We start from the raw sequence: 41,598 nt of genomic DNA, 5'->3' as shown, positions 1-41,598 counted from the left end.
TTGATGACGAGTGTTCATCGAGAGTCCTTGTTTCATCACTCCAGCACACCGCTATGCTCGCTGGAACACCAGAGTTTTCGCGAGCAAAAGTAAATGAGGCATGGGCTTCATTTCGCGAGCATTCATGATGAGTCAACGCGCAGGGTTTCGCGCACGTCCGGGCAGGCGTAAGGTGAGTTGCACTTAGCGGATTACCCCGGGAGTTCTCATGCCTGCGACATATACCTTTGACGTGTTTTCGAGTCTTGATGGATTTGGAGGTGCCTCGGGAAATTGGGGTGGCTACTGGGGCAAGCAAGGACCCGAACTTCTAGCTCGTCGTTTGGAGCGCTATGCCTCCCCTTGTCACATGGTTTTCGGCGCCAACACCTTCAACCTGTTCGCACAGTTTTGGGCGCAGGCCGATAAATATTCGGATGTTGATGATCCGTGGGGAGAGGCGATGCATAAGCAGCCTGCCACCGTTATTTCCAATACGCTGACAGATGTCTTGGACTGGCCCGATGCCACGCTAGAGCGTGGTGACGCACTAGCGGTGGTGCCACGGTTAAAGGCTGAATCCACGGTTCCATTGCGTTCGCACGGTTCCTTGTCCATGAATAGGGCACTTATGGCAGCAGGACTCGTTGATTTTATTCAGCTGACCATTTTCCCTGCACTGACCGGGCTCACGGGTCAGGATCCAATCTTCGCCGGTGTCGAGGACTTCGACCTTGAACTGGTGGATTCAAGGTTGCTTGATGGGCGTATCCAAGAATTAACTTATCGTCCTAGCCTGCATCATTAAGAGCGTCAGGCAGCGGATCATGAGATATCCAACGGCAGTCCTCAAAAATCTTTGCACATTCGACGCTGTCGGCAGTTCGTCTCGGGCGCAATAAGATCCGCCACGTTTAGACTCTTGAATCCGAGGTTTGTAACGGTTACTTGGTCCGTTTAAACCAACGACGGGAGACCAACTCGTTTAGAGTTCGCCTCCCGCCGCCAATGCTCTCGTTTACTTAGCCAAGCGCATATCGCCAGTCTCGAAGAAGCGCTGATGCATGGCAAGCGCCTCACCCAATAGATGTGGGGTGTGCTTGCCGTAGCTCTCCTTGCGTGCGCGGTCAAAGTAGTCCTGCAACATCGGACGGTATTCGGGGTGTGCACACTTGTCGATGATCAACTGGGCGCGCTGCTTAGGTGAAAGTCCACGCAGATCGGCTAGACCCTGCTCGGTAATCAGAATCATCGTGTCATGTTCGGTGTGGTCCACGTGGCTGGCCATCGGCACGATACCGGAAATCTTGCCGCCCTTAGCCACCGATGGGGACATAAACACCGACAGGTAACCGTTGCGGGCAAAGTCGCCCGAGCCACCAATACCGTTCATCACATGGGATCCGAGCACGTTGGTGGAGTTGACGTTGCCGTAGATATCAGCCTCAATCATGCCGTTAAGCGCAATACAGCCCAACCGGCGAATGATTTCCGGGTGATTAGAAATCTCCTGGGCACGAAGCAAGATCCGCTCACGGTAATGATCCACGTGCTTGTTGAACTCGTCGATACCATCGGCAGACAGCGAGAAGCTGGTGGCGGAGGCAAACTCGATGGTGCCGTCCTTGATCAGCTCCAGCATTCCGTCCTGGATGACCTCGGTGTAGGCGGTTAGACCCTTGTACCCGCCACGAGCCAGTCCGGCTAGTACGGCGTTGGCAATATTTCCCACGCCGGACTGCAATGGCAGTAGTTTCTCGGTCAGTCGTCCCTGGCGGATTTCATAGTCCAAGAAATCCAGTAGGTGATCTGCAATCTGTGTGCTGGTCTCGTCTACCGGAGCGAAGGGGCTCAAACGGTCTGGTGCATCGGTCTCAACGACCGCCACCACCTTGGTGACATCAATATCCATGTACTTCTGGCCGATGCGGTCACGCACCGTAGTCAGGTTAATTGGTTTGCGGTGCGGAGGCAGCGCGGTGCCGTAGTAAATGTCATGCATGCCATCCATCGCGGCCGACTGCTGGGTGTTGACCTCGATGATGATCTGGTCTGCCATTTCCAGCCAAGTCTTATTGTTGCCCACCGAGCTGGACGGGATCAGATCCCCCTCTGCGGTCACGCCGACTACCTCGACGATAGCTACATCGATCTTGCCGTAGAAGCCGAACCAGGCGTGCTGAGCGACGTGGGACAGGTGAATGTCCATGTACTCCATGTTGCCGTCGTTGATTCGACGGCGTAGCTCAGGGTCAGACATATAAGGCAGGCGCAGGTTCATGCCCTCGGCTTTAGCGAGTACACCATCAAGCTCTGGTGCGGTCGAAGCGCCGGTCAGCACGTTGATCTTGAAATCTTGCCCCTGAGCGTGCTGACTTTCCATCTGCGCGGCCAAGGCGCCAGGAACCGCTTTCGGGTATCCCGCACCGGTGAAGCCACTCATGGCCACCGTCATTCCGGGTTTGATAAAAGTTGCTGCCTGTTCGGCAGTCATCAAACGATCGATAAAGGCCCGGTGGTGAATACGCTCGTGCAAAATAACCCCTTCTAAACTTCCTTGTGATGCAGATCAGTAACCCGCATCTCACCGGAACACTTTATCCGGTATTCACCGTTGATTTCGCCGCGGCTAGGGCTTTTGCACGAGAGTTCAGAGTTTTAGCGATAAGCTGTCTTCAATTTGCGCTGACCGGTCTGGCCTTGACACCTAATATGCAGTAATTTGACCCGCCTCGTTTACTTATCCAAGGTCCACGTGAATTGCTTCACCGACAGCCTTCACTTTGAGCTTGCTACCCATTGCTTCAACATATCGCCGAAGTGTTGTCACCTGCACACGGTCCAGATCTCCGGCTTCCATACGTGCAACCCGGTCTACGCTGACCTTCAGGGCGGCTGCAAGTTCTACCTGGCTCAGCTGTGCATCCTCGCGCATTTCGCGCAGCGAAAGTTTGCGAGACTCAATCTTCACCGAACGTCGATGTTCGGCAACAGCCTCACGCTGGGCATCAGTTAATACATCCGGATCCGCAAAAGCAAAGCCCACGTGTTCCACCGTTCTCTCATTGTTCAAAACTAGTTACTCTCCCCTCTGAGATTAGGTGTGATCGGGGCGTTTCCCAATGATTGTGACGGTCTTGGTGGGGGTCATTTGAATGAACAATGGCCCAATGCCCAGTTACGTCTCTCTGCAGAAATTTGAGAAGCAACGGTGACTTGAGCAAAGCCTCAAATGTCATCCGAAAGCAGTATTGGAACCTGCATATGTATGAATCATACTTAAGGCATGAACGCGAATAAGACAGCTCATCAGGTGAAGCGCTCAACGCTACCGGTGATCATCTTGAATCAGCTCACGCATGAGCCAGCACACGGCTATTCACTGCTCTCCAAACTTGAAGATCACGGTCTCACTGGGATCAAAAGCGGCACCCTCTACCCATTGCTGCGAGTGATGGAAGAGTCTGGAGATATCGTCTCGGAGTGGGAAATCACCGACCGTGGCCCAGCACGCAAGACCTTCAGGATCACCACCCAAGGCCAAGCAACTCTGCAAGAAGTTCGTACCTGGCTGCGCCAGATATCTTAGGAGAAAACGATGAAAAGCATTACCGACTATCTCGATGAGCTTCGCTTCAATCTTTCACTTCGGAATCTGGATGTCACCGTCATACGTGACATCGTGCGCGAGGTTGAAACAGAGAGCAGCAACTACGACGAAGCTACAGCTAGCTTCGGAACCCCCAATGAATATGCGGACTCTTTTCCCAAAGAGGCTGCTCCAAAGGGTCAGCAAGCATTCATGATCATCGGAGTGGTCCTGGGAATCTTGTGGCCAATGGTGCAACTTGTCCTTCGCGAACGAACTGCCGGGAGCATGAGTAATTGGGCAGTCACGTGGCTACCTGCGCTCGGATTCGTAGCACTGGGAATTATCATCGATTTCTCACGTGCTATCGCGCGTTCCCGCAAGAGCCGTTAAACGTCAAAGGGTGATGCACTCCCCTTGCGGAGAATGCATCACCCTTTGAACAGAGGTGAGTCTAAAAAGACTTACTTCTTGGCTGCAGCAACAACCTGAAGCTTCAGGTTTGCAACAACGTCCTCGTGTACGCGAACGGTTGCGGTGTAGTTGCCAGTCGACTTGATGTGGTCGTTGACCTCAACGTTGCGCTTGTCGATCTTGCCTAGGCCAGCAGCTTCAACCGCAGCAGCAATGTCTGCGGTCTTCACGGTGCCGAACAGGCGGCCGTTGGTGCCAGCCTTCATGGTGATTTTCACCGGCTGGGACTTCAGCTTCGAAGCAAGTGCCTGAGCATCCTCAAGGTTTGCTACGGCGCGAGCAGCGCGAGCAGCCTTGATGGACTCAACCTGCTTCTCGCCACCCTTGGTCCAAACGAGTGCGAACCCGCGTGGAAGGAGGTAGTTACGGGCGTAGCCGTTCTTTACCTCAACAATGTCGCCTGCAGCACCCAGACCGGATACTTCGTGAGTCAGAATGATCTTTGCCATTTTATATCCCCTCTTCCTTAGCCGCGGCCAGCGCCGGAGTAAGGCAGCAGGGCTACTTCACGTGCGTTCTTGATAGCCTGTGCGATCTTGCGCTGTTCCTGAACCGATACACCGGTCACGCGACGAGCGCGGATCTTTCCGCGATCAGAAATGAACTTGCGCAGCAACGCTACGTCCTTGTAGTCGATGACAGTGATGTCAGCGGCCTTCAAGGGATTGGACTTTGGTTTGGGCTTACGGATTTCAGCCTTAGCCATCGTGGAGCTCCTTAGGTTTGGAGCCCGCAGAGAGATCTGCGGGATGGTGAATAAATAGTTTTTTAGAAAGGTGGTTCGTCGCTGCCTGGGTTGCCCCAGCCACCGCCGCCACCGCCGCCGTTGTTACCGCCGGTGCTCCACGGGTCGTTGGATGGAGCATTCCATCCGCCGCCCTGCTGTGGCTGCTGCTGTTGCTGCGGCTGAGCTTGTGGGGCATTTTGCTGCGGAGCGTTGGAGAATCCTCCACCGCCACCGTTGTTGCCAAAGCCTCCCTGGCCACCGCCGGAGCGCTGGGTGCGGGTTACCTTGGCGGACGCAAAGCGGAGCGACGGGCCGATTTCATCGACCTCGAGCTCCATGACGGTGCGACGTTCGCCTTCCTTGGTGTCATACGAACGTGAGCGCAGACGACCCTGGGCGATGACTCGCATGCCCTTGGTGAAAGTCTCCGCAACGTTCTCTGCAGCCTCACGCCATACCGATGCGCGCAAGAACAGGGCTTCCCCGTCCTTCCACTCATTGGACTGGCGATCAAAGGTGCGAGGAGTCGAAGCGATCGTGAAGTTCGCTACGGCTGAACCGGACGGCGTGAAACGCAGCTCCGGATCGGCGGTCAGGTTTCCGATAACGGTAATAACAGTCTCGCCTGCCATTGACCCTCCTTAGTCAGAATGAACGTTTGTCGTACAACGAAAGTGCAAGCGTAATTAAACGCGAGCCTCTTCCGGACGGGTGACCTTGTGACGCAGGATCAGCTCGTTGATCTTGAGCAGACGCTCAAGCTCGGACGAAGTAGCTGGATCCGCGGTGTAGTTCACCACGATGTAGATGGCTTCTGCCTTCTTCTGGATCTCGTAAGACATCTTGCGACGTCCCCAGATATCGACCTTGTCGATCGTTCCACCGTTTGAGCGAACAACTTCGAGGTACTTCTCGAGAGTTGGCTCTACGGTGCGGTCATCGACCTCTGGATCGATGAGGACCATAAGTTCATAAGCACGCATGTGAACCCACCTCCTTTGGGCTAAACGGTCGCGGCATTTCCGCAACAGGAGGTTCTTGCGTTATCCATGCTCCGCGGCACCCAAGTTTCGGGCGTGCAGTAGCACAGACCTTCCAATCCTACCCGAGATAGGTGCAATGACAGAACCCTAGGTGTCCTAGATCATGCACCGAATTTCATTGACCATTCATTGCCGATTCGAGACGTTCCCCAAACACTGTGGCCAGAGTACGCATGTAGGTATCGGAGATGTGGTGCTTGTCCCTGTAGACCAGCACATTGCCTATCACCGACGGGCACCGTCCGTCGATACAAAATTGATCACTGAAGTCCAAGACCTTCACCCGCGGCTCGAGTTTGGCCACCTGCCTGGTGACGTCCCCCGATTCGAATGCTACCGATTTATCGAAGCTGCAGGCCTCGGGGTCCGCCGAATGCTCTTCTACGCAATCACGGGCATATTCATCCTTGGGCGGCCGCGGGGTATCAACGACCGCATACACCGGCAAACCGGCATCTTCCAGCTTGCTCCACTGCTGCGCATAACCTTGCGCAGCATCTGCCACAAAGCTGGCTCCAGCCCAGTTCGCAGCAACCACCGCGTTAATATCGCCCCTGCTTTTCAGCTTCTCCAAAGTCTGCTTGTTGGCTTCGGAGCAGTTGATGCCCCCATCGCGTTCTGCGGTGCGTTCCGTTGCGCTAAACGGGCACGAGTTCTTCAAATACGTGACAACCTTCCAGCCTCGCTCTTTGGCATGTACGGCTAACGCTTCGAACCAGTGAGCCGCGTGGGAGTCACCGACCAGCGCCACCGTAAAGCTCGCATTTGTACTCCCGAATTCGCATTCTTTGATCTGCGTCGATTGGGGATCCTGGACACACTCCCCCAAATCTGGTTGATCATCCTCGGCAGTGGCAGGCACCGGGATGATTTGTGTGGTCTCCGGAAGGTATGCCGGAGCTCCGGAGCCCACCGAAGCGGCGCCAAAGCCCGCCGGTGGATCTTGGATCAGCTGGGCGACTGCCTGCTGATCCTTTTCGATGCTTTCTCGTTGCGCGATACCAGGGATGAGTGCTGTTCCTGCCACCACTGCCACCGCCGCCGCACCGGCAACCAGCGAAAGTTTCGCCGAGTCGGCTAACGGCTTAAATTGCCGTGCCGGCGACTCAACAAATTTCAAGCTGGCCCAGGCCAAGACCAACGACCCAGCTAACAGGGTGAGCGATTGAATCGGATTTGGATCATTACCCAGAAGATGAGTGACAAAGACGATCAGTGGCCAATGCCAGAGATAGAGCGAGTAGGAAGCTAAGCCGATCCATTGCACCGGCTTCCACTGAACCAGTAGGTGTAAAGAGCCAAGCCCCCGAGTGTTGCCCGCGATAATAATTGCTGCACAGCTAAGCACCGGTAGGGCTGCGGCGATTCCGGGGAACACGGTCTGCGCGTCATAGGTCAGCGCAGCACCCAGAATCGAGAGCAAGGAAATGAGTACTAGCCCATTTCGGACTGCCCAGGACTCGGTCCACCGAGGAAGGGTGAAGGATCCGTTTGCGTGCGCATCCATCAATACAGCGAGCAGTCCGCCAACGGCTAACTCCCAGATGCGGGTGGTGGTGATGAAATATCCGGCAGCATCACCGGAGTATCCCGTGTAGATCGAGTAGCCCAAGGAGAACAGCGCGATAAGCATAAAGCTGAGAAATATGACCCGCCGTCTAGATGCAAACCGGTCAGTTCGTGGGCCCGGAAGGTTTTGCTTAACCAACAGACTGACGGCAAGTACTACCAATGGCCAGAAAAGATAAAACTGTTCCTCTACTCCGAGAGACCAGAAATGCTGCAGTGGGCCGGCGGCTTCTTCCGCGGCCAGATAATCCACCGAATCTGCTGCGAGCACCCAGTTCTGCACGGAAAAGGTGGAGGCGAGCGCCTGAATCCCCAAAGTTCCCCACAGCGTCTTAGGGAGGATCAATAAACCCGCAACGACCACCACAACAATAACCAGCATGGCGGCGGGCAAGATTCTGCGTGCTCGTCCGGCGAAGAACGAGGCAAGATTCACCTTTCCGGTGCGTTGTGCTTCGCGCAGTAAATGTGAGGTGATCAGAAAACCGGAAATGACGAAGAAGATATCCACGCCGATATACCCACCAGGGAGCACGCCTGGCTCTAAATGGTAAGCAACCACCAACAGGACCGCTAAGGCGCGTAGCGCCTGAATTTCAGGCCTGAAATTTTTGATTTTTACCGGTGCTGAACTCATATTCTTTGATCAGACCAGTTCCTGGTGAACAGCAGGTAAGCACCGGGCATCCGCAAACAAAACTACAAGTGGGAAAGTCGTGGGTATCTGACATGCGACACGAGGAATACCAAAATGAAACTATCCCAAAAGTTTTCTATTTGCCGAGGAGAGCGGGTATTTGGCATCAAATTTGGGATCAATACGCAATCGGAAGACCGCTTCGAGCAGCAACCTGCCCACTCCCCAATAGGCGGGTATGAGTAACCAGATGTACCAACCGAACTGTCCAACCGTGGCGAGAATCAGGGTCGCGAAAGTGACCAGTATTCCCAGCCCTCGAAAAATTAGGACTATTCCCTGAGTGGCAGAGTCTCGACGCTCTTGGTCAACCCGCGTACGAGTTTCTAATCCGTCTACGGCTTCTGAAAAGTGTGGGGTCTGGACGCTGATAAAAAGTTCGCCAACCTGCACGTCCAACGCCTTGGCAATCAGCGAGATCGTTTCCAAGCTGGCATCGCTGCCCGCTTCGAGCCGCTGGACAGTTCTAACAGTGATGCCGCTTTCCGTAGCCAAACGTTCTTGCGTCCAACCTTTAGCGCGGCGAAGTTCTGCAATCCGTGATTCATTCATGTAAGTGACACTACTGGTGGCAGACACGTAAGCACCACGACATGACCCCGACACTCACCCGACAACAGGCCGACACCGTTGACTTTACCGGGCTTTTCAGTCTATTTTCCTGACGAGAGAAATATATGCCTCCAAAGGCATGTTTCTTCGTTTTCCGGGAGTGACTCTACGAGCTGCGGTTTTGTTTCTCTCGGATGAGGTCCAACGCGAGTACCGATCCGATGACTGCCTGACGCTGCCCAACATTCAGATGCGAAGCGATCTGCGCCGCGTAAGTGGACTTACCTAATAAGGCGTTGCCCACCCCCGACCACTCACGGGTAACGCGGGCCATCTCCCCGGTGGAACCGGTGATCTGGAAATTAAAGTCCCATATGCTGCCGAGCAAATCCAGCTCTTCACCCTGCATGGAAATGGTGACTCGTGTCTTGAAGAAGGTAACCCGTTTGACCAAACTCGCCAATGGAACGCTCTGCCCGTCTAGAATTTCAAAACGGTCGCGACCCATAGTCATGGTGTCCTTGACCTGAATCACCGGATTACCCGGTCCGTCAAATACCGTCAGTTGCCGCGCGCCAGCAAACATACGTCCGAGCGCACTTCCTCCGGTTTCAACATGGGCAATCTGTCCCCCGGAGCCATCTAAGATGGAAAAATCGTTTTTCGAAATATTCTTAGTCTGCTGAAAGACGAGAACGTCCTGATTGAAGATCGACATGCAAGCGATTATGCCATCTAGGGAGCCGCCGGACCGAGTAATTCTCTCGTAGCTGCAGTACCCCTAGAGCTGTTCATAAATTTCGAAAATCAAGGAGCCCAGACGCACAGTACGGCGCTGGGCTCCTCGTGCTTTTCGAGACGCCTATTCTCCGAAGAACTCGCGGGATACCTTGGAGAGGTACCAAGGATCATCCACGCCGCACATTTCGCGAGCCGAGTGCATCGATAGCAACGCGACGCCCACATCCAATGTGCGTATACCCAAACGGGTAGCGGTCAGCGGGCCGATGGTTGAACCACAAGGAACCTGGTTGTTCGATACAAACTCTTGGTAAGGAACTCCGGCATTCTGGCACCAATTAGCAAATAAGGCCGCACCGACTGCATCGGTTGCGTATCGTTGGTTCGCATTGATCTTCAGCAGCGGTCCAGCGTTGAGCTGTGGTCGGTTAGCTGGATCATGACGTTCCGGGTAATTCGGGTGTACCGCGTGCCCGGCATCAGCCGAGAGGCATACGGAAGCGGCCATCGCGCGGGCATTGTCCTCCGTACCAGCACCGAAGGATTCCTGGATCCGACCTAGAATCTCTTCCAAGAATGGTCCACTAGCGCCAGAGCGCGAAGCCGAACCGATTTCTTCGTGGTCAAAGGCCGCGAGCATCGCGATGCGCTGACCCGATGGGGTGCGCGAATGATTAGTCAAAGCAATCAGCCCCGCGTGCACGCTGGTGAGGTTATCCAATCGCGAGCTGGCAAAGAAGTCCTTGCCATGGCCGAAGACCTCACCACGTTGGGCCGGGGCAGTCAGTACGTCGTAGCCTGCGACCTTTGCCGGATCAACACCAGCGGAGGCCGCCAAAATGCCCAAAATGTCGGCATCAGCCAGATCGCCGGCTCCGAAGATTGGATTGGTGTGAGTCTGCTTGTCTAAGGTCAGGCCGTCGTTAACCTGACGATCAAGGTGAATGGCCAGTTGCGGAATGCGCAGCAGCGGTTCAGTCTGAGCCAGGTGAACCGATCCGTCACGCAACACCAGACGGCCTGCGAGCACGAGTTCTCGGTCTAACCAGGAGTTGAGTAGCGGGCCGCCGTACACCTCCACGCCTGCCTGCCACCAGCCGTTAGATCCGGTTGTCGGTTTTGGCTTAAGTTTGAAGCCAGGTGAGTCGGTATGGGCTCCAAGAATATGGAACCCACTGATCGCTGTCGCGGCTTCGGGCTGCACCCACGCGATGATCGCACCATCTCGCACAACATAGTAAGAGCCCGAGCTCAAATTCCATGCTGCCCTCTCATCCAAGGCGGTGAACCCCTCGCCGTCCAAACGCTTGGCGGCGCTAGCCACCGCGTGGAAGCTGGAAGGGGAGGTCGCTACGTACTCGGCCAGGTCTGCAATGTGTGCCATTGCTGCGGCTTGTGCCATAACTGGGTGCTCACTTCTTTCATCAGGTTACTGTGTCGGCCTGAACTGCCGAGCTTGTCCCAGCTTAGTATTTTTCAGCCTTTTAAGGGCGCAATCGTCTCCGCCTTGAACTAAAAATGTCTCATCAACGAAGCTTCTGAGTGTCGAGCTTGACGTAGTAGGACATTTACAAGCATGCTGACAGAAAGTAGCCAACTAGGAAACGAGTGAAATCATGACATCGACTCCTCACGCACCAGATGATCTCCCGGTTGGACACGAAGCGACGCCAGATTCGGACGGTGTCGCCAGCGTCAAGCCAGTTACCGCACCGCTTGAGAAGCCAGCTAAGTCTCAGATCCCACCGCCGGAACCAGAATCGAAGTTACCGGCGACCAAACTAGGTCGGATCTGGACCGCGTCCGTTTTGGGTCTTATCGTTCTGGTGCTGCTCATCATTTTTATTGCTCAGAATCAGGACCAGGTGACGCTGCGCTACTTCACCTATGAAGGTCAGGTAAATCTTGGTCTGGCCCTGTTTATCGCAGCGGTTGCCGGCGGCCTGTTGATCGCGGCAGTAGGTGCCGCCCGCGTGATTCAGTTACGCGCCACAGCACGAAAAGACCGCAAGGCACAAAAGCGCCGTTAAAGTATTAACGCTGCTGACCGGACCCCTTGAGGGTCGGTCAGCAGCGTTTCTTGTTTAAAACCTAGAAGTCCAGACCCTGCGATGGGATGACCAGACCGGTTTCGTAGGCGTAAACCACTGCCTGCACTCGATCACGTAAGTGCAGCTTTGTCAGGATCCGGCGAACATGCGTTTTAACAGTTGCCTCGGAGAGGAAAAATCGATGCGCAATTTCGGCGTTTGAAAGCCCCTCCGACAAAGCCCGCAAGACTTCCTGTTCACGCGGAGTCAGGTCATCAAGCAGTGGATCCCGTTCCGGTGGTTCGGCGGTCTTCGCGGGATGTCCCTTAGCACCGTGACGTACATAGGTTTCCAGCAGTCGGGCTGTCACCCGCGGTGCTACCACCGCGTCACCCGAGGCTACTAGGCGCACCGCGGAGACAAGTTCTTCGGGTGCAACGTCTTTGAGCAGGAAGGCGCTGGCACCTGCCTGCAAACCAGAAAAGGCGTACTCATCCAGGTCAAAGGTGGTCAGGATGATGATCTTTGTATCCGGGTACTGTTTAGCGATCCGCTCCGTCGCCTCCAGCCCATCCATTTTTGGCATGCGCACATCCATCAACACCACATCTGGAACTAAGGCCGCGGTCTGCGTGAGTGCTTCTAACCCATCAGCGGCCTCACCCACGATATGCATATCGTTTTCGCCCTCAAGAATCAGCCGGAAGCCCATGCGCAGCAATGGCTGGTCATCAACCAGCAACACCTTGATAATTTCTTCCATGAGCTACTCCTTGGTGGCTAAATGTTCGTTGGAATGTTCTGGCATTTTCAGGGTAGCTTTCACAATCCAGCCTCCTTGCGCCACGGGGCCGGCGTTCACCGTTCCGCCAAAGAGGGCAACCCGTTCACGCATGCCGCGTAATCCTTGGCCGGTGCCCACTCTCGGTACCCGGGTAGCGTCACCGTCATCGATAATTTCGATTCGCACCTGGCTGGAACAACGTTCCATACGCACCTGCACATCGCTGACGTTGTGAGCGTAGCGCAATGAATTAGTCAAAGATTCTTGGATGATACGGAAGACCGTCAACTGAAAAGTTGTATCTCCTGGAAGCGGCTCACCGGTATACGTATAGGTCAGCGGCAAACCGGCTACCCGGAAACCCTCGAGCATCTGATCCAAGCTGCCGCCGGTAGGTTTTAGTTCGAGTTCTTCGGTTTCGCTTTGCCGTAGTACCCCGAGCATGCGCCGCATATCAGACAGGGCCGCACGTCCGGTGCCAGATAGCTCCTTGAGCACCTGCTCGGAACGCTCTTGGTCGCGTCTCCCCACCACCCGGGCACCCTCAGACAGGGCGATCATCACCGACAGTGAGTGAGCCACCACGTCATGCATTTCGCGGGCAATACGGTTTCGTTCTTGAACCTGGGCCAAGCGTGAAACTTGGGAGGCCCAATGGTTCAATTCGGCCTCATGGATGCGAGCATTTCGGATATTTGTACCGATGGCCGCAGCAGCAGCATAAATACCGATCAGGAATCCACCGGTAATACCGATGAGGATCCCGGAGGCCGCCGCGTCATCAATATTGTCTGCGTCCGATTCCACCCTCAGATCCGTCAGGTCCGGGTAGCCCATCAGCACCATCATCAACAGCTGGAAACAACCGGCAAGCAGGGCGATGGGAACCGCACGTCGTCCAGAGTAACTGGTGCCTACCGAATACAACGCGATGGCCATGCCCACGCCACCCATCCCACCGCTTTGGCCGGCAAGCAAAATGCCAACAAACTCAAGGACGAAGATGACGCATAACACCGTCAGTGGAGCCTTGCGCCGCCACAGCAATGCCAGACCAATGCTGACGGTCAATAACAAGTACAAGGCCGGTGGCACGTTGGGCAGGTATGCCATCATGACGGTGTTGGGCAACGCCAGGAAAAAGTAAATGACTACGGTTCCCACAACGACCACACGCGGATGGGTACGCAGGTATCTGCGTACCCGACCCATCCGCTTGGCCGCCAGCTCGTCGAAGGAGACTACCGGCTCCTGCAGCGATGTTTGGCTCATATCATCCAGTCTAGTTTGCTCCGGTGCTTCAATTTTTAGATGTCGCGGGCCTTAAGCAGCCAGGCACCTAAGATCAATGGGATCAGCGTCCAACCGGCTACACCGGCTAGCTGTTGCCACAGTTCAAGATCGCTTGCATAGGACTGCGGCAAGGCCAGTGACATGCCCAGTTGGTCCGGGAGGAACTGGACAACATTCTGTACCCAATCCGCCAGCGTAGTCAGCAGTCCGGTGACGATTGGAAGTACGAAGAACAAGGCTACCAAGGAGGTGATGCCGCCTGCGGAGTTACGCAGGATTGCTCCGAGAGCCAACCCAATCAGGGCGGCCATGACTACCGCAAGCGCACCGTACCAGAGCACATTTTGGAAATGGCTTCCAAAGAAGTCCAACTTCATGTTGTAGTTATTCGCCAGCGGCAAGCAGACTAAATAGGTCAGAACACTACTTATCAGCTGGACGATCGCACTGAGGATGGCGATGAGTACTGCTTTGGCTCCCAGTACACGCAGTCGTTGCGGGCTTGCGAGGAAGGTGCTGACGGCGGAGCCGGTGGTGAATTCGCCGCTCATCAGCAGCACGCCTAGAACACCGAGGATTAGCTGCGAGAAGGCCAGGCCCGATCCCAGGAGTTCCGCGGTGAATTCGGGACTGGTCATATCCGGCATCCCGGGCATCGGCGGGGCTTCACTGGCGAAAGAACCAACGCCCCAGACACCGAGCACGGCAATACCCATATTGAGTACCACCGCCACCAGGATCAGGACGCGGGTGGAATTCAGCGAGAAGAATCGGATCGATTCCGAACGAAGCACGCCACCAAAGGTGACCTTGCCAGTGGTTGGGGTTGCGAGGTGAGTACTCATTAGTGGGTGCCTCCGGCAACTGCGTCGTGCTGAACTTGGGACTTGTATTCGACCTCGTCGCGGGTCAATTCCATATAAGCGTCTTCGAGCGTGCGCTGCAGCGGCCGCAGCTCACTGAGCACGATTCCACTTTCCAAAGCCCGGCGTCCAATCGATTCCGAGTCCGGTCCGGCCACACGCAAGGTGGTGGAATCCAGACGGGTTAATTGCACACCCTCGGCGGCGAGAACCGTCATCAACGGATCCAGATTTGAGGAGCGCACAATAGTCTGACGCAATCCATCATCAATAAATTCACTGATCGGCGCATCAGCAAGGATCCGTCCACGACCAATAACAATCAGGTGATCGGCGGTCTGCGCCATCTCGCTCATCAGGTGGGAGGAGATGAAAACCGTCTTCCCCTCGGCTGCCTGCTGGCGAGCTAGGTTACGCACCCAGGCGACTCCCTCGGGATCCAGTCCGTTGACCGGTTCGTCAAGGATTAACACCTGTGGGTCCCCGAGCAACGCCGAAGCAATGCCCAGACGTTGGCCCATACCCAGTGAGAAGCCGCCGACCTTTTTGCGGTTCAGCTGGCTCAAACCGGTCAGTTCCAAGGCTTCGTCCACACGGGATCGCGAGATACCTCCGGTGGCCGCCATAGCCCGCAGGTGGGTGCGGGCGGTAAGCGACTTATGCACCGATTTGGCCTCAAGTAAGGCCCCCACCTCGGTCAGTGGATGCCGGGATGAGCGAAAATTATTGCCGTTGACTGCGACCTGCCCGGCGGTTGGCTTGGCCAATCCAACGATCATGCGCATGGTGGTCGATTTGCCGGCGCCGTTTGGGCCGAGGAATCCGGTCACCATTCCGGGCTGGACCGTGAACGACACGTTGTCGACTACGGTTTTTGCACCGTATCTCTTGGTTAGCTGCTGTGCCTGAATCATATGTCCAGCATAAAAAACTTGGTCCGTAAAAACACCGACCCCAGTGCTGATCTTGACCCTCACTCCAAAGGCGGAGCCAGCCCTGCCGATGCGTCAGCAAGTACACCTATAGGCGCACAAGTGGTGGACTTCAGGCCCAAAGCGCAGTGTTGGTCAGAACCATTAAACCGGCGGCGATCACGGCAGCAAAGGGTAAAGCGAGTAGTGCAACCAGCATTCGATGGTCGCGCATAATGGCAACAAATTCACGTAAAAACGCACTGGGCCGATAGTACGCGGCGGTCTTGCCGCCGAATGCTCGCGCGTCCAACCCCAGGCTGCGTGCTGCAAGTCCTGCACGTAGCGCATGGTAATCGCTGGTCACCACCCATAATTGCCCGTCCGGACGGTGGGTTCGCACCAGCGCGTCAGAGAACTTCAAGTTCTCCATGGTGTCTTTCGCCCGGTCTTCAACCAACAGCTGATCCTGGGCTATCCCCTGTTCGCTCAGGTAGCGGCCCATGCTGACGCCTTCGGGCTCCAGCTCGTCGGCGCCCTGCCCGCCGGTGGGGACCATCAGCGGTTTAGGTTCTGCCGCCGCGCGGTATAACTGCAGGCCACGATCGAGTCGACCGCGCAATAGCGGGGTGACTTTGCCATTAATGGTGCGTGCACCGAGGACCACCACCGCGGCAGGGTGACCCATCGAAGGAAACTTTCCGTGCACCCAGGCGTAGAGCAGCAACATTGCGAAAAGGCTAGCGGTAAAAGCGGAGGACATAAACAGCACAAAGGCTAAGGTGTAGGACCACCAGGTGTTCAGTGCCACCAGCAGTATGGCTATCACCGGCAGTCCAAGAACCGCGACCCCGGAAGCAAAAGAAAGCAGGTTCGAAACGCGGGAGCCTTCCCGGCGCCACATGACTACCCCGTTATAAATCAGCGCACCTGCAAAGAGCAGGTAAATCAGTGGGGCCAGAGCGAAGACCAACACAAATACCAGTCCGAGACCTGGCACTAGGTCGGTCACCAGATCAGCTAGGAAGGCGATGCTCAGCAATACCAGAGGGAAAAGTAGCACCGCATTACCTAAACGACGCGGATCCTTGCGGTAAGAATGCACGAAGAACAACCAGAAACCCGCAAGTACTAAGCCAGGAAGCCAACCGGAGTAAAGAGAATTCATCTGCCAGCCCTTAAAACCTAGGAAGAAATCGAATATTCGCGTCGCAGCATCGCCTTGGCCCCGAGATATCCAGCCATCCCATGCACCGATGGTCCCGGAGGGGTCGCCGACGAAATTAGATACAGCCCTTTGGATTGCAAATACCAAGGCTCCGCAGACAGTCTCGGACGCATCACGCTTCCGATCAGGTCCATAGTCCCTCCCGAAAGATCTCCCCCGACCAGTGCGGCATTTTGCTGTTCCAGTCCGCTGGCAGGAACCACGTGTCTTTCTTTAATAATGTCGCTGAAACCTGGAGCTGCGGATTCGATTTGGTCGCTGATCTGCCGGCTCATATCTGCTGTTGATCCCAGCGGGACGTGACAGTACGCCCAAATGACTTGCTCGCCGGCAGGTGCGCGCGAATCATCAAAAAGGGAAGGCTGGGCGACAATCAGAAACGGATGCTCGCTGGTCCGGCGGTTCGCTGCGCGTTCGGCCCGGCCCACTTGTGCTGCGGTACCGCCCAGATGCACGGTGCTTGTCTGGCTTAACACCGGATCTTTCCAGGGGATCGGTTCGCTGAGCACAAAATGTACCAAACAGCTGCCCGGCGAGCGCCGGGTTTTTACCAACTTTTCGGCCAGTTTGTCAGGAATTTTTCCGCTGGTTAGTTTAGCGGCATCCTCGGCGGAGGTATCAAGCAGGATTGTTTTTGACTGGAGTTCGGCAACATGCGACACCTTATGTCCGGTATGAATGGTGCCCCCGTGACTGATCACCTCGGCGGCAAGTGCATCGGCAATAGCCTGTGAGCCGCCACGTGGTACGGCCCATCCCTGCCCGTGCGCTGCTGCTGCCAGAAAGAGTCCAGCCCCGGCGTTGGCCGGGCCTCGCGCTCCCCCGGCCACATGGGCGGCACATCCCGCGTAAAGCGCTGCGGCACGCGGGTATCTGGCTGAAAATATGTCTTTTAACGCCATTCCAGCCAGCGTGGAGGCGCTAAAGAGTCCCAAGGTCAGCGGGTGGGCGGGCACTTTGAGCAGTGGGTTAAGCAGCGTATCGCCCAGCTGTTCGATACGTTGCACCAAGGGTCTGAGCAGCCGGGTGTAGGCCTGCCCATCGCCTGCACCAAGTTCCGCTCCGGTGCGTTCTAAGTCGCGCCATGCGTAGGCGGTCCGTTCGTCGAGAACATGAGCAAAAGACAGTTCCGGGACGATAAAGTCGACCCGTTGGTGCACGTTGAGCTCGTGCATCGCGGTGGAAATCATCGCCATGGGGTGCACGGCGCTGCCTAGATCAAACTTTGCGCTCGAGCCCTCTAACGGTTGAGTGCGTGCGGCGCCGCCGATAGTCTCGTTGGCTTCGTAGACATCGACACTGAGCCCGGCGCGAGCTGCTACCGCAGCCGCCGCGAGTCCATTAGGTCCGGCCCCTACTACCGCTACCGAGGTCATACTTTTTGTTCCTCTGGTTTGTCTGCACCCTTACCAAGCCCGCGCAGGGTGAATACGTCTTTGGCTCCGGCAAGGCGGCCTGCCAGTGGATCTTCTTGCCCCACGGCTCGAATCGGGTCCCGCCGCGGATCAAGGATCGAACGGACTACCTGGAACATCACGTAGGCCAGCATCACCATATGCGCGAGCACTAAGAGAACATAGCCGATTTCCGGAAATACCTTATGTGGATCTTTATCTGCGGAGAAGGAGTCAAGATAGTTCCAAAGTCCGTAGAAGTGTGCCACCTCAACCATCATCCAGACCACAAATAATCGCCAGCGCGGCAGCGCCAACGCGAACAACGGGATCAGCCAGACAATGAACTGTGGAGAGTAAACCTTATTGACCATGACAAAGGAGGCAATGATCAAAAACGCCAGCGAGCCGAGACGCGGGGTGCGTTTAGCCATCAGGCCAAGAACCGCAACGCCAATGCAGCATAAGAAGAAGAGGATCAACCCGTAACGCGAGATTTGCTCGGCTTCAAAGGTGCCCATGGAGTCGGTCTTCGCTGCGACGGCGTTCCATGCATGCCAGAAACTTGATAACCCCGCACCGCGTTCGGAGGAGAAAGTGAAGAAGTGTTTAAAGGAGTCCGGGTAAGCCAGCGCGTAGGGCAGATTGACCAGCACCCATGTTCCGGCGGCGGCTCCCGCGGTTGTCCAGAAGACTTTGAACTTCCCGGTTCGGATGGCAATGACCAAGATCGCCCCAAGCACAAAGAATGGGTAGATCTTCATCGCCGCGCCCAACCCGATGAGCACGCCGGCGAGCACCGTATGTCCGCGTGCGAAGGCCAGCATGCCCATCGCAAGCAGGGCCACCGCCCACATATCCCAGTTGATGCTGGCGGTGAGGATAATGCCCGGCGCGATGGCCACGATGGCCGCATCCCAGGGACGGCGTCCGCCCATGCGCAACGTACACACCACGGTGATGACCCAGAGAACCGCCACAATGGCCAGGTTCATATCGAAGTAAAGCAGTGACCGGTTCTCAAGGCCCTGCGGAACCAGTGCCGCCACCGCCGAGGCCACGGCGCTCATCAGCACCGGGTATTCAAATTCTGCCCCACTGCTAAAAGGTACCCACGGGTTGTCTGCAAAACCGCGCGCTCCGAATAACGGCACCCAGTCGGAATAGCAGGCATAAACATAGGGGTTTGAACCGCCCCAGCCATTGACGCGGCAGGGGTTCTTCGCCAAGAGCATGAGCAGTGCCCCGAGGGTGGTCAGCAAGATCATCACGCGTTCTACGGTGAAGAATCCCGGACTGACTCGTCCCGGATCACTGTGACGGCCCAGGGGGCCGCCGATCAGCGCGGTGAATTGACGCAAGAATCCATCCGCCCTCGAGGGGACGGTAATTCGCAACGGACCGCGTTGGCTCGGTTTCTTCGGGGCACTCATGACCTCCAGCCTAGTTTGCTCGGGCACCGCACTGCATCATTTAGTCCGCTAGTTCGGTTATTCTCCCCCTACCGCCGCCGGGCGGAAGCTGGCAGGATGCAACTATGCATCGCCAACGCCGAGAAAATTTGGAAGCAAGCGCAGGGATACTCCGGGCACTCGTGCAAGGAATCGACCATCGTGAAGACGTCTTCGCATGTATTAAGGATGCCCCTTCCACCGATGCGGCGGTTACGGCAGTGCACAAGCTCCTAGGAGTCAGCGAAGAGGGCGCTCGAGCCATTCTCGATATGCAGGTACGACGTTTCAGCGATGCCGAACGCGAAAAAGTTACAGCGCACTTGACGCTGATATACGCCGAACTGGACTCACGCCGGTAAACAAACCGCTAGAAAAATACGATGACATGGGCATTCAGGGTTCTCTCAGCAAGCTAAATCTCCTCTTCACCCTGCGTTAACCTGCTGTAGGGCGGATGGCTAACTCGGCTTCCTAAGCTCATGAATGTGAGTAAAACCGACAAGCCCAGCGTCCTAGCGATCATCCCAGCACGGGGTGGATCCAAAGGTGTGAAGCTCAAGAATCTACGCACCATCGGGGGCATCTCCTTGGTGGGCAGAGCCATCCTTGCGGCGCGTTCTGCGACGACAGTCAGCGAAGTCGTGGTCAGCACCGATCATGAACAGATCAAGGCCGAGGCCCTCGCCTACGGAGCCACCGTGATCAGCCGCCCGGCAGATATCGCCGGGGATACGGCGAGCAGCGAAGCGGTGCTTCTCGATGTTTTGTCCAAGGTCTCCGACACTCCGGATATCACCTTGTTCATACAGTGCACCAGCCCGCTGATCGATCCGGCGGATCTGGATGCTGCCGTGGCCTCGGTGCGCGACGGGGAAGCCGAAGTCAGCTTCGCCGCAGTAGCCGACCACGGTTTCCACTGGACCGCAGACTCCGCAGGACTAGCGGTCTCCAGCGGACATGACGCGGCGAACCGGCCGCGCCGCCAAGATCGCGAGGCCCGCTGGTTAGAGACCGGCGCGTTCTACGCGATGGATACCGAAGGTTTTCGGGCCGCAGAACATCGCTTCTTCGGCCGAGTGCGGATCTGTGAAGTCTCCGCAGAACACGGGATGGACATCGACACCGAAGCAGATCTGGCGTTGGCGCAATTGCGCGTGCCACGCCAGGTCGAACCCATCCTGGTTGACGCGGTAGTGACCGACTTCGACGGGGTACATACCCCGGATACCGCCTACGTAGACGAACACGGAACAGAAACCGTGCGAGTCTCACGCTCCGATGGCATGGGCGTAGCCCGGCTACGAGCGGCCGGGGTGAAGTTCCTCATTCTCTCCAAGGAACGTAACCCGGTAGTTGCCGCCCGCGCGGCAAAACTGAACGTCGAGGTCGCCCACGGCATCGACAACAAGGCCGAATATTTGGACCGCTGGTTAGCCGACGAAGAAATCAATCCGGCCCGCGTGGCCTATGTCGGCAATGACATCAATGATCTGGCACCGATGGCGCTGGTGGGGTGGCCGATTACGGTCGCCGACGCCAGCGACGAGGTACATCGAGCCGCACGCCATCGCCTCAGCCGTCCCGGCGGCAACGGCGCGGTCCGTGAGCTCGCGGAGCTGGTCCTCACGGCCCGCTGCGCACCCCAAGTTTGAAAATCAAAGTTTTCCCAATGAAAGGCAAGTCAATGACCTCCGTGAACACCGAAATCAAGCCAGTAGCTATCGGCGATTCCCTGCTCGGCTCCGGCCAGCAGGTCTACGTCATCGGCGAGATCGGCATCAACCACAATGGCGACATGGAAATCGCCAAGCAGCTGATCGATGTCTCGGCCGAGGCCGGCGCCAACGCCGTGAAGTTCCAGAAGCGCACCCCAGACATTTCCACCCCGATGGATATGCGTGACAAGATCCGCTCCACCCCATGGGGCGACATGACCTACCTGGACTACCGCTACCGCGTCGAATTTGACCAGGCACAGTACAAGGAGCTCATCTCCTACGCCGCCTCCAAGGGCCTGCACGCTTTCGCTTCGCCATGGGACATCCCGTCGGTGCACTTCATGGAGGAACAGGGCGCGGTCACCCACAAGGTTGCTTCCGCATCGGTCACCGACATTGAGCTGCTCAAGGCCCTGGCCGAGACTGGCAAGCCAATCATCTTGTCCACCGGCATGTCCACCATCGAGCAGATCGATAAGGCAGTGGAGACCCTCGGTACCTCAAACCTGGTCATGATGCACGCTACGTCGACCTACCCGCTGCCTCCAGAAGAGGCAAACCTGCGCATGGTCGAGACCTTGCGCGAGCGCTACCAGGTTCCAGTAGGCTACTCGGGCCACGAGCGCGGCCTGCAGATCTCGCTGGCAGCCGTTGCCCTGGGTGCGGTCACCGTAGAACGCCACATCACCTTGGACCGCACCATGTGGGGTTCGGATCAGGCTTCCTCGCTGGAGCCAAAGGGCTTCGCCTCGCTGATCCGCGATATCCGCATCCTGGAGCAGGCCATGGGTGACGGCGTCAAGAAGGTCTTCCCAGGCGAGCTGGCACCGCTAAGCCGTCTGCGCCGCGTCGACGCCTAGTCACGGAGCACATCCGGCGGTTGGACTCGCCATTGGGTCCAACCGCCGTTTATTTTTTGTCTCCCCTAGCCCAGAAGGAACCATGAGTTTGATCCCCGGTCGTATATCAGTGGTGATTCCCGCCTATAACCAGGAGGAATACATCTGTGATGCCCTTACCTCACTGACCAGACAGAAACTGGGCAAGTGGGAATTAGAGGTATTGGTGGTCGACGATGCGTCCACCGATCAGACCGCGAATCTGGTGCTCGGCTACCAGCACAAGCTCGAGCGCCTCGAACTTGTCAGCCTGCCTGCAAACTCTGGGGTCTCCGCGGCCCGCAATGCCGGGCTTGAGGCGGTCACCGGTGAATTTTTCACCTTCCTTGATCCAGACGATTGGTATGCGCCGGAACATCTAGCCACCCTGGCCTCCGCCTTGGAAGAGCTGCACGTGGACTTTGTGCGCACCGACCATGTGCGCGTGACAGGGACCAACCGGGTGCTGCACCGCGCCCCGCAGGCGGTGCGTGGCCTGCCGCTGAACCCGGCAGACGATATCGAACCCATCGATTCGCCGTCGATGGTGGACTACGCCTTCGTCTGGGCCGGCATGTACCGCACCGATTTGATGCGCTCCGTGGACGCATACTTCTTTGATGCAGATCTATACAGCGCCGAGGACCGTCTCTGGCTGTGGAAATTGCACCTGCGCACGACCCGTTATGCGGTAGTTTCCTACCCTGGAGTGTTCTACCGCCGTGGGCTGCCCGGCTCGCTCACCCAGGTTTTTGACGAACGCCAACTAGGTTTCATTCCTGCCTACGCGCGGATTCTCGACGAGGTGCGTGCCCATCGGGACGCGGAACGGCACCTTCCCAAGGCGATGCGTCAGTTCTTCGCGATCGTCTGCCATCACGAAAAACGCGCCAAAAACTATCCGCCTCAGGTACGGCTGGAAATGAAACAGCAGCTACGAAAGATCTTCACCACCATCGACGTTCATATGGCCCAACAGGTCGCACTTGAAATGGATATTGCGCGCCGTCGTCATATTCTCTCCTTCCTTCAGGTGGGGGCCGCTAAATGATCGCTTTAGTCGAGGCCAGCAGCTATTTTCAAATAGCTTCCCTGGCCGCCATGGCCGATGCTGGACTACTGCCGCAGGCAGATGAATATGTGCTGGTACTCGCCAATGGTTCACAGCTGCCCGAACTGACGACACCGTTAGACGAAACACCCGGCTTTGCAGAGCTCGCCGCAAGATTTGACCGAGTCGTCGACTTAGCGGCGTTGGTGTCACCGCGCCGCCCAGCCCAGTTCAATCCGCGCGAAGATGAATTGCTGATTTTTGAACGCTTGCTGCGCAATGCGTGGGGCTTAGGCGATGAACGAATCACCCTGGTCGTTGAATCTATTCAGGTCAACCCGGCCCGTGCCCTAGCGCGCATCTTCTTTGACGCCGCCTTGTGGGTGCACTCCGATGGCCTGATGTCTTACGGTCCCACCCGTAACAAGCTCCAGGTCCCTCTCGCGCAGCGCCTAGCCGGAACCATCCACGTGGATCTGGTCCCGGGGCTCGAGCCGCAATTACTCGCCGAGCAGCAACCCCCGCGCCAAGTTTTGCCGGGCACCGCACTGAAGGCAGTCTTCGCACAGCTTTCCGAGAGTTCCGAGTTGCAGCTTCCCCAGGGGGCAGCGTTGATTCTTGGGCAGTACTTAGGCTCGCTGGGTCTTGTCGATGCAGAAGAAGAACTTGATCTACACGAACAGATGCTCTTGGCCGCCAAAGACCGTGGCTTGAACACGATTTTGTTTAAGGCACACCCGTCGGCCAGTGCCACCTCGGCGGCACGGTTGCGGGCACGGGCGTTGGATCTTCAACTGGACTTTCATCTCTTAGATACTGATCATTTAGCAGAAACTGTCATTCTCGCCGCGCAACCGCAGCTGGTGATCTCTTGCTTCTCTACCGCGCTAGTGACCGCAAAGTACGTACTCGACACTCAGGTGCATGCGGTGGGGACCGCCAAAATGCTGCAGTTACTGGCTCCGTTTGAGAATTCGAACCGAATCCCGCTGTCGATCATCCACGGTCTTTTTGTGCAGGATCTTCCGGTGCCCGCTCGAGCCGGAAACATCGATATGCTCAGCAATCTGCTCGCTGCGGTCTCCTACTGCATGCAGTCAAAACAACTTCCACAGTTGCGCGAGAGTGCCGAACAGTTTCTCTCCGAACATTATGGTGTGTATTCAGCGCACTTCAAACGTCGGCGCATCACCAAACTTGAACTTCCACCGTCTTGGGCTCACCTACCGGTGCGCCGGTCGGTACCTGCAAAGGTCCGTGGGGCTGGCCGCCACGTATTGCGTCGCGGTTCGCGGGGCTTGGACAGAATGTCCAAGGTCCTGAGTCGACTGGCAAAATGAACGATACGATGATGAAAATTTCCCAGCCCGAAACTCACGAGGTGCCACGGCCACGCTTTGGCGCGGCCCATGTATGGGTTGAGTCTCCCCTGCAATTGCTGTCCGCCGTGGAAACACATGCAGCAGGGTTGCTTGGCGACCAGGTCTACGTCATTCCGAGGAGAGGCATGCCCTTAGAAGCAACTACCGGGGCACTGCTAAAGAATTCGCCAGCCGGATTGCATTTCATGCCTGCAGCCAAACGTCCGCCACACCCGAACTCTTCGCGTGATCGTTACGTAACAGGCGATGCCTATTCGGGCCGGATCCAGCGCACCCTGCTTACCGGCGTTAAAGCCAAGGAAGTTGTCATCATCGATGACGGGCTGGCCACCCTGGCACTGATTCGTCAGTTGGTGAGCGAGGAGCCGACGCCTTTGGTTCGCGCGCGTGCCAAGAATACTCCCGCACGCCACGCACTGGGATTAGCTATGTGGCACCGACTTCGTGGTTTGGCCAGAGAAGGGCGCCTACTGATCGTCTCTGCTTTGCAGGTGGACTCCCAGCTAAAAAATCGTATGGAAGAGTTGGGAATTAAGTTTGCTCAGCATCGCTTTGAATGGCTGGCTACCCAGCCCGTCGCCGAACGCTTCACCGAGCCGACGTTGCTGATCGGTTCGGCCATGGCCGCCGATTCAATTATTCATGCCGAACCCTATCTCCAGTGGATTCGTTCCATTGCAGCGGAGGGTCCCGTCGCTTATTTTCCGCATCGCCGCGAAACTGAACAGATACTCGCTGAACTCCGTCAAATACCCAATGTCATCCTGAAGCAACACACCATTCCCATCGAGATGCGTCTACGGGATTTACGCCCGGGACAAGAGATCAGAGCTCTGCCTTCGACAGTTATTCCTTCCTTACGTTTATTGCTCGGTAATGAAGCTCGTAGCCTCTACGCGCAGCCGGTCCCAGATCACTGGTGGACATCCGATACCTCGCAAGATCTCCGCGATCACCTGTCCAGTTCGCTGAAGGTGTGATCAGAACCGTGAAACCAGCAGTTTTAGCTGTTGCGGATTCAGATTCTTATCTGAAGCTCGCCACCACCTTCCTGCACCGTCTTGGTCCGGGTTGGGATCGTCGTGTTGTTTTGGCCCGAACCCCGGTAATGCCTACCGACGAACAGATCCTGGCTGCCTTTGAAGGTACCGATCTAGACCCTGCAGATCTAGAAGTGCTGGCGTTAAACCAGTTCAACTCGCAAACTATTGGCGAAGATCTAGTCTTCGCCGCCGCCACGGGTCCGGTTGTTGCCGAGTTATACGCTCGAATCCTGCGAACGGAGCCGATTGATAATCGGCGAACCGCGCTTATCTCTGCGCTTCCGGGAGTTGCATTCCCGGCGACACGCAAGGGTTGGAACTACCGTCGCCCCGGCGACGGATTTATCTGCCATTCACACGCAGAGGCTCGTGACTTTTCCTTTATGAATCTTGATGATGATGGACATCAGCCCACCATCATGGTCAGCAAGCTTCCCTTTCTGCGCTCCACGGGCTTCCCGGCTCAAATTTCAGGACCCATCAAACGCCTAGTGTTCGCACCGCAGGCGAAGGTTCCTTTTGGCAAAGAAGAACGAGAACAGATTCTCATCTCGCTCGAGCGCGCTGCCAGACTTAACCCCGGGTTAGAGGTACTGGTCAAACTTCGCGCCCGAGCAGGAGAACCACAGACACACCTCGAGGCACACCCCTACGATTTACTCTTTGAGCAACTTGTACGCGCGGGCACGCTAGGTAAAGTCACACATCTACAATTTGTTACCGGCAGTATGGCCGAAGCTCTGAGCAAAGAAAGCGCCCTGGTGACGGTCTCTTCGACCGCCGCTCTCGAGTCTCTCGATCGCGGACTACCTACCATGGTTCTTTCGGACTTTGGGGTAAACGCCGAAATGATCAACGTTGTTTTTGAGAGTTCTGGGATACTTGGAAGCTTGGATGATCTCGAAACCTTAAACTTCTCTCCAGCGAATAAACCATGGCTACGCGAAAACTACTTTCACCGCGTGGACAACACTTTTAATGAGTCGTTGATGATCCTTGCGCGGCGAGCGCGCGACGGTCAGCTAAAAACAGATCCCGAAATACTGGCGCTCATTAAGCACCAGCCACTTCGCCAGAGGGTACGTACGGCGCTTCCGACACCCTTGCTGAAGGTTCTATTAAAAATTCGCAAACAACTGCGCTTATCCCACCAGTCGAGCACTAGATCATCGTCATGAGTCACCACATTTTCAGTACTTACTGACGATTTATCCTCAAGCTACAAGACCTGTAATGTGTTACGCATAGTTTACACCTGTACATATTTACGTACTAGCGTGAGCCCACCGTCTAGCATTGCATCCGTTAAAGAACAGATATCTCCTCGTGCTCTGCGACTTCTCCGGTGATTACTAGCACTTTGGGAATGTTTCTTGACCAAAAGGTCTTAAGATCATTAAGGGCCCATTAATAGACTGTGCTTTCGCGCGGCCATTTTGCCCACAGCTTTGTATATTTCTTTAGGAGTTCATGTGTCGGCGAACCCGATTCGCGTTGCCATTGTTGGCGTGGGCAACTGCGCTACATCCCTTATCCAAGGTGTCGAGTACTACCGAAGTGCCGACGAAAATGCCTCTATCCCGGGTCTGATGCACGTCCGATTCGGCGAATACCACGTTGGTGACGTGGAGTTCGTAACGGCATTCGATGTTGACGCTAAGAAGGTCGGGCTCGACCTATCTGAAGCAATCCTCGCCAGCGAGAACAACACCATCAAAATCGCAGACGTGCCAAACACCGGTGTGACCGTGCTTCGTGGCCACACCCTGGATGGTTTGGGCAAGTACTACCGCGAGACCATTGAAGAGTCCACCGCCGAGCCTGTCGATGTCGTCCAGACGTTGAAGGACAACAAGGTAGACGTCATGGTTTGCTACCTGCCAGTGGGTTCCGAAGCCGCCGCAAAATTCTACGCACAGTGCGCCATCGACGCGGGCGTTGGATTTGTTAACGCCTTGCCTGTCTTCATTGCCGGCACTCCAGAGTGGGCTCAGAAATTCACCGATGCACGCGTGCCTATTGTTGGTGACGACATCAAATCTCAGATTGGCGCCACCATCACGCACCGCGTGATGGCCAAACTTTTCGAGGACCGCGGCGTAGTGCTTGACCGCACCTACCAGCTAAACGTCGGTGGCAACATGGACTTCAAAAACATGCTCGAGCGCGAGCGCCTTGAATCCAAGAAGATCTCCAAGACTCAGGCCGTCACCTCAAATACCTCTGCCAAGCTCACCGCTGACGATGTTCACATCGGCCCAAGTGACTACGTAGCGTGGCTAGATGACCGCAAGTGGGCGTTTGTGCGCCTCGAGGGCCGCAACTTCGGCGACGCTCCAGTGAACTTGGAATACAAGCTGGAAGTATGGGACTCACCAAACTCCGCTGGCGTCATCATTGATGCTGTCCGCGCAGCCAAGATCGCGCTTGACCGCGGTATCGGTGGACCGATCCTCTCGGCCTCGAGCTACTTCATGAAGTCGCCACCGGAGCAGTACGACGACGAAACTGCCCGCCAGAAGGTTGAAGCCTTCATCCGCGGGGATGTCGAGCGCTAAATTTTATGAGTTAGTTCTGCACTAACCAAAGCAGGGTTTGGAAATTTTAGATTTCCGAACCCTGCTTTTTGTTTTCTGTCTCAAGACGCGGAGAAGCCCGCCGGCGGAAAGGCCGGCGGGCCTCTGTGCAATTACTTGCGAATTCATTTTCTACCTCTTTTCCAGTGATTCCAATCAACGGTAATGGCGTCGTTTGGAACTACCGGATGCGGAAGTACATTTCTGGTGGCACATGGTTAACCAATTCCCGTTGTCGCAGTAGACGGTTGAACTCAGTCTTGTCCAATGGCTTCGGGTTTTTGCCTAAACGCTTTCTCATTATTTTTCCCTCCCTTCCAAATGAATCGAAGGGCTGGGAAGGTCTTGGCGCGTGGTTGAAACTGCGCGAGCCTTGAGGCTTTCAGGACCAGCGAAGATGAGTTCCGAGGTCCGAACAGCCCGTTGGGTGGTGCTGTCAAAAAGTGGAGCAGACATGAAAAAGTTCCTAAGGGAGAATGTCGATTACTGACTGACTGCCTCAGGAACTTTTGATTGAATTCGTAGAAGTTCTAGGAATCCATTATTCCGGAGGCAGAGGAAACGCCATGGCGTGCGGCATAGCCGAACCAGCGATGCGTAAAGGTCATATTGCCTGATCGCTTGCCGCCATCGTTCCAAATAATTGAATTCGTAATCACGTTTCCCACCTCCTAAATATCTGTCCGAATCGATCATGCAAAAGCACGAGATTCTCTGTGTATTTTCTTTTTGATCCGCAAATCTCATTGAGACTTCCCAATCACAATATTTAGCATACATGGTGAATGCCGTGAGTGCCAGCGAAAGGGAAAAATTCTTAAGTAAGTTTCATTAAATGCGTTGGGGTCGTTTCGAGCGATGCTCAAAACGACCCCAACACCAAAGTGTGTGGACTACTTATCGTGTTCTCCTGCTTGAGATTCAGGTTGCTCAGCCCACCAAGCCTGCAGGCGCTGCCCAGCTATTTCTTCGCCCAGCGGTCCATCATCCAAACGCAAGTTCAACATGAAGTTATAAGCCCGGCCCACCACTGGCCCTGCCTTTATCCCCAGTAGGGACATGATCTGTTCCCCGTTGAGGTCTGGCCGAATAGCATTCAGCTCTTCCTGCTCCGTGATTTCTGCGATACGCGTCTCTAAATCGTCATATGCGAAACCTAGGCGTTCTGCCTTGCGACGGTTTCTAGTCGTGACGTCTGAGCGGGTTAACCGATGCAGACGCTCTAGTAAGTCGCCAGCATCTGTCACGTAGCGGCGTACCGCTGAGTCGGTCCAGCCGGCTTCACCATATCCATAAAAGCGCATATGCAACTCGACTAGGCGCGCTACTGATTTTGTCGTGTCCTTGTCGAAGCGAAGAGCGCGCATACGCTGCTTCACTAGCTTGGAGCCGACCATGTCATGGTGACGGAAAGACACCGCCCCATTGGGCTCAAATTTTCGCGTTGCAGGCTTGCCGACATCATGCATCAGAGCCGCAAAACGCAATATGAAATCTGGCCCTGGGACCGCGCCATCGCTCTCGGTTTCATGCCCAATTGCTTGTTCGAGCACCGTCAGTGAATGCTGATAGACATCCTTGTGTCGATGATGTTCATCGATTTCTAAACGCAACGCCGAAACCTCTGGCAGTACCTTGTCGGCCAGACCAGAGTCGACCAGTAAATCAATGCCAGATCGAGGGTCCGCGCCATTGATCAACTTGACCAATTCATCGCGGACGCGTTCGGCGGAAATAATATCGATACGCTCGGTCATCTCGGCCATGGCCTGGCGTACCTCTGGCGAAACTTCGATGCGAAGTTGAGATGCAAAGCGCGCGGCGCGCATCATTCTTAAGGGATCATCAGAAAACGAGATATCAGGAGATCCTGGAGTGCGGATGAGTCCTTCACGTAGTGAATCAACTCCGTCAAAAGGATCCACTAATTCCAGATCTGGCAGTCGTAAGGCCATTGCATTCATGGTGAAGTCCCGGCGGAAGAGATCATCACGGAGATTATCACCAAAAGCGACAATAGGCTTACGCGAATCCTTGTCATAGGCATCTGCGCGATAGGTCGTGACTTCTAGGGTGAATCCGTCTTTCTTGAGGGCAATGGTTCCAAACTCGCGACCCACATCCCAGATATTGTCGGCCCAGCCAGAGATTGCTTTGACCGTCTGCTCAGGTGTAGCGCTCGTGGTGAAATCCAGGTCGGGCGAGACACGTCCAAGAAACAAATCGCGTACCGGACCACCCACCAAAGAGATCTCAAATCCGGCGCGAACAAAACGGTCGGCTAGTTCAAAAATGACCGAAGGCAGGATCTGGCGCAGGGCGTCATGAGATGGAAGTGCGTGCATAGTTCCTTAAGCGTGCCAGATTTCTGGTGATCTCGCTTGAAAAATCACCGAAGTTCCTTGCGAGATAGCTCTCTTGTCCAAGTCGCTAAGGTATAGATCACCAAAAACTCGATAGAGTGGTTGCATGAACCGTCCGATCCCGTCTGCCCCAAAGCGCACCCCATTGACTGCGTCAATGGCTTCTGCGCAGGCACCCGGCGGTCCTCAGGCGCTTCCTACGGTCGAAGAAGTCTCCTCCGGTGGCATTGTTATCGACTTTGATAACCCCGATTTTCCGGTAGCAATCATCGCCCGATATAACCGTGGTGGGCGCTTGGAATGGTGCCTGCCTAAGGGGCATCCTGAGGGCGAAGAAACGAACGAAGAAGCGGCTATCCGGGAGATTGAAGAAGAAACCGGCATTGCCGGTCGTATTCTTGCTCCGCTCGGCTCCGTCGATTATTGGTTCACAGTAACTAACTACCGGGTACATAAAACCGTGCACCATTTCCTTTTGGAAGCCACCGGCGGCCACCTCACGATCGAGAATGATCCCGATCATGAAGCCGTTGATGTTGCGTGGATTCCATTAAATTCGCTCGGTAAACGCCTTTCCTTCCCAAATGAACGCCGGATCGCAGACCTGGCACGTGAGGTCCTAACGAAGTATGTCTCAGGTTCCTAAGCCACAGCCAGGCTCCGATCAGCCACACACTGGAGCCCTTGAGCAGGTAACGGAACCAGCGGCTCCCCCAGTGCCGGACTCCGGCGGGCGATCAACGACCTACGCTCTCATGGCTTCAGGCACGTTGGTGTCCCGAATTCTTGGCTTTGTGCGTACCGCAATGCTTGCCATGGCTATCGGCTCGGTCACCTCGGTGGCCGATATTTTCGAGAAGGCCAACGTCATTCCGACGATCATCTTCATGTTGTTAGCCGGCGGTATTTTCAACGTTGTACTCATCCCACAGCTCATCAAGGCTTCCAAGGCCAAAGATCGCGGTGCGGCCTATACCTCGAAGCTGGTCACCCTCACGGTAGTCGTCATGGGTGCACTGACTCTGGTACTCACCCTCTGCGCACGTCCAATTATTGTTGCGTTAACCAATAACTGGACCGAACCGATGATTGCCCTGGGCACCGCGTTCGCTTATTGGTCTTTGCCCCAAGTGTTTTTCTACGGACTGTATGCGGTACTTGGCCAGGTGCTCAATGCGCACGGGAAGTTCGCCGCGTTTATGTGGGCACCAGCGGTAAACAACCTCATTCAATTGTTGGTTATTGGCTCGTTCATCATCGTATTTGGCGCCTACTCCACGGGTAATCCAATGGACACCTGGAGCACCGGAAAAACCGTCTGGCTTGCCGGTGGCGCAACTCTTGGCATTTTGATGCAATCGCTGGTGTTGTTGTGGCCACTGAAAAAAATCAACCTCAAGCTTCAATTCGATTTTTCATGGCGCGGTATGGGCTTACGCCACGTCGGCCGACTGGCTATTTGGACGCTCGCTGCAATGGTCATCGGCAATATCTCGTCGTTAATTTATTCAAAAATTGTTTCCGGAGCGACAGCCGCCCGTACCGAGCTCAGTGCTGAGCAAGCAGCCTCGGTAGCCGGCGAATACGCACTGAATACCTCACAGCTCATCACGGTACTCCCCCACTCGCTTTTCGCCCTGACTGTCGCCACGGTGTTGTTCAATGACTTCACGCGCGCCTTCGCCGACAAACGTCGCAAAGATATCGGTCCGCTACTGAACCAGGGCATGCGCTCCACCGCGATCCCGATAATTTTCTGCACCCTGGTTTTCATCGTTTTGGCTGGCCCTTTGGGTCGGCTCTTCGCGGGTAACTCGGAACATTCGATTGCAGCGGCCGCGGCGATCGGTCAACTTCTGGTGCTGACCGCTCTGGGCCTTCCCTTCAAATCCCTGCAGTTCTTTATGCTGCGCGTATTTTTTGCCGACGAAGACACCCGGACTCCGATGCTTATCCAAAGCAGCATTGCCCTCATTGGGTTGATCGGCGCGGTGTTGGCGTATTTCTTGATCAATCCAGTTCATATCGCGGCGGCCATTGCCTTTATTTACGGAATCACTAACGTCATTTCCGCATTGATCACGCACTATCTGATCAAACGCAGATATGGTGACTACGGCGTTGGCACCGTCATCGATACCTACATTCGTATCGGCTGGATGGCCACGCTAGCAGCCATCATCGGCTGTGTGCCGTTAGCCCTTTTGGGTGGTTTTAACTTCGGATTTGCCTACGATTCACTATTGAGTGCCGTCGTCACCATCTGTATCGTGGGGCTTGTTATGGCAGTCGCCTTCGTGTTCCTATTGCACCGCACTAAAGTCCCTGAGCTCGCCGGGTTCCTCGGACCACTGGTGCGCAGAATTCCGGGTCTCACTAAGCGGTGATTCTGCTCAAATGACCAACGAATGACGTCTTTGGGCAGGTAACATGAAAGATGGTAGGTCAGCCTGCCGTTCGAAGCAATCAAACCTTGGAGATGCACGTGTCGCAGCCCATCGATGTCGGTTCCGTCCTTAGCGGTCGTTACCAGGTCACCGAATCCGTTTTGACCACCGCCGAGGGAGATCTGGTGCTGGGTGGCATCGATCAGGTGCTCAACCGATCGGTCAGCATCGTGGTCGCATCAGCGACTAACTCCTCCCAGCTCGCTACCAGTGCGCGAGAAATCGCCATGGGTGAGCGTCAGGCAAACGTCCAGGTCCTGGATCTGGGAATTACCGAAACTAATCAAAGCTATTTGGTAGCGAATGTCGCACGTTCGGCGGACCTCCTAGATTTGGTTCTTGAAGCTCAGGACGCACCGTACGTAGAGCCGTTTTTCACCGACACTCTGGGAACCGAAATCTTCGGTGAATCCCGTCAGTCGGTCCCTGAAACCTATGCGGACGACGCTGAGTACTACGATCAGCTGCGTTATGAGGATGAGCCAGAAGAACAGGGCAAGGTTGGAAACGCGCTGAGTAGTGGGTTTGCTGGACTAAAGAATCGTTTCAGTCGCAAAAACACTGCCCCCGCGGAATCCTTCGATGACGAAGATTCGTACGTTGAAGAAAATACCGGCGACCAGACAGCACCTAATACTCAGGTCGCTACACCAACTGTTGCTACCCCAGTCACTCCATCGAGCAAGAACACCGAGGCTCCAAAGCCTAAGGTGACACGTCTGGATGACGACAAGGAACCCAACGTAACTGCTACCGCGGCCCTCGCGGCAGCTGCTCAGTCCAAGGGCGATACACCGAAAAAGGCTGAACCTAAAAAAGCTGAGCCACAGACGGAAGAACCTAAGAAGCCCGCTCAGAAGAAGGCTGCCGCCGCTGGTGTCGGTGCTGCTGCTGGCGCTGCTGCGGTTGCCTCGGCACCAAAAGCTTCGACCTTCCCTGCGGCCGCCAAGGGTGTCCCGGCACAAGATATTCCTGAGCCAGTCGAAGACGAAGAAGACGAGGGCACCTCAAAGGGAGTTCGTCTACTTGTCGGAGCAGTATTGGTTGCAGTCTTAGTTATTGGTATCGTCTTCGCCTTCAACTTCCTCGGTGGAGCTGGCAAGGATAATACGGCTGATGCCCCCGCAACACCTACCGAGTCGGCAGCAGAACCTTCCAAGGAAACCTCAGAGACCCCTGCAGAGCCTTCGCTACCTGCTCCTAAGGTTGATGGTGTATCCCGCTTAGTGCCAGGTAATCAGCAGCTCAACGCCGAAACTGATAACACCTTGAAGGATATGACCGATGGCAATCCGTCGAGTACCTACAAGACTTACTCGTACACCACGAGCAATTTCGGTGGCTTCGCTTCAAATATGGTCTTCATCTTGGATCTCGAAGAAGAATCAGCAATCAAGGAAATCAACCTCGAGGGCCTGAACGCCACCGGTGGAGATTATGAAGTCCTTGTTGGCAAGTCCGATGATCTTGGCGATGCTAAGTCGGTTGCGAAGGGTTCGTTCTCCGGTCCTTCGATCTCCATCCCGGTCAAGGGCGATGAAACCGACTATCTTGCCGGTTCCCACGTGTTCCTCAACGTCACCGATCTTCCACGCCGTGCTTCGGGTGCCAATGCATCCCGTCCATGGGGTCTACAGATTGGCGAGTTCTCCGCGAAGTAACAGTGGCGGAATTTTTTACCATAGCAATGCGTTGAGGTGGATAGTGAGGTTAGACCTTACTATCCACCTCGCATTATTAGAACGAAAGGGTTCTATCCCCGTGACTTCAGTACAGAACGACGAAATCCGCGACGTAATCATCGTCGGTTCCGGCCCGTCGGGTTATACCGCAGCGATTTACACCGCGCGTGCGAATCTGAATCCATTGGTTATCGCCGGATCGGTCACTGCCGGTGGCGAACTAATGAACACCACGGACGTTGAAAACTTCCCGGGCTTCCCTGAAGGAATCATGGGCCCGGACTTGATGGACAATATGCAGAAGCAGGCCGAGCGTTTCGGCGCCGAGGTTCTCTTTGATGATGTTACCGAGATGCAGCTCGACGGCGAGATCAAGACCCTGTCACTGGCCGATGGCACTGTTTACCGCGCCCACGCTGTGATCGTTTCTACTGGCTCTGCTTACCGCGAATTGGGGCTCTCTGACGAGAAGCGCCTCTCGGGCCACGGCGTCTCATGGTGCGCAACCTGCGACGGTTTCTTCTTCCGCGACCAGACTATCGCCGTCATTGGCGGTGGCGACTCCGCCATGGAAGAAGCTTTGTTCTTGACCAAGTTCGCCGCAAAGGTGATCGTAGTTCACCGTCGCAGCGAACTGCGCGCCTCGAAGATCATGGCTGATCGAGCACTCGCACACGAAAAGATTGAGTTTGTGTGGGACTCCGAGGTCATCGGCATCAACGGTGAGGATAAGGTCAGTGGCCTTGTAATCAAGAACCGTAACTCCGGAGAAGAATCCACTCTGGATGTCACCGGTATTTTCGTTGCAATCGGTAACGATCCACGCGTGGACCTCGTCAAGGATCAGCTAGAGCTGACTTCCGAAGGAACCATTGCCGTCGACGGACGCTCTTCCCGCACCTCATTACCTGGTGTCTATGCCGCCGGCGATGTCATCGATTCGACCTACCGTCAGGCAATCACCGCTGCGGCTTCCGGTTGCGCTGCTGCTCAGGATGTCGAACACTACTTGGCAAACATCAAAACTCCGGCCAAGGCCAGTAACTAATATTTCTCAGAAAGGGGTTCACTCAAATGAGTAACGCTAAGGCAGTAACTGAAGCAACCTTCCAGGCAGAAGTTCTGGATGCCGAAAAGCCAGTCATCGTCGACTTCTGGGCAGAGTGGTGCGGTCCTTGCCGTCAGCTTGGTCCAATCCTGGACCAGATTGCTGAAGAGCATGCTGCAAAGGTTGATGTCGTAAAGATCAACGTTGACGAGAACCAGAGCATTGCTGCTAAGTACGGAATCACTAGTATTCCTGCTGTATACGTTTTCAAGGGTGGCGAGCACGTAGCGACCTCAATCGGTGCCAAGCCAAAGGCTGTCATTGAGAAGGATTTTGCTGAATACCTGTAAATCCTTAGTTGTTTCAAAATAGGCGTTGAACTTTCGAGTTCAACGCCTATTTTCATCCCTACACATGGTCACGGCCACGGTCATGAGCTCAGGGAATCGCTATTTGGTACTTTTGGAAGGATAACAATGGATTTTGATTTCGTTACCCATAATCTTCCTGATATCGAGAGTCATCTTCTCGGCCCCAGGTAAAATCGTCAATTCTCAGTAGCCCAACTTAGTCCCCTTGCATCTCATCCCCCACAACTGAATATTTGCTCGTATGGTATCCAACAATATTGCGTATGAGGACCATCGCGGGACAACGAGAACATTCTCCGTGGGAGCCACCATCGGCGTTGCAGGGAGCCACTCAACCGGAAGGATGGTGGGCGATGTCGCGACGTGAGCAGGTTTGGTCTGGACCGGTCGCCCTTGCAGGCTTCCGTGCACTGCCAACCACGGTAAGCGCAAGGCGGCCTCCATCCTGGTGTTGATAGCGGAGCTTTTGCCTGGCAGGGACCCCGTGGAGAATCCCCTCCGGAGGCGGCTCGCGTCTAGGGAACGATGTTGCGGCCTGCCTTGCGTGTTCTACACGAAGTGTCCGCAGACGGGCCCTCCGGCACCCCATCCGGATCTGAACCCCAAAGAACACGTAACGCAAGAAGATCGGCGCCGTTCAGGAACAGATTAGGCCAGTGGGAGGCCGCTGGCGCCCACGCAAGGAGGTACCGATCTCCGACGGCAATAGGCGGTCCTAAGAATCCGAAATCTGGTATCACTGTTTCACGCTGACACTGGACATTGTGAAGCTATGAAGAATAGTCCTCGTCTGCTCAGGTCGCAGCGCTCATGCCTCCCACATGTGCGTTTCAGTTGTATTTTAATCTGTCAGACTCGGCTCGTAACCATCCGCCATTGATCGCTATTGGAAAGGTAGTCCCCGTCCGGAGTTGCCTTCAACGCATTACTTGATGGACGCGACATTTTCGCAGACGTGCTGACTTCCCCAAATTTTGGCTCTACAGAACAGAAGCCGACGGTTCTCTTTGGCAAAGTCTCATCTTCCAAATAGACGTTGAGCCATGGGTCTATATGGGCATCTTCGACCCGTTCTCAGAACACCGTCTATGGAATTAAAATACCCGCTGCAATCAACTCATTGATTGCTGGTTTAAGCGCGTCGGCGTTTAGCCTCTCTGCTAGTTTCGTACCCACCGAAAATAAATGCCTGTTGGTGAAACTACCGCGATTATCGGGCCCAATGAGCTGGTGAAGGGTGACCACCAGAATGCGGCTCCACATCTTAATCCCTGAATCGACCCTTGCTGCGGCAAACCCATCTGGAGGATGCCGATATCTCAATGGTCGTGGCTGTCCAGACCGAGGTTGCCAGTTCAAACTTGGAGATAATTTACTCCTTGAAACGGTGTTTATGGACAACATGGAAGTCCCCATGTCCGCGATTATCCTGCCATAAATCGGATGTCAGAAAATTCGGACCATCGCTGAATCGAGTTGTATGGATGTCGATGATGAATGAACAATGAGGCAGCGCCACTGCTCGTAAATACTGGAAGGTTCTCAAGCGCCAGATAGTCACCCGGGAAATTCTCCTCGATTAGATACGCACAAAATGTTTCACGTGAAACTTAGCAAGAGATAGCCGCATCGAATTCGCCCTAGGCTTCGTCTCGCTCCAACGGACAGGTGTTTGTTTCACGTGAAACACTCCCCCGAGGTGCAACAGGTATAAAGAGTAAGAAAAGTGCAACAATTAATCAGCTACAACATCCTTCGAAAATTACGCTTCTCTAGTAACGTGACAGAACCGAAATACCTTCGCATTTATGGGCATGGCTAGTAGTCGATAAGGGCCAGGCATGAAAATGACCAATAAATCTTGACCTTCAGGCTTCCGGCTATCTGAGTATCCCCACCTAGTAGTCCATAACAACGCCTCGACTATGTAGGCGGACACAGGCTCGAACGCTACAATAATCTCTTGATGAAGGTCATGAATCGTCTGTTGGCTTCCGGTAAACCACATGTGCGGCCAAGAGGAACTAGGTAAATGAAACCGTGCCCCTTTTGTCTACGTGGGGCTCTATGGACTCTTCGGAGACTATATCTTGCAGATGCCTTAGCCCTATTTCCGTAATCAGTCATTCTTTGGCCCTAATTCGATGCTGGCTTCGGACTTTCCGGTGATCGTCCCCTGACTGCGGAGATTAGCTCAAGACCAACTTAGTTAGTTCGTTGTCGGTCGTAGCGAGCAGATCTTCACGGCGACTCTTCTGGTTATAGACATCTAGTGATGGCTACGCAATCAACGATCACTGGCATCTGTAACGAGCATATTCTTCAAGCTTCACCCAATATTGCTCACGTTGAATTCACTGACGGACTTGATTAGAAAAAGCCGCGGAATCATTTGCGACCAGCGGATTGGATTCAAAAACTACATGGGAAGATCCAGCCTTCAACAAAAAATAGATTTGAACCCATTGCAGCCATCCGGTGCCATCGCTTTAAAGTCTTCCTCTAACTGTCCTTCGTGCTCAGGCAAGCGAGCCTCGATTGCTAACTTCTTACCAACTGCCAAGGGTATTTAGAAAATAGCCTGGATACTTTCCTGGTCAGGAGCCAATGATATTACCTTCGTACGGCACCACCTGGAAGCCGGATGGTTGTAGCTGAGAGCTACGCGAAGCGTTCGTGAGAACCGTGAACGACTCTTCTTTCCAGGTACATGGCACACGTCCTGATAGCAGTTGCCAATCACTGCCCATCTTCGAACTCCACCAGATGTTCGTGGAACACCCGGAACTTCACTTTGGATCGACGGACAACACAGTCGTGCTCGCAGTATTCACGCCGGGGTCTGGAACCCTGCGGACTGGTCCCAGTCGCCACATCAGCTCATAACCACTAACAAACGATCTGTATCGAGAGCGAAAACCAGCGCCTGAGTGCAAATACCAAGGCGTTGAACAGTGATTGAACCGTTGACGGCAAATGGTAAGCTGCCAAGCCCGGAGTCGTTGATCCCCGACGGCAATCTTGATGATCTCCAAAACCAATATCCAGTGGTACCCAGCCCTACGAGTACTCACTATTCTCCGTCACTGAACCCCTTTGCCAATCCTTGATGCCTCACTGACTGCACTAGGACACTACGGTGAAAGCGACGGAGTACCAATTATTGCTACACGTAAATTGCACCCCTGTGATGACCTCGACGGCTTCAGCCAGCGCTAACTGAATACTGACCCTTGAACGACTTTTGAAAACTGACCCCACCGGGGACATTCAACAGTCATTCTGAGGGAGTGATTATTGTGAAACAGTGGGAAGAGATCCGTCGGCTGCATCGCGCAGAAGGCGTGCCTATCAAGGAGATCTCGCGTCGTCTTGGCATCGCACGAAACACCATCCGGACAGCGCTGGCCCCAGCGGAACCACCAAAATACCAGTGCACGGGTCGCGGGTCCATCGTGGGTTCTTACGAACCGGAAATCCGGAAACTATTGTGTGAATACCCCCGCATGCCAGCAACGGTCGTCGCAGAACCTATCGGGTGGCAGAATTCAATCTCCACGCTGAAGAACCGCATCGCGCAGATCCGGCCAGAATACACCAGCGTGCACCCAGTAGACCGCCTTGTGCACGATCCTGTGAAAGCAGCGCAAAAGGATCTGTGGTTCCCCGAGCCACGGACCCCGTCGGATATGGCCAAGCCATGATGCTGCCAGTGCTAGTTATGAAGTTGTCGTATTCGAGGGTGCTCAAAGCGCTGATGATTCCAACCCGGCAAGGATCGGATCTCACCGCAGGGATGTGGCAGCTCATCAACGATGTTGGCGCGGTTCCCAAGACGTTGATCTCGGATCGTGAATCGACGATCGGAGGCAAGGGCAAAGTCACCGAACTAGCTGCTGCGTTCACAGGTACGTTGGCCACCAGGATCGTTTTGGCGCCACCGCGGGATCCCGAGTTTAAAGGGCAGACCGAACGTAATGACCAGTATCTAGAAACGTCGTTCCTGCCAGGGCATAAGTTCACCTCGCCCGCGGATTGCAATGACCAGTTAACGCAGTGGTTACCCCGGGCAAACTACCGCACGGTCCGTTCGATCCAGGGCCGGCCAATAGACAGGCTACCGGTGGAATTGCAGGCGACCGGCTTCGCACATCGGGTGCGGATCAGCAGGGATTACTCCGTGCGTTTGGATCGCAACGATTATTCCGTGCATCCATCGATGATTGGGCGTCTTGTTGATTTCACGCTCACGTTTGACCGTGTGATTGGTGTTTGCGACCAGCAGATCGTCGCTGATCATCCACGATGCTGGGCTAAGCATCAAGTCATTACCGATCCAGAGCATGTTCAGGTTGCCTCAACTTTGCGTTCTGCGTCTAACAAGTTCCGGCGCACGGCTTTTGCTGGTGGGTTACAGGATCCTGTGGCGGCCTTGAATATTCGGTGGTTACAAGGCCACCACTATTCCGATTCAGAGCCACCCAGTACTCTCGTTCAGAGCCATGGGTCACCTGTCCTTTCAGCTGGCGACCCTGGACATGCATTTCACCTTGGTGATAATCCGCTCTTCCTTTTGGAAGTTACGCACTCAGCACGCATAGTATTCCCAACGGTGACTATCCAGGACACGTTATGGACGATTATTATTTCTATGCATGTGTCGGCCATTGCAGGTGTCCCGTGTTTTCCAGTGCATCTTTTCGGCCGGACTGCCGGCCGAGGCTTCAGGTCCGTGTTTGTTTTGACCTGTTCGTCTAGCATATTGGTTGCCAGCTCAGATACCCCGTACAACGATCCACGGTTTGCTTTTGACTGTGAACGCCGGACTCTACACTTTCTCATCATTGAAGACTTGGAGATATTCTCACCTCGCTGGATAGGGTTGGCGCGCCCCGCAGAGGGTGAAGAACAATGAGAGCAGCTCGTTCGTCCCGGTAAAAGCATCTCGCTTCTTTCGTCACGTGAGTTCTGCGGTGCTGGGAGGAGTTCATATTACTTGGCGCTGAACGAGAGCACTGAGTGGCTCTCAGAGTCAAAAACGTCGCTTCTGGCCGGTGGCTCTGAACCACAATATTGCGGGCTCCCAAAGAGTCGAAAATTCATTCAGGGCTTTCAAGACGTTATTCGTCGCGGGATGGTAAGTAAGAATGGACATGGTTATGTTAACCCCGTCTGCATGAAGGTCAATCAGTTTCTAATATCACCGGTCAAAATTGTTTGATTTTGAAGGGATCCCACCAACTATAAGTAATTCAGTACGTCAACCTGTTCCTCAATGAACATCAACTAAGGATATTGCTGCCAAGTACCGATACACCCTTACACCTCTACAGGCCAGGCAAGATCTTGCATAATACTTAGTAAATTCTCCGAGCTTTCGTGCTGGCTATTTCACGTTCTGTGTAGAACTGTTCTGCTCCACAATTGGACAGATTTCCCGCCACCCACAAAAGGACTGACACCACGTCGAAAATATGTTTCACGTGAAACAGAGAGCAGCACAGTCGGTATATGACTACGTGAATGACAGGAACCCTACGGATGGCGCTCTAACTAGCCCCCAGTGATTTTTTATGTGAATGACTCTCCTCCCCCAGTGAACCTGCCTCCTGTACTCTTGCCTGTTGATCCTCGGTGCGGGTTGAACAGTTGCGAGCAAATGGAGAATACAAACGATCAAATCCACAGTGGTTCTTTGCTCAACATATCCT

Annotated in this window: 37 protein-coding genes; 19 read left to right on the top strand and 18 right to left on the bottom strand. The window is 55.0% G+C overall.

Going from position 1 to position 41,598, the window contains the following annotated elements; translation table 11 throughout:
* The first annotated feature begins 208 nt into the window (after positions 1–208).
* Positions 209–787 (top strand): dihydrofolate reductase family protein, encoded by a 579-nt coding sequence (locus tag VJ369_RS19075; protein WP_324093565.1) that lies wholly within the window; start codon positions 209–211, stop codon positions 785–787.
* Positions 788–997: 210 nt separating this feature from the next.
* Here the strand turns inward: VJ369_RS19075 and VJ369_RS19070 are convergent, their stop codons facing one another.
* Together VJ369_RS19070 and VJ369_RS19065 are read right to left on the bottom strand one after the other, a co-directional pair.
* Positions 998–2,515: an acetyl-CoA hydrolase/transferase family protein gene (locus tag VJ369_RS19070; RefSeq protein ID WP_414652680.1), complete on the bottom strand. Its 1,518-nt coding sequence runs from the start codon at positions 2,513–2,515 to the stop codon at positions 998–1,000.
* A 204-nt stretch (positions 2,516–2,719) separates the two neighbouring features.
* Entirely contained in the window at positions 2,720–3,052 is a 333-nt protein-coding gene (locus tag VJ369_RS19065) for a helix-turn-helix transcriptional regulator (RefSeq protein WP_324093564.1), read from the bottom strand.
* 213 nt (positions 3,053–3,265) lie between these two features.
* On the opposite strand from VJ369_RS19065, the gene VJ369_RS19060 reads away from it, so the two are divergent.
* Both VJ369_RS19060 and VJ369_RS19055 read left to right on the top strand, forming a co-directional pair.
* On the top strand, positions 3,266–3,568 hold the full coding sequence (locus VJ369_RS19060) for a PadR family transcriptional regulator (protein WP_324093563.1): 303 nt from the start codon (positions 3,266–3,268) through the stop codon (positions 3,566–3,568).
* 9 nt (positions 3,569–3,577) lie between these two features.
* The gene (locus tag VJ369_RS19055; protein WP_324093562.1) at positions 3,578–3,961 is read left to right on the top strand and encodes a hypothetical protein; all 384 of its coding nucleotides are present in this window, start codon (positions 3,578–3,580) and stop codon (positions 3,959–3,961) included.
* Positions 3,962–4,032: 71 nt separating this feature from the next.
* On the opposite strand, the gene rplI is transcribed toward VJ369_RS19055, so the two are convergent.
* The 8 genes from rplI to VJ369_RS19015 form a co-directional block, all read right to left on the bottom strand.
* Positions 4,033–4,491, bottom strand: a complete 459-nt coding sequence (gene rplI / locus VJ369_RS19050; RefSeq protein ID WP_096255151.1) for a 50S ribosomal protein L9 — start codon at positions 4,489–4,491, stop codon at positions 4,033–4,035.
* Positions 4,492–4,508: 17 nt separating this feature from the next.
* Complete coding sequence (gene rpsR, locus VJ369_RS19045) at positions 4,509–4,748, bottom strand: 30S ribosomal protein S18 (RefSeq protein WP_026820365.1); 240 nt, start codon at positions 4,746–4,748, stop codon at positions 4,509–4,511.
* 62 nt (positions 4,749–4,810) lie between these two features.
* Complete coding sequence (locus VJ369_RS19040) at positions 4,811–5,401, bottom strand: single-stranded DNA-binding protein (RefSeq protein ID WP_105676539.1); 591 nt, start codon at positions 5,399–5,401, stop codon at positions 4,811–4,813.
* Between the two features lie 54 nt (positions 5,402–5,455).
* On the bottom strand, positions 5,456–5,752 hold the full coding sequence (gene rpsF / locus VJ369_RS19035; RefSeq protein WP_096255147.1) for a 30S ribosomal protein S6: 297 nt from the start codon (positions 5,750–5,752) through the stop codon (positions 5,456–5,458).
* A gap of 175 nt (positions 5,753–5,927) precedes the next feature.
* Positions 5,928–8,018 (bottom strand): acyltransferase family protein, encoded by a 2,091-nt coding sequence (locus tag VJ369_RS19030; RefSeq protein ID WP_324093561.1) that lies wholly within the window; start codon positions 8,016–8,018, stop codon positions 5,928–5,930.
* Positions 8,019–8,138: 120 nt separating this feature from the next.
* Positions 8,139–8,630 carry a helix-turn-helix domain-containing protein gene (locus VJ369_RS19025; RefSeq protein ID WP_324093560.1) on the bottom strand — a complete coding sequence of 164 codons (492 nt, stop codon included), beginning with the start codon at positions 8,628–8,630 and terminating at the stop codon, positions 8,139–8,141.
* 166 nt (positions 8,631–8,796) lie between these two features.
* A complete protein-coding gene (locus tag VJ369_RS19020; RefSeq protein WP_324093559.1) occupies positions 8,797–9,348 on the bottom strand; it encodes an LURP-one-related/scramblase family protein in 552 nt (183 codons plus the stop codon).
* Positions 9,349–9,492: 144 nt separating this feature from the next.
* Positions 9,493–10,773 (bottom strand): M18 family aminopeptidase, encoded by a 1,281-nt coding sequence (locus VJ369_RS19015; protein WP_324093558.1) that lies wholly within the window; start codon positions 10,771–10,773, stop codon positions 9,493–9,495.
* 214 nt (positions 10,774–10,987) lie between these two features.
* Here VJ369_RS19015 and VJ369_RS19010 point away from each other — a divergent pair, with 214 nt between their 5' ends.
* The gene (locus VJ369_RS19010; protein WP_324093557.1) at positions 10,988–11,401 is read left to right on the top strand and encodes a LapA family protein; all 414 of its coding nucleotides are present in this window, start codon (positions 10,988–10,990) and stop codon (positions 11,399–11,401) included.
* Positions 11,402–11,462: 61 nt separating this feature from the next.
* On the opposite strand, the gene VJ369_RS19005 is transcribed toward VJ369_RS19010, so the two are convergent.
* From VJ369_RS19005 to VJ369_RS18975, 7 genes are all read right to left on the bottom strand, one after another.
* Positions 11,463–12,164, bottom strand: coding sequence for a response regulator (locus VJ369_RS19005; protein WP_105676508.1), 702 nt, complete (start codon positions 12,162–12,164; stop codon positions 11,463–11,465).
* A gap of 3 nt (positions 12,165–12,167) precedes the next feature.
* Positions 12,168–13,457 carry a sensor histidine kinase gene (locus tag VJ369_RS19000; protein ID WP_324093556.1) on the bottom strand — a complete coding sequence of 430 codons (1,290 nt, stop codon included), beginning with the start codon at positions 13,455–13,457 and terminating at the stop codon, positions 12,168–12,170.
* A gap of 35 nt (positions 13,458–13,492) precedes the next feature.
* Positions 13,493–14,323 (bottom strand): ABC transporter permease, encoded by an 831-nt coding sequence (locus VJ369_RS18995; protein ID WP_324093555.1) that lies wholly within the window; start codon positions 14,321–14,323, stop codon positions 13,493–13,495.
* Positions 14,323–15,255: an ABC transporter ATP-binding protein gene (locus VJ369_RS18990; RefSeq protein ID WP_324093554.1), complete on the bottom strand. Its 933-nt coding sequence runs from the start codon at positions 15,253–15,255 to the stop codon at positions 14,323–14,325. The genes VJ369_RS18995 and VJ369_RS18990 overlap by 1 nt, the downstream gene beginning before the upstream one ends.
* Before the next feature lie 130 nt (positions 15,256–15,385).
* Entirely contained in the window at positions 15,386–16,420 is a 1,035-nt protein-coding gene (locus VJ369_RS18985) for a YdcF family protein (RefSeq protein ID WP_324093553.1), read from the bottom strand.
* Positions 16,421–16,437: 17 nt separating this feature from the next.
* Positions 16,438–17,856, bottom strand: coding sequence for an NAD(P)/FAD-dependent oxidoreductase (locus VJ369_RS18980; protein WP_324093552.1), 1,419 nt, complete (start codon positions 17,854–17,856; stop codon positions 16,438–16,440).
* Positions 17,853–19,307, bottom strand: coding sequence for a glycosyltransferase family 87 protein (locus VJ369_RS18975; RefSeq protein ID WP_324093551.1), 1,455 nt, complete (start codon positions 19,305–19,307; stop codon positions 17,853–17,855). The genes VJ369_RS18980 and VJ369_RS18975 overlap by 4 nt, the downstream gene beginning before the upstream one ends.
* Positions 19,308–19,411: 104 nt before the next feature.
* On the opposite strand from VJ369_RS18975, the gene VJ369_RS18970 reads away from it, so the two are divergent.
* The 8 genes from VJ369_RS18970 to VJ369_RS18935 all read left to right on the top strand — a co-directional run bounded on the left by VJ369_RS18970 (position 19,412) and on the right by VJ369_RS18935 (position 27,958).
* Entirely contained in the window at positions 19,412–19,687 is a 276-nt protein-coding gene (locus VJ369_RS18970; protein WP_324093550.1) for a DNA gyrase subunit A, read from the top strand.
* A gap of 120 nt (positions 19,688–19,807) precedes the next feature.
* Positions 19,808–20,980, top strand: a complete 1,173-nt coding sequence (locus VJ369_RS18965; protein ID WP_324093549.1) for an acylneuraminate cytidylyltransferase — start codon at positions 19,808–19,810, stop codon at positions 20,978–20,980.
* A 32-nt stretch (positions 20,981–21,012) separates the two neighbouring features.
* Positions 21,013–21,906, top strand: a complete 894-nt coding sequence (locus tag VJ369_RS18960; RefSeq protein ID WP_324093548.1) for an N-acetylneuraminate synthase family protein — start codon at positions 21,013–21,015, stop codon at positions 21,904–21,906.
* 82 nt (positions 21,907–21,988) lie between these two features.
* Complete coding sequence (locus tag VJ369_RS18955; RefSeq protein WP_324093547.1) at positions 21,989–22,975, top strand: glycosyltransferase family 2 protein; 987 nt, start codon at positions 21,989–21,991, stop codon at positions 22,973–22,975.
* Entirely contained in the window at positions 22,972–24,315 is a 1,344-nt protein-coding gene (locus VJ369_RS18950; protein WP_324093546.1) for a polysialyltransferase family glycosyltransferase, read from the top strand. The genes VJ369_RS18955 and VJ369_RS18950 overlap by 4 nt, the downstream gene beginning before the upstream one ends.
* Before the next feature lie 8 nt (positions 24,316–24,323).
* Positions 24,324–25,337 carry a hypothetical protein gene (locus VJ369_RS18945; protein ID WP_324093545.1) on the top strand — a complete coding sequence of 338 codons (1,014 nt, stop codon included), beginning with the start codon at positions 24,324–24,326 and terminating at the stop codon, positions 25,335–25,337.
* Between the two features lie 8 nt (positions 25,338–25,345).
* Complete coding sequence (locus VJ369_RS18940; RefSeq protein WP_324093544.1) at positions 25,346–26,578, top strand: DUF6716 putative glycosyltransferase; 1,233 nt, start codon at positions 25,346–25,348, stop codon at positions 26,576–26,578.
* Between the two features lie 294 nt (positions 26,579–26,872).
* Entirely contained in the window at positions 26,873–27,958 is a 1,086-nt protein-coding gene (locus VJ369_RS18935; RefSeq protein ID WP_324093543.1) for an inositol-3-phosphate synthase, read from the top strand.
* Positions 27,959–28,869: 911 nt separating this feature from the next.
* On the opposite strand, the gene VJ369_RS18930 is transcribed toward VJ369_RS18935, so the two are convergent.
* Entirely contained in the window at positions 28,870–30,321 is a 1,452-nt protein-coding gene (locus VJ369_RS18930; RefSeq protein WP_324093542.1) for a CCA tRNA nucleotidyltransferase, read from the bottom strand.
* Between the two features lie 124 nt (positions 30,322–30,445).
* Between VJ369_RS18930 and VJ369_RS18925 the strand changes: the two genes are divergently transcribed.
* The 7 genes from VJ369_RS18925 to VJ369_RS18895 all read left to right on the top strand — a co-directional run bounded on the left by VJ369_RS18925 (position 30,446) and on the right by VJ369_RS18895 (position 40,802).
* A complete protein-coding gene (locus VJ369_RS18925; protein ID WP_096255102.1) occupies positions 30,446–30,985 on the top strand; it encodes an NUDIX domain-containing protein in 540 nt (179 codons plus the stop codon).
* Positions 30,969–32,726 (top strand): murein biosynthesis integral membrane protein MurJ, encoded by a 1,758-nt coding sequence (gene murJ / locus VJ369_RS18920; RefSeq protein WP_324093541.1) that lies wholly within the window; start codon positions 30,969–30,971, stop codon positions 32,724–32,726. Before VJ369_RS18925 ends, murJ begins: the two co-directional genes overlap by 17 nt.
* Positions 32,727–32,824: 98 nt before the next feature.
* The gene (locus tag VJ369_RS18915) at positions 32,825–34,447 is read left to right on the top strand and encodes a hypothetical protein (protein ID WP_324093540.1); all 1,623 of its coding nucleotides are present in this window, start codon (positions 32,825–32,827) and stop codon (positions 34,445–34,447) included.
* Between the two features lie 100 nt (positions 34,448–34,547).
* Positions 34,548–35,516 carry a thioredoxin-disulfide reductase gene (gene trxB, locus VJ369_RS18910; protein WP_324093539.1) on the top strand — a complete coding sequence of 323 codons (969 nt, stop codon included), beginning with the start codon at positions 34,548–34,550 and terminating at the stop codon, positions 35,514–35,516.
* 26 nt (positions 35,517–35,542) lie between these two features.
* The gene (gene trxA, locus VJ369_RS18905; RefSeq protein WP_096255096.1) at positions 35,543–35,866 is read left to right on the top strand and encodes a thioredoxin; all 324 of its coding nucleotides are present in this window, start codon (positions 35,543–35,545) and stop codon (positions 35,864–35,866) included.
* Positions 35,867–39,186: 3,320 nt separating this feature from the next.
* Complete coding sequence (locus VJ369_RS18900; RefSeq protein WP_324093538.1) at positions 39,187–39,591, top strand: hypothetical protein; 405 nt, start codon at positions 39,187–39,189, stop codon at positions 39,589–39,591.
* 38 nt (positions 39,592–39,629) lie between these two features.
* Complete coding sequence (locus tag VJ369_RS18895; protein ID WP_324093537.1) at positions 39,630–40,802, top strand: Mu transposase domain-containing protein; 1,173 nt, start codon at positions 39,630–39,632, stop codon at positions 40,800–40,802.
* The last annotated feature ends 796 nt before the right edge of the window (positions 40,803–41,598 follow it).

Origin of the sequence: Glutamicibacter sp. (assembly GCF_035257265.1) — a bacterium.
Taxonomy (GTDB): Bacteria; Actinomycetota; Actinomycetes; order Actinomycetales; family Micrococcaceae; genus Glutamicibacter.
This window is presented reverse-complemented; position numbering and strand designations above follow the sequence as displayed.

Excerpts from the sequence above, each read along its gene's own strand:
- VJ369_RS19075 (WP_324093565.1), top strand. The coding sequence starts at position 209 with ATGCCTGCGACATATACCTTTGACGTGTTTTCGAGTCTTGATGGATTT.
- VJ369_RS19060 (WP_324093563.1), top strand. The coding sequence starts at position 3,266 with ATGAACGCGAATAAGACAGCTCATCAGGTGAAGCGCTCAACGCTACCG.
- VJ369_RS19055 (WP_324093562.1), top strand. The coding sequence starts at position 3,578 with ATGAAAAGCATTACCGACTATCTCGATGAGCTTCGCTTCAATCTTTCA.
- rplI (WP_096255151.1), bottom strand. The coding sequence starts at position 4,491 with ATGGCAAAGATCATTCTGACTCACGAAGTATCCGGTCTGGGTGCTGCA.
- rpsR (WP_026820365.1), bottom strand. The coding sequence starts at position 4,748 with ATGGCTAAGGCTGAAATCCGTAAGCCCAAACCAAAGTCCAATCCCTTG.
- VJ369_RS19040 (WP_105676539.1), bottom strand. The coding sequence starts at position 5,401 with ATGGCAGGCGAGACTGTTATTACCGTTATCGGAAACCTGACCGCCGAT.
- rpsF (WP_096255147.1), bottom strand. The coding sequence starts at position 5,752 with ATGCGTGCTTATGAACTTATGGTCCTCATCGATCCAGAGGTCGATGAC.
- VJ369_RS19030 (WP_324093561.1), bottom strand. The coding sequence starts at position 8,018 with ATGAGTTCAGCACCGGTAAAAATCAAAAATTTCAGGCCTGAAATTCAG.
- VJ369_RS19025 (WP_324093560.1), bottom strand. The coding sequence starts at position 8,630 with ATGAATGAATCACGGATTGCAGAACTTCGCCGCGCTAAAGGTTGGACG.
- VJ369_RS19020 (WP_324093559.1), bottom strand. The coding sequence starts at position 9,348 with ATGTCGATCTTCAATCAGGACGTTCTCGTCTTTCAGCAGACTAAGAAT.
- VJ369_RS19015 (WP_324093558.1), bottom strand. The coding sequence starts at position 10,773 with ATGGCACAAGCCGCAGCAATGGCACACATTGCAGACCTGGCCGAGTAC.
- VJ369_RS19010 (WP_324093557.1), top strand. The coding sequence starts at position 10,988 with ATGACATCGACTCCTCACGCACCAGATGATCTCCCGGTTGGACACGAA.
- VJ369_RS19005 (WP_105676508.1), bottom strand. The coding sequence starts at position 12,164 with ATGGAAGAAATTATCAAGGTGTTGCTGGTTGATGACCAGCCATTGCTG.
- VJ369_RS19000 (WP_324093556.1), bottom strand. The coding sequence starts at position 13,457 with ATGAGCCAAACATCGCTGCAGGAGCCGGTAGTCTCCTTCGACGAGCTG.
- VJ369_RS18995 (WP_324093555.1), bottom strand. The coding sequence starts at position 14,323 with ATGAGTACTCACCTCGCAACCCCAACCACTGGCAAGGTCACCTTTGGT.
- VJ369_RS18990 (WP_324093554.1), bottom strand. The coding sequence starts at position 15,255 with ATGATTCAGGCACAGCAGCTAACCAAGAGATACGGTGCAAAAACCGTA.
- VJ369_RS18985 (WP_324093553.1), bottom strand. The coding sequence starts at position 16,420 with ATGAATTCTCTTTACTCCGGTTGGCTTCCTGGCTTAGTACTTGCGGGT.
- VJ369_RS18980 (WP_324093552.1), bottom strand. The coding sequence starts at position 17,856 with ATGACCTCGGTAGCGGTAGTAGGGGCCGGACCTAATGGACTCGCGGCG.
- VJ369_RS18975 (WP_324093551.1), bottom strand. The coding sequence starts at position 19,307 with ATGAGTGCCCCGAAGAAACCGAGCCAACGCGGTCCGTTGCGAATTACC.
- VJ369_RS18970 (WP_324093550.1), top strand. The coding sequence starts at position 19,412 with ATGCATCGCCAACGCCGAGAAAATTTGGAAGCAAGCGCAGGGATACTC.
- VJ369_RS18965 (WP_324093549.1), top strand. The coding sequence starts at position 19,808 with ATGAATGTGAGTAAAACCGACAAGCCCAGCGTCCTAGCGATCATCCCA.
- VJ369_RS18960 (WP_324093548.1), top strand. The coding sequence starts at position 21,013 with ATGACCTCCGTGAACACCGAAATCAAGCCAGTAGCTATCGGCGATTCC.
- VJ369_RS18955 (WP_324093547.1), top strand. The coding sequence starts at position 21,989 with ATGAGTTTGATCCCCGGTCGTATATCAGTGGTGATTCCCGCCTATAAC.
- VJ369_RS18950 (WP_324093546.1), top strand. The coding sequence starts at position 22,972 with ATGATCGCTTTAGTCGAGGCCAGCAGCTATTTTCAAATAGCTTCCCTG.
- VJ369_RS18945 (WP_324093545.1), top strand. The coding sequence starts at position 24,324 with ATGATGAAAATTTCCCAGCCCGAAACTCACGAGGTGCCACGGCCACGC.
- VJ369_RS18930 (WP_324093542.1), bottom strand. The coding sequence starts at position 30,321 with ATGCACGCACTTCCATCTCATGACGCCCTGCGCCAGATCCTGCCTTCG.
- VJ369_RS18925 (WP_096255102.1), top strand. The coding sequence starts at position 30,446 with ATGAACCGTCCGATCCCGTCTGCCCCAAAGCGCACCCCATTGACTGCG.
- murJ (WP_324093541.1), top strand. The coding sequence starts at position 30,969 with ATGTCTCAGGTTCCTAAGCCACAGCCAGGCTCCGATCAGCCACACACT.
- trxA (WP_096255096.1), top strand. The coding sequence starts at position 35,543 with ATGAGTAACGCTAAGGCAGTAACTGAAGCAACCTTCCAGGCAGAAGTT.